The sequence below is a fragment of the Aeromonas sp. MTB genome (genome assembly GCF_056632455.1).
The window spans coordinates 4,283,521-4,340,117 of sequence record NZ_CP147026.1 but is presented as its reverse complement, the minus strand read 5'-3'; the positions used below and the strand labels follow the sequence as shown (position 1 = coordinate 4,340,117).

55 protein-coding genes and 1 tRNA gene are annotated in these 56,597 nt (G+C 58.7%); 33 read left to right on the top strand and 23 right to left on the bottom strand.

Annotated elements, in window-relative coordinates; genetic code table 11:
- Window positions 1–234 precede the first annotated feature (234 nt).
- Window positions 235–687 carry an Rrf2 family transcriptional regulator gene (locus WBR25_RS19905; protein ID WP_005339654.1) on the top strand — a complete coding sequence of 151 codons (453 nt, stop codon included), beginning with the start codon at window positions 235–237 and terminating at the stop codon, window positions 685–687.
- A gap of 72 nt (window positions 688–759) precedes the next feature.
- Here WBR25_RS19905 and WBR25_RS19900 read toward each other — a convergent pair whose 3' ends face one another.
- On the bottom strand, window positions 760–1,281 hold the full coding sequence (locus WBR25_RS19900) for a ferredoxin-type protein NapF (protein ID WP_005339657.1): 522 nt from the start codon (window positions 1,279–1,281) through the stop codon (window positions 760–762).
- 140 nt (window positions 1,282–1,421) lie between these two features.
- On the opposite strand from WBR25_RS19900, the gene WBR25_RS19895 reads away from it, so the two are divergent.
- Both WBR25_RS19895 and rmuC read left to right on the top strand, forming a co-directional pair.
- Window positions 1,422–1,637 (top strand): hypothetical protein, encoded by a 216-nt coding sequence (locus WBR25_RS19895; RefSeq protein ID WP_005339659.1) that lies wholly within the window; start codon window positions 1,422–1,424, stop codon window positions 1,635–1,637.
- Window positions 1,634–2,974: a DNA recombination protein RmuC gene (gene rmuC / locus WBR25_RS19890; protein ID WP_429026680.1), complete on the top strand. Its 1,341-nt coding sequence runs from the start codon at window positions 1,634–1,636 to the stop codon at window positions 2,972–2,974. Before WBR25_RS19895 ends, rmuC begins: the two co-directional genes overlap by 4 nt.
- 151 nt (window positions 2,975–3,125) lie before the next feature.
- Here rmuC and add read toward each other — a convergent pair whose 3' ends face one another.
- From add to glnA, 5 genes are all read right to left on the bottom strand, one after another.
- Entirely contained in the window at window positions 3,126–4,127 is a 1,002-nt protein-coding gene (gene add / locus WBR25_RS19885) for an adenosine deaminase (protein ID WP_479749029.1), read from the bottom strand.
- A gap of 141 nt (window positions 4,128–4,268) precedes the next feature.
- The gene (gene glnG / locus WBR25_RS19880; protein WP_021231490.1) at window positions 4,269–5,687 is read right to left on the bottom strand and encodes a nitrogen regulation protein NR(I); all 1,419 of its coding nucleotides are present in this window, start codon (window positions 5,685–5,687) and stop codon (window positions 4,269–4,271) included.
- 9 nt (window positions 5,688–5,696) lie between these two features.
- Window positions 5,697–6,752 (bottom strand): nitrogen regulation protein NR(II), encoded by a 1,056-nt coding sequence (glnL, locus tag WBR25_RS19875; protein ID WP_456519656.1) that lies wholly within the window; start codon window positions 6,750–6,752, stop codon window positions 5,697–5,699.
- An 86-nt stretch (window positions 6,753–6,838) separates the two neighbouring features.
- Window positions 6,839–7,417 carry a DUF4124 domain-containing protein gene (locus tag WBR25_RS19870; RefSeq protein WP_005339670.1) on the bottom strand — a complete coding sequence of 193 codons (579 nt, stop codon included), beginning with the start codon at window positions 7,415–7,417 and terminating at the stop codon, window positions 6,839–6,841.
- Between the two features lie 115 nt (window positions 7,418–7,532).
- Window positions 7,533–8,942 (bottom strand): glutamate--ammonia ligase, encoded by a 1,410-nt coding sequence (gene glnA / locus WBR25_RS19865; RefSeq protein ID WP_005339672.1) that lies wholly within the window; start codon window positions 8,940–8,942, stop codon window positions 7,533–7,535.
- Window positions 8,943–9,293: 351 nt separating this feature from the next.
- On the opposite strand from glnA, the gene typA reads away from it, so the two are divergent.
- A complete protein-coding gene (gene typA / locus WBR25_RS19860; RefSeq protein ID WP_201947321.1) occupies window positions 9,294–11,105 on the top strand; it encodes a translational GTPase TypA in 1,812 nt (603 codons plus the stop codon).
- A 241-nt stretch (window positions 11,106–11,346) separates the two neighbouring features.
- Here the strand turns inward: typA and WBR25_RS19855 are convergent, their stop codons facing one another.
- The 5 genes from WBR25_RS19855 to def all read right to left on the bottom strand — a co-directional run bounded on the left by WBR25_RS19855 (window position 11,347) and on the right by def (window position 17,164).
- The gene (locus tag WBR25_RS19855; protein ID WP_005341967.1) at window positions 11,347–12,789 is read right to left on the bottom strand and encodes a TrkH family potassium uptake protein; all 1,443 of its coding nucleotides are present in this window, start codon (window positions 12,787–12,789) and stop codon (window positions 11,347–11,349) included.
- A gap of 96 nt (window positions 12,790–12,885) precedes the next feature.
- Window positions 12,886–14,262: a Trk system potassium transporter TrkA gene (gene trkA / locus WBR25_RS19850; RefSeq protein WP_005339689.1), complete on the bottom strand. Its 1,377-nt coding sequence runs from the start codon at window positions 14,260–14,262 to the stop codon at window positions 12,886–12,888.
- Between the two features lie 79 nt (window positions 14,263–14,341).
- On the bottom strand, window positions 14,342–15,634 hold the full coding sequence (rsmB, locus tag WBR25_RS19845; RefSeq protein ID WP_479749025.1) for a 16S rRNA (cytosine(967)-C(5))-methyltransferase RsmB: 1,293 nt from the start codon (window positions 15,632–15,634) through the stop codon (window positions 14,342–14,344).
- 60 nt (window positions 15,635–15,694) lie between these two features.
- Window positions 15,695–16,639: a methionyl-tRNA formyltransferase gene (gene fmt / locus WBR25_RS19840; protein ID WP_279463994.1), complete on the bottom strand. Its 945-nt coding sequence runs from the start codon at window positions 16,637–16,639 to the stop codon at window positions 15,695–15,697.
- A 12-nt stretch (window positions 16,640–16,651) separates the two neighbouring features.
- The gene (gene def, locus WBR25_RS19835; RefSeq protein ID WP_005357510.1) at window positions 16,652–17,164 is read right to left on the bottom strand and encodes a peptide deformylase; all 513 of its coding nucleotides are present in this window, start codon (window positions 17,162–17,164) and stop codon (window positions 16,652–16,654) included.
- Window positions 17,165–17,272: 108 nt separating this feature from the next.
- Between def and WBR25_RS19830 the strand changes: the two genes are divergently transcribed.
- The 10 genes from WBR25_RS19830 (at window position 17,273) to spfP (ending at window position 24,327) form a co-directional block, all read left to right on the top strand.
- On the top strand, window positions 17,273–18,364 hold the full coding sequence (locus tag WBR25_RS19830) for a LysM peptidoglycan-binding domain-containing protein (protein WP_479749023.1): 1,092 nt from the start codon (window positions 17,273–17,275) through the stop codon (window positions 18,362–18,364).
- A gap of 1 nt (window position 18,365) precedes the next feature.
- Entirely contained in the window at window positions 18,366–19,481 is a 1,116-nt protein-coding gene (gene dprA, locus WBR25_RS19825; RefSeq protein WP_429066584.1) for a DNA-processing protein DprA, read from the top strand.
- Entirely contained in the window at window positions 19,474–19,947 is a 474-nt protein-coding gene (locus WBR25_RS19820; RefSeq protein WP_005339699.1) for a DUF494 family protein, read from the top strand. Before dprA ends, WBR25_RS19820 begins: the two co-directional genes overlap by 8 nt.
- Before the next feature lie 55 nt (window positions 19,948–20,002).
- Window positions 20,003–20,560, top strand: a complete 558-nt coding sequence (locus WBR25_RS19815) for a DNA topoisomerase family protein (RefSeq protein ID WP_005339702.1) — start codon at window positions 20,003–20,005, stop codon at window positions 20,558–20,560.
- Between the two features lie 74 nt (window positions 20,561–20,634).
- On the top strand, window positions 20,635–21,138 hold the full coding sequence (gene purE / locus WBR25_RS19810) for a 5-(carboxyamino)imidazole ribonucleotide mutase (protein WP_005339704.1): 504 nt from the start codon (window positions 20,635–20,637) through the stop codon (window positions 21,136–21,138).
- Between the two features lie 134 nt (window positions 21,139–21,272).
- Window positions 21,273–21,833: an L-threonylcarbamoyladenylate synthase type 1 TsaC gene (gene tsaC, locus WBR25_RS19805; RefSeq protein WP_005356244.1), complete on the top strand. Its 561-nt coding sequence runs from the start codon at window positions 21,273–21,275 to the stop codon at window positions 21,831–21,833.
- 112 nt (window positions 21,834–21,945) lie between these two features.
- Window positions 21,946–22,854 (top strand): oxygen-dependent coproporphyrinogen oxidase, encoded by a 909-nt coding sequence (gene hemF / locus WBR25_RS19800; protein ID WP_479749020.1) that lies wholly within the window; start codon window positions 21,946–21,948, stop codon window positions 22,852–22,854.
- A gap of 103 nt (window positions 22,855–22,957) precedes the next feature.
- Window positions 22,958–23,779 carry a shikimate dehydrogenase gene (gene aroE / locus WBR25_RS19795; protein ID WP_479749018.1) on the top strand — a complete coding sequence of 274 codons (822 nt, stop codon included), beginning with the start codon at window positions 22,958–22,960 and terminating at the stop codon, window positions 23,777–23,779.
- Window positions 23,776–24,036 (top strand): DUF1488 family protein, encoded by a 261-nt coding sequence (locus tag WBR25_RS19790; RefSeq protein WP_019445781.1) that lies wholly within the window; start codon window positions 23,776–23,778, stop codon window positions 24,034–24,036. The genes aroE and WBR25_RS19790 overlap by 4 nt, the downstream gene beginning before the upstream one ends.
- A 243-nt stretch (window positions 24,037–24,279) precedes the next feature.
- On the top strand, window positions 24,280–24,327 hold the full coding sequence (gene spfP / locus WBR25_RS19785) for a small protein SpfP (RefSeq protein WP_462101308.1): 48 nt from the start codon (window positions 24,280–24,282) through the stop codon (window positions 24,325–24,327).
- Between the two features lie 486 nt (window positions 24,328–24,813).
- On the opposite strand, the gene yihA is transcribed toward spfP, so the two are convergent.
- Entirely contained in the window at window positions 24,814–25,470 is a 657-nt protein-coding gene (gene yihA / locus WBR25_RS19780) for a ribosome biogenesis GTP-binding protein YihA/YsxC (protein ID WP_043823173.1), read from the bottom strand.
- Window positions 25,471–25,612: 142 nt separating this feature from the next.
- Between yihA and WBR25_RS19775 the strand changes: the two genes are divergently transcribed.
- The 4 genes from WBR25_RS19775 (at window position 25,613) to hemN (ending at window position 29,514) form a co-directional block, all read left to right on the top strand.
- Entirely contained in the window at window positions 25,613–26,230 is a 618-nt protein-coding gene (locus WBR25_RS19775; protein ID WP_005339710.1) for a c-type cytochrome, read from the top strand.
- Window positions 26,231–27,069: 839 nt separating this feature from the next.
- Complete coding sequence (gene yihI / locus WBR25_RS19770) at window positions 27,070–27,657, top strand: Der GTPase-activating protein YihI (RefSeq protein ID WP_019445784.1); 588 nt, start codon at window positions 27,070–27,072, stop codon at window positions 27,655–27,657.
- Between the two features lie 11 nt (window positions 27,658–27,668).
- The gene (locus WBR25_RS19765) at window positions 27,669–28,109 is read left to right on the top strand and encodes a DUF2489 domain-containing protein (RefSeq protein WP_005339712.1); all 441 of its coding nucleotides are present in this window, start codon (window positions 27,669–27,671) and stop codon (window positions 28,107–28,109) included.
- A 31-nt stretch (window positions 28,110–28,140) separates the two neighbouring features.
- Window positions 28,141–29,514, top strand: a complete 1,374-nt coding sequence (gene hemN, locus WBR25_RS19760) for an oxygen-independent coproporphyrinogen III oxidase (protein WP_479749016.1) — start codon at window positions 28,141–28,143, stop codon at window positions 29,512–29,514.
- A gap of 737 nt (window positions 29,515–30,251) precedes the next feature.
- On the opposite strand, the gene WBR25_RS19755 is transcribed toward hemN, so the two are convergent.
- The 3 genes from WBR25_RS19755 to WBR25_RS19745 form a co-directional block, all read right to left on the bottom strand.
- Window positions 30,252–30,620, bottom strand: coding sequence for a hypothetical protein (locus WBR25_RS19755; protein WP_005339715.1), 369 nt, complete (start codon window positions 30,618–30,620; stop codon window positions 30,252–30,254).
- A gap of 1 nt (window position 30,621) precedes the next feature.
- The gene (locus WBR25_RS19750; RefSeq protein ID WP_005339716.1) at window positions 30,622–31,269 is read right to left on the bottom strand and encodes an AAA family ATPase; all 648 of its coding nucleotides are present in this window, start codon (window positions 31,267–31,269) and stop codon (window positions 30,622–30,624) included.
- Window positions 31,270–31,366: 97 nt separating this feature from the next.
- Complete coding sequence (locus WBR25_RS19745) at window positions 31,367–31,543, bottom strand: hypothetical protein (protein WP_005339717.1); 177 nt, start codon at window positions 31,541–31,543, stop codon at window positions 31,367–31,369.
- Window positions 31,544–32,290: 747 nt separating this feature from the next.
- Between WBR25_RS19745 and arcA the strand changes: the two genes are divergently transcribed.
- The 4 genes from arcA to WBR25_RS19725 all read left to right on the top strand — a co-directional run bounded on the left by arcA (window position 32,291) and on the right by WBR25_RS19725 (window position 37,114).
- Window positions 32,291–33,511: an arginine deiminase gene (gene arcA, locus WBR25_RS19740; RefSeq protein WP_129504912.1), complete on the top strand. Its 1,221-nt coding sequence runs from the start codon at window positions 32,291–32,293 to the stop codon at window positions 33,509–33,511.
- Between the two features lie 62 nt (window positions 33,512–33,573).
- The gene (arcC, locus tag WBR25_RS19735; RefSeq protein ID WP_019445788.1) at window positions 33,574–34,500 is read left to right on the top strand and encodes a carbamate kinase; all 927 of its coding nucleotides are present in this window, start codon (window positions 33,574–33,576) and stop codon (window positions 34,498–34,500) included.
- Window positions 34,501–34,579: 79 nt separating this feature from the next.
- Entirely contained in the window at window positions 34,580–35,584 is a 1,005-nt protein-coding gene (gene argF / locus WBR25_RS19730) for an ornithine carbamoyltransferase (RefSeq protein WP_005339721.1), read from the top strand.
- 123 nt (window positions 35,585–35,707) lie between these two features.
- Window positions 35,708–37,114, top strand: coding sequence for a YfcC family protein (locus WBR25_RS19725; protein ID WP_005339725.1), 1,407 nt, complete (start codon window positions 35,708–35,710; stop codon window positions 37,112–37,114).
- A 132-nt stretch (window positions 37,115–37,246) separates the two neighbouring features.
- Here the strand turns inward: WBR25_RS19725 and WBR25_RS19720 are convergent, their stop codons facing one another.
- The 5 genes from WBR25_RS19720 to WBR25_RS19700 form a co-directional block, all read right to left on the bottom strand.
- The gene (locus WBR25_RS19720; RefSeq protein WP_005339728.1) at window positions 37,247–37,738 is read right to left on the bottom strand and encodes an arginine repressor; all 492 of its coding nucleotides are present in this window, start codon (window positions 37,736–37,738) and stop codon (window positions 37,247–37,249) included.
- 200 nt (window positions 37,739–37,938) lie between these two features.
- Complete coding sequence (pyrI, locus tag WBR25_RS19715) at window positions 37,939–38,403, bottom strand: aspartate carbamoyltransferase regulatory subunit (protein WP_139461806.1); 465 nt, start codon at window positions 38,401–38,403, stop codon at window positions 37,939–37,941.
- 15 nt (window positions 38,404–38,418) lie between these two features.
- Window positions 38,419–39,339, bottom strand: coding sequence for an aspartate carbamoyltransferase (gene pyrB, locus WBR25_RS19710; protein WP_005339735.1), 921 nt, complete (start codon window positions 39,337–39,339; stop codon window positions 38,419–38,421).
- Window positions 39,320–39,514, bottom strand: a complete 195-nt coding sequence (locus WBR25_RS19705) for a hypothetical protein (protein WP_013724188.1) — start codon at window positions 39,512–39,514, stop codon at window positions 39,320–39,322. The genes pyrB and WBR25_RS19705 overlap by 20 nt, the downstream gene beginning before the upstream one ends.
- A 99-nt stretch (window positions 39,515–39,613) precedes the next feature.
- Window positions 39,614–40,156, bottom strand: coding sequence for a hypothetical protein (locus WBR25_RS19700; RefSeq protein ID WP_421249604.1), 543 nt, complete (start codon window positions 40,154–40,156; stop codon window positions 39,614–39,616).
- Between the two features lie 201 nt (window positions 40,157–40,357).
- On the opposite strand from WBR25_RS19700, the gene WBR25_RS19695 reads away from it, so the two are divergent.
- Window positions 40,358–40,434: transfer RNA gene (locus tag WBR25_RS19695), tRNA-Trp, on the top strand.
- Between the two features lie 144 nt (window positions 40,435–40,578).
- Here the strand turns inward: WBR25_RS19695 and WBR25_RS19690 are convergent.
- Entirely contained in the window at window positions 40,579–41,451 is an 873-nt protein-coding gene (locus WBR25_RS19690; protein ID WP_439840570.1) for a LysR family transcriptional regulator, read from the bottom strand.
- Between the two features lie 100 nt (window positions 41,452–41,551).
- Between WBR25_RS19690 and WBR25_RS19685 the strand changes: the two genes are divergently transcribed.
- Both WBR25_RS19685 and WBR25_RS19680 read left to right on the top strand, forming a co-directional pair.
- The gene (locus tag WBR25_RS19685) at window positions 41,552–42,049 is read left to right on the top strand and encodes a lactoylglutathione lyase family protein (protein ID WP_005339743.1); all 498 of its coding nucleotides are present in this window, start codon (window positions 41,552–41,554) and stop codon (window positions 42,047–42,049) included.
- A 207-nt stretch (window positions 42,050–42,256) separates the two neighbouring features.
- Window positions 42,257–44,149 (top strand): methyl-accepting chemotaxis protein, encoded by a 1,893-nt coding sequence (locus tag WBR25_RS19680; protein WP_128815732.1) that lies wholly within the window; start codon window positions 42,257–42,259, stop codon window positions 44,147–44,149.
- A gap of 65 nt (window positions 44,150–44,214) precedes the next feature.
- Here the strand turns inward: WBR25_RS19680 and WBR25_RS19675 are convergent, their stop codons facing one another.
- The gene (locus WBR25_RS19675; protein WP_005356301.1) at window positions 44,215–44,727 is read right to left on the bottom strand and encodes a lipocalin family protein; all 513 of its coding nucleotides are present in this window, start codon (window positions 44,725–44,727) and stop codon (window positions 44,215–44,217) included.
- A gap of 16 nt (window positions 44,728–44,743) precedes the next feature.
- Window positions 44,744–45,646 carry an AraC family transcriptional regulator gene (locus WBR25_RS19670; RefSeq protein WP_005339751.1) on the bottom strand — a complete coding sequence of 301 codons (903 nt, stop codon included), beginning with the start codon at window positions 45,644–45,646 and terminating at the stop codon, window positions 44,744–44,746.
- Between the two features lie 157 nt (window positions 45,647–45,803).
- On the opposite strand from WBR25_RS19670, the gene yqhD reads away from it, so the two are divergent.
- The 8 genes from yqhD (at window position 45,804) to WBR25_RS19630 (ending at window position 56,475) form a co-directional block, all read left to right on the top strand.
- On the top strand, window positions 45,804–46,967 hold the full coding sequence (yqhD, locus tag WBR25_RS19665) for an alcohol dehydrogenase (protein ID WP_040070066.1): 1,164 nt from the start codon (window positions 45,804–45,806) through the stop codon (window positions 46,965–46,967).
- Between the two features lie 507 nt (window positions 46,968–47,474).
- On the top strand, window positions 47,475–49,001 hold the full coding sequence (gene pntA, locus WBR25_RS19660; protein ID WP_005357557.1) for a Re/Si-specific NAD(P)(+) transhydrogenase subunit alpha: 1,527 nt from the start codon (window positions 47,475–47,477) through the stop codon (window positions 48,999–49,001).
- A gap of 11 nt (window positions 49,002–49,012) precedes the next feature.
- On the top strand, window positions 49,013–50,497 hold the full coding sequence (gene pntB, locus WBR25_RS19655; protein WP_479749012.1) for a Re/Si-specific NAD(P)(+) transhydrogenase subunit beta: 1,485 nt from the start codon (window positions 49,013–49,015) through the stop codon (window positions 50,495–50,497).
- Window positions 50,498–50,619: 122 nt separating this feature from the next.
- Entirely contained in the window at window positions 50,620–51,375 is a 756-nt protein-coding gene (locus WBR25_RS19650) for a substrate-binding periplasmic protein (protein ID WP_479749011.1), read from the top strand.
- Window positions 51,376–51,522: 147 nt separating this feature from the next.
- Window positions 51,523–52,191: a helix-turn-helix transcriptional regulator gene (locus tag WBR25_RS19645; protein WP_479749009.1), complete on the top strand. Its 669-nt coding sequence runs from the start codon at window positions 51,523–51,525 to the stop codon at window positions 52,189–52,191.
- A gap of 21 nt (window positions 52,192–52,212) precedes the next feature.
- Window positions 52,213–53,514 (top strand): L-cysteine desulfidase family protein, encoded by a 1,302-nt coding sequence (locus WBR25_RS19640; protein WP_323893392.1) that lies wholly within the window; start codon window positions 52,213–52,215, stop codon window positions 53,512–53,514.
- A gap of 133 nt (window positions 53,515–53,647) precedes the next feature.
- Entirely contained in the window at window positions 53,648–55,048 is a 1,401-nt protein-coding gene (locus tag WBR25_RS19635) for an L-cystine transporter (protein ID WP_005341918.1), read from the top strand.
- Window positions 55,049–55,146: 98 nt separating this feature from the next.
- Window positions 55,147–56,475 carry a CoA-disulfide reductase gene (locus WBR25_RS19630; RefSeq protein WP_219264969.1) on the top strand — a complete coding sequence of 443 codons (1,329 nt, stop codon included), beginning with the start codon at window positions 55,147–55,149 and terminating at the stop codon, window positions 56,473–56,475.
- The last annotated feature ends 122 nt before the right edge of the window (window positions 56,476–56,597 follow it).

The following is a 56,597-nucleotide window of genomic DNA, read 5'->3' as shown; positions in this document are numbered from 1 at the left end:
AACGCCGGGCTAACCCGGCAAGTTTGCGATCAATCAAAGAAAGTGTCGATTTATGTGCATCTTCATCGACACCCGGTTGTGCTGCTCTTAACCTGTCACTCCGCAACTCAGATTAAGAGACAGGCCCCCCTCTGGCGAACCAATGGGCAAACAGAGGCAAACCGGTTGTCTCCTGCCTCTTAGCTCAACGTTGTCGTCCTGATTCCTGGCTTGTAGTAAGAGGCAAGTGCGACCATGCAACTGACACGATTTACCGACTACGCCCTGCGTACCCTGACCTTCCTGGCGGTTCAGCCGGGGGATCGTCTGTCGACCATTACCGAAGTGGCCGATACCTTCGGCATCTCTCGCAACCACGTGGTCAAAATTGTGCACCAGCTTGGCATCAAGGGGTACATCGAGACGGTACGCGGCAAGCACGGTGGCATCCGGCTCGGTCGCTCGGCGGTCTCCATCAATTTGCGGGATGTGGTGATGGACATGGAGCATGTGCTCTGTCCGGTCGATTGCAAGCGGGAGAACTGCCGTCTCTCCGGCGGCTGCCGTATTCAGGGCATTCTGCGTCGCGCCATGAACGCCTTTCTCGAAGTGCTGGGCGAGTACACCCTGGCCGATGCGGTGCGCGATCCCAACCGTCTCTGCCACCTGCTGGGTATCGAGCAAGAGACGATTGTGACCATGGCCTGACGGGGCGCGGGATAACGAACAAGATGTGAAAGGGGCCTGATGGCCCCTTTTGCTTTTGTACGCAGATGGTTTTTAACGACTGCCTGGCTGGCGGATCAGGGTGATGGCGCCGTGCAGGCAGGCGAGGCCGCAGGCACCGCAGCCATTGCAGGCATCCATATTGACGTTGATGCCGTCGGCGGTGGCCTTGATCGCCTGTTGTGGGCAGGCATCTTCACAGAGCAGGCAGTAGAAGCCCTGCCGTGCCTGACAGCTCTCTTCAATCTGGACCCGGGTCTGCACCTGTCGACCCAGTTGCAGATCGAGGGCGCCGGTGGGACAGGCTCTGGCGCAGCTGCCGCAGTAGCTGCACTGGCCGCAGGCAAGATCGAGCACCGGCGTACCGGCGATGGGGCTCCCCTCGTACTCCTCCTGGGTGGCCGGTTTGAGCAGACCGCGCGGGCAGGCCTTGAAACACTCGCCACAGCGGGTGCAGAGGGAGAGGTACTGGGACTCCTCGATGGCCCACGGCGGGCGCGCTTCATGGCAAACCACGGCGGGCTTGCGGGAAGCTTGCCAACCTTGTGTCAGCCAACGGAGGAAATAGTGAGTCATGCTCGCCCCTGATACCTATTAGGGGTTAATTTTATCGAAGTTTCGGCAAGCAGGCCAGAGAATAGCGGCCGTCAGGATCGCAAGCACAGTTGCCCTTGTGTAAGCTAGGCGGGTCTTTTTACGTGGTTGAATGAAATCATATGTGGCTATTTCTCTGGCGTGCGTCCCTGCTCTATGTCTTTCCCCTGCTGATGTGGGCCTACTGCCGCATCAAGGATATCGAGTTCGCCGAGCTCGATACCGGCGTCAACACCCACAAGTGGGTGGTGCTGGCCGCCTACCTTATCTACGTGGTGCTCTGGATCCTGGTTAACCGCTATCTCGAACTCTTCCTGCGTCAGCGGAGCCGCAAATGATCGACCCCGGGCTCTGGGGGATCTTGCTGCCCACCGCCGTGCTGGCCCTCGGGCTTGGCTGGCTGATCGGGCGACGGGCCGCCACGGCGCAGGCTCAGGAGCTGATGCTGGCGCAGGAGCGTTATCAGGCGCTGCAGGATCGCTTCGACGAGTTGCAGGATGAGCGGATGCAGGGCCAGCAGAAGCTTGATCAGCAGCAGACACTGCTGATCAAGCTCACCGCCCGCCTCAAGGATGCGGAAGCGACCCTGCGCAGCGAACGATTGGCCGCCGCCGAGAAGCTGCAACTGCAGCAGGAGGCGGAGCAGCGCCTCAGTCAGCAGTTCGAGAACCTCGCCAACCGGATCTTCGAGCAAAACTCCGGCAACTTCCGCGAATTGAACCAGAACAGCCTCGATCTGCTGCTCACACCGCTCAAAGAGCAGCTGGAGGGCTTTCGTCGTCAGGTAGGCGAGACTCATGCTCAGGAGACGGCCCAGCGCCACAGCCTCAAGTTCGAGCTGGAACGTCTCGCCGAGCTCAACGCCCGCATGACCGAAGAGGCGGCGGCGCTGACCCGCGCCCTCAAGGGTGACAGCAAGCAGCAGGGCAATTGGGGGGAAGTGGTGTTGGCGCGGATCCTCAGCGAATGCGGCCTGCGCGAGGGCCACGAGTACCACACCCAGGTCAATATCGAGGTGGAGAAGGGCAAGCGCTACCAGCCCGACGTGATTGTCCACCTGCCGCAGGAGAAGGACATCATCATCGACGCCAAGGTGTCGCTGACCGCCTACGAGCGCTGGTACAACGCCGAGGACGAGCTGGAGAAGGCGGTGGCGCTCAAGGAGCACGTCGCCTCGGTGCGCAACCATATCCGCGAGCTGGGTCGCAAGGATTACCAGCAGCTGCCCGGAGTGCGCACCCTCGACTATGTGCTGATGTTCGTGGCGGTGGAGCCCGCCTTCCTCACCGCGATGGAGGCCGATCCCTCGCTGGTGCGTTACGGTCTCGACAACAACATCCTGTTGGTGAGCCCCACCAACCTGATGGTAGCGCTGCGCACCATCGAGAACCTGTGGCGCTACGAGCGGCAGAACCAGAATGCCCGCCAGATTGCCGAGCGGGCCGGTCGCCTCTACGAAAAGCTGCGGCTGTTTGTCGAGGAGATGCAGCAGATGGGCGGCAGCTTGCACAAGGCGCAGGAGAGCTACGACAAGGCGATGGGGCGGCTGGTCAACGGCCGTGGCAACCTGATTGCCCAGGTCGAGCGTTTCCGCGAGCTGGGGGTGGAGGTGACCAAGACCCTGCCCGAGCCGCTGGTGGAGCGGGCGCTGGATCGTGACAAGGAGCGGGAGTAGTTTCTACCTGCGCCGACATCAGCAAAAGACCCAAACACTGTTTGGGTCTTTTGCTATCTGCCAGCTGGCCCAGTGCTTACTCATCATCAGAAATCCGCAAAGCAAACGGCCCACCGAAGTGGGCCGTTTCTATTTGCAGTGCCGGTGTGGATCAGCGGCTGGCGGCGCGGGCGCTCAGCTCGGCTTTCTCGCTATCGCTCAGGAAGGCCAGGGTCAGGCCGTTCTGCTGGGCGGTGCGGATCTCGCTCGCCGTCATGCCAGCGGCCGGAGCGGCCACCTCATATTCGTGGGGCAGGTCGATCCCTTCCACTGCCGGATCGTCGGTGTTGAGGCAGGCCAGCACACCGGCGGCAAGGAACTGGCGGATCGGGTGCTCGGTCAGGCTCGCCACTGTGGTGGTCTGGACGTTGGAGGTGAGACAGGATTCGATGCCGATGCGGTGTTCGGCCAGATAGGTCATCAGGGCCGGATCCTGAATCGCTTTGACGCCGTGGCCGATGCGCTCGGCGCCCAGCTCGCGAATGGCCTGCCACATGCTCTCGGGGCCAGCGGCTTCACCGGCGTGTACGGTGACGCGCATGCCTGCATCACGCACCTTGCGGAAGTGGTCGACAAAGAGTTCGCCCGGGAAGCCCAGCTCGTCACCGGCCAGATCGATGGCGACCAGCTTGTCGCGGTGAGCCAGACAGGCGGCCAGCTCCTGATTGCACTGCTCGGTGCCGAAGGTGCGGCTCATGATGCCGATCAGGTTGGTCTTGATACCGAAATCGCGGCTGCCCGCGGCCACGCCGTCGATGATGGCTTCCACCACGCCCTGCGGGTGCAGCTTGTGGGCCATTGCCATATAGGCCGGGCTGAAGCGCAGCTCGGCATAGTCGATACCGGCGCGCAGCAGATCTTCCACGTTCTCGTAGGCGACCCGGCGGCAGGCCTCATAGTCAGCCAGCACGGCCACGCCCCAATCCAGCTTCTTCAAAAAGGCAACCAGACTCGGCTCGTTCTCGACGATCTGCACGTGGGGACGCAGCACTTCCAGCTCGAAGGCGGGCAGCTGGATATTGTGTTGGCGACCCAGCTCGAGGATGGTTTGCGGGCGGATGTTGCCGTCCAGATGGCGGTGCAGGTCGGTCAGGGGGAGAGATCTGTCAATCATGGGGGCGCCCTCGTCGAGTCAGGTTTGAAAGCCTGCCATTCTAGGCGGGGCTTTCAAAAAAGATACCCCGTTTATGGTTAAACGGGGTTATGGCGGACGGTGATTTGTCAGGGCGTGATGGAAATCGTTTTTCCCCGGGACTCAGGAGAGATCGAGTTCCTTCAGCTTGCGAGTGAGTGTGTTGCGGCCCCAACCGAGCAGGCGCGCCGCCTCCTGCTTGTGGCCGTGGGTGTGTTCCAGCGCCGTCTCCAGCATGATCCGCTCGAACTGGGGCATGGCATCGGCCAGGATGTCTGTCTCTCCCAGCGCCAGCTTGCTGGCCACCCACTCCTGCAACTGTTGCTGCCAGCAACCGGGCAACGCCGGTTGACCCGGTTCGGCGTTGTGGGTGATGGGGGTGAGCAGCTCGGCAGGCAGATCGCCCACCAGAACCTCCTGCCCCGAGGCCATCACGGTAAGCCAGCGGCAGACGTTCTCCAGCTGGCGCACGTTGCCCGGCCAGGGCAGTCGGCTGATATAGGCCTGGGTATCCGGGTGCAGGCTCTTGGCCTCGACATTCAGCTCTTTGGCTGCGCGCAGCAGGAAGTGACGGGCCAGCTGGGGGATATCCTCACGGCGCTCCTTGAGGGCGGGGATGTGGATGCGGATGACGTTGAGACGGTGGAACAGGTCTTCCCGAAACTCGCCATCGGCGACCCGTTTCTCCAGATTCTGGTGGGTGGCTGCGATGATCCGTACATCCACCTGCACCGGCTGGTGGCCGCCGACCCGGTAGAACTGGCCATCGGCCAAGACCCGCAGCAGTCGGGTCTGCACATCCAGCGGCATATCGCCGATCTCGTCGAGAAACAGGGTGCCGCCGTCGGCCTGTTCGAAGCGGCCGTGGCGGATGTTGTTGGCGCCGGTGAAGGCCCCCTTCTCGTGACCGAACAGCTCAGATTCGATGAGATCTTTGGGGATGGCTGCCATGTTGAGGGCGATGAAGTTTTTGTGGGCGCGCGGGCTGTGCTTGTGCAGGGCGTGGGCGACCAGCTCCTTGCCGGTACCGCTCTGACCGTTGATCAGCACCGAGATGCTGGAGCGTGACAGGCGGCCGATGGCGCGGAACACCTCCTGCATCGCCGGTGCTTCACCGATGATCTCGGGAGTGGCGGTGGTCTCTTGCTGACGAGACTTGCGCTTGGTGCGCTGCTCCTTGAGGTGATTCTCGGCGCGGCGCACCAGGGTAACCGCTTCGTCGATGTCGAACGGCTTGGGCAGGTACTCGAAGGCGCCGCGCTGGTAGGCGTTGACCGCGCTGTCGAGGTCCGAGTGGGCGGTCATGATGATGATGGGCAGATCGGCCTGACGGCGATGGATCTGCTCCAGCAGGCTCAAACCATCGATGCCGGGCATCCGGATATCGGAGAGGATGACATCGGGCGAGCGCAGCTCAAGGGCGTGCAGCAGGGCTTCGCCATCGGCAAAGCTCTCGCAGTTGAAGCCTTCGCTGCCGAGAGTGCGCTCCAGCACCCAGCGGATAGAACTGTCGTCATCGACGATCCACACTTTGGCGGTCATGGGGTTCCCTTACTTGCGAAGCGGTAGAAAAATGGTGAATTCGGTGTGACCCGGCCAGCTGATGCAGTCAATCCGCCCCTTGTGCTGGTCGATCAGGTTCTGGGCGATGGAGAGGCCGAGCCCGGTTCCCCCCTCTTTGCCGGTGATCATCGGGTAGAACAGGGTGTCGCGAATGGCATCGGGAATGCCGGGGCCGTTGTCGATGATCTTGATCTCCGCTGCCAGCCGGTAACGCTGACCGTGGATGGTGATCTGGAATGCAGTACGGGTTTTGATACGAATAAGCCCGGTCTGATCGCCCAGTGCTTCGGCCGCGTTGCGCACTATGTTGAGAAACGCCTGCTGCAGCTGATCCGGCTCCATCTCGAATTCGGGGATGCTGGGATCGTAATCTCGTTCGATGCGAACAAAGGGAGGGAGTTCGAGCTCCACCAGTCGGCGTACCTGTTCCAGCACCGAATGGACATTGTGCATCTGGTGACGGCCGGGGCGCTGGGGGCCGAGCAGCCGATCGACCAGTACCCGCAGCCGATCGGCCTGTTCGATGATGATGCCGGTATATTCGCGCAGCGCCGGATCCGGCAGCTCTTTTTGCAGCAGCTGGGCTGCGCCGCGCAGGCCGCCGAGGGGATTCTTGATTTCGTGGGCCAGCCCGCGCACCAGCTCCTTGGCCGCCAGCTGCTGGGCATGTTGCTGCTGCTCCTGGCTGATCTTCTTCTGCTGGTCGATCTTGCGCAGCTCCACCACCAGCAGACGCTGTTCGTGGTCGGCCATCGGGGTGGCGCTCAGCTCCACCAGTCGCGGTTCTCCCTCTACCACCAGAGTCACTTCGCTATCGGTAAAGCCTTGCCCTGACGCGAGGCACTGCTTGAGCCGCTGCAAATCGAGGGAGATATGTTCCAGCAGATGGGGCAGTTCGATGCCGATCAGCCTGCGTTCACTGAGGGAGAGCAGCTGTTCAGCCGCCGGGTTGACGAATTGGATGCAGAGCCGCTCATCCATCAGGATCACGGCGGTCAGCAAATTATCCAAGAGTGTTTTGGCGTTGTCCGAGCGGGTTGGCACAGGTTTCTCCCTAAAACGGTGCTACACACCTGTTATGCACCGATATGGTGCATAGAGTTTACCCGCATCGGTGCGCTATATCACCCCTAGTCGGCTTTGGGGGTGGGTTTGGGAGCCGGCGTCACGCTCGCTCTATGCAGGTAAAAGGTGACTGCACTGGATTTAGCAAGGATCGTACCGTCTTTAGCGAGCAGCTCGAGCTGAGCCTCGTGGGCGCCGCGATCGACGTTTTCGACGCGGACAGAGAGGCTGTTGCTGACGATGGGGGCGGCTTTGCCATCCAGGGTCAGGCGCACATCATACTGGGTCGGAGGTTTGGGGCTGATGGTGCCCTGAAAGACGATGTTGCCTGTGTTGTCGCGCAGGGTGCTGCCCTGTTCCGGGGAGAGCAGTTCGATGGTCAGCTTGGCCGCCTCTTTCTCTTTCTTGGCATCGGCGCCGGTCAGGCTGTTGAAGTTATCCACCTGCACCGATCTGGGCGCGCTGCTGCCCAGCAGCGGGGCGACCCGCAGATCGACCTCTTTGGCGTTTTTGCCGGGTGGTGGCGCATCCGAGTAGTGGGTGATGCCATTGCCATCGACCCAGGAGTAGACCTTGGCCGCATCCGTACCGAACGAGGTCAGCAACAGGAGGCTGAGCACCCCTATGCCATGCTTGTTGTTCATCCATCTCTCCTTGACGGTATTTTGCTTAATCCTATCAGAGAAAAAACCCGCCAGATGGCGGGTTTTGTCACGATTAAGCAAGCTGACCTGATTTAAACGGCCAGTCTGCTGAGACTTAGACGGAGTAGTACAGTTCGAACTCCAGCGGGTGCGGGGTCATGCGCACACGGTCAACATCCTGCTGTTTCAGTTCCAGATAGGAGTTGATGAAGTCATCGCTGAACACGCCGCCACGGGTCAGGAACTCGCGGTCAGCATCCAGAGCGGCCAAGGCTTCGTCCAGAGAACCGGCAACGGTCGGCACTTCTGCGGCTTCTTCCGGCGGCAGGTCGTACAAGTTCTTGTCCATGGCATCGCCCGGATGGATCTTGTTGATGATACCGTCCAGACCGGCCATCAGCTGGGCTGCGAAGGCCAGGTACGGGTTGGCAGCCGGATCCGGGAAGCGCACTTCGATACGACGGGCTTTCGGGCTCGGTACCACCGGGATACGGATGGAGGCAGAGCGGTTGCGGGCAGAGTAGGCCAGCATGACCGGTGCTTCATAACCCGGAACCAGACGCTTGTAGGAGTTGGTGGTCGGGTTGGCGAAGGCGTTGATGGCCTTGGCGTGCTTGATGATACCGCCGATGTAGTGCAGCGCCATCTCGGACAGACCGCCATACAGGTCGCCAGCGAACAGGTTGACGCCGTTCTTGGCCAGAGACTGGTGGCAGTGCATGCCGGAGCCGTTGTCACCGAACATGGGTTTCGGCATGAAGGTCACGGTCTTGTTGTAGGCGTGGGCCACATTGTGGATCACGTACTTCAGTACCTGTACTTCGTCAGCTTTCAGCGTAAGAGTGTTGAAGCGGGTAGCGATCTCGTTCTGACCGGCAGTGGCCACTTCGTGGTGGTGAGCTTCAACGACCTGGCCCATCTCTTCCAGCACCAGACACATGGCGGCGCGGATATCCTGGGAAGAGTCGACCGGTGCAACCGGGAAGTAACCGCCTTTCACGAACGGACGGTGACCCTTGTTGCCATGCTCATAGGCAGTGCCGGAGTTCCATGCGGCTTCTTCAGATTCGATTTTCACGAAGCTGTGGCCCATGGTGTTGGAGAAAGTAATGTTGTCGAACATGAAGAATTCCGGCTCCGGCCCGAACAGCACGGTGTCAGCGATGCCGCTGGACTTCAGGAAATCTTCTGCACGCTTGGCGATGGAGCGCGGATCGCGGTCGTAGCCCTGCATGGTGGCAGGCTCCAGCACGTCACAAACGATGTTCAGAGTGGTCTCTTCGGTGAACGGGTCCAGCTTGGCGGAGGCTGCGTCCGGCATCAGTACCATGTCGGATTCGTTGATGCCCTTCCAGCCGCCGATGGAGGAACCATCGAACATCTTGCCGTCTTCGAAGAAATCTTCATCAACCTGGTGAGCAGGGATGGATACATGCTGCTCTTTACCCTTGGTGTCGGTAAAGCGCAGATCAACAAACTTGACTTCGTGTTCCTGGATCAGGGCCAAAACGTTCTGGGCTGACATGCTAAGTAACCTCCGGTGTTAAAACTCTCTGGGTGAATGCGTCGTCGTATTCACATAAGCCAGTATCGTGCCAAGTTTGTGACAGCTTGATTTCAGGGCAATCTCGCAGAAGAGGCTCCCCAAAATCAGGCGATCTCGACTCGCGTTGCATCAATTTAGTGCGATGGTGGATCGTTTTGGTGCACTGTAATGGTGCGCGAAATACGGTCACCGCCCATCTAAGCAGGGTTTGTCAGAGAGGTCTATGATCCAGATCTGTTGTTATGCGCGAATGTACTGCAATTCTGCTAGGCAGATCACAAAGGCAAGAGTACAATTAGCGCCCAATTTTACCCGGTGATTGAGGCGAGAATGTTAGAGAATTTACGCAATATTGCGATTATTGCGCACGTTGACCACGGCAAAACGACTCTGGTTGATAAGCTGCTGCAGCAGTCCGGCACCCTGGACCGCTCCACGGAAGGCCAGGAACGGATCATGGACTCCAATGATCTGGAACGGGAACGTGGCATCACCATTCTCGCCAAGAACACTGCGATCCGCTGGAATGACTACCGCATCAACATCGTTGATACCCCGGGTCACGCCGACTTCGGTGGTGAAGTAGAGCGCGTACTGTCCATGGTTGACTCCGTGCTGCTGCTGGTTGACGCCGTAGACGGCCCGATGCCGCAAACCCGTTTCGTGACCCAGAAAGCGTTCGCTCAGGGTCTGAAGCCGATCGTGGTCATCAACAAGGTTGACCGTCCGGGTGCTCGTCCTGACTGGGTAATGGATCAGGTATTCGACCTGTTCGACAACCTGGGCGCGACTGACGAACAGCTGGATTTCAAAGTTGTTTACGCCTCTGCACTGAACGGTTGGGCCACCATGGATCAGGACGTCGAGTCCGAGAACATGGAGCCGCTGTTCCAGGCCATCGTCGACAACGTGGAAGCCCCGAAAGCTGACACCGAAGGCGCGTTCCAGATGCAGATCTCCCAGCTGGACTACAACTCCTACGTGGGCGTTATCGGTATCGGCCGTATCACTCGTGGTCGCGTCAAGACCAACCAGCAAGTCACCATCGTTGGTGCTGACGGCAAGACCCGTAACGGTAAAGTCGGTCAGGTGCTGGGTTACCTGGGTCTGTCCCGTACTGAAGTTACCGACGCGCAAGCGGGTGACATCATCGCTATCACCGGTCTGGGCGAGCTGAAAATCTCCGACACCATCTGTGACAACGGTGCCGTTGAAGCCCTGCCGCCGCTCTCCGTTGACGAGCCGACCGTGAACATGACCTTCCAGGTCAACACCTCACCGTTCGCCGGTAAAGAGGGCAAGTTCGTGACCTCCCGTAACATTCTGGAGCGTCTGAACCAGGAGCTGGTCCACAACGTGGCCCTGCGCGTGGAAGAGACTGATGATCCGGACAAGTTCCGTGTATCCGGTCGTGGTGAACTGCACCTCTCCATCCTGATCGAAAACATGCGTCGCGAAGGTTACGAACTGGCTGTGTCCCGTCCGGAAGTAATCCTGCGTACCGTTGATGGCGTTCTGCAAGAACCGTTCGAAACTGTAACTGTGGACGTTGAAGAAGCGCACCAGGGTTCCGTGATGGAGCAACTGGGTCTGCGTAAAGGCGAAATGACCAACATGACCCCGGATGGCAAGGGTCGTGTCCGTCTGGACTTCATGATCCCGAGCCGTGGCCTGATCGGCTTCCAGACCGAGTTCATGACCATGACCTCAGGTACCGGTCTGCTGTACCACACCTTCGACCACTACGGTCCGCACAAGGGTGGCAGCATCGGTGAGCGTCAGAACGGCGTGCTGATCTCCAACGCTACCGGTAAGGCACTGACTTACGCCCTGTTCGGTCTGCAAGACCGCGGTCGTCTGTTCATCGGTCACGCGACCGAAGTGTACGAAGGCCAGGTGATCGGTATTCACTCCCGTTCCAACGACCTGACTGTTAACTGCCTGAAAGGCAAGCAGCTGACCAACATGCGTGCCTCCGGTACCGACGAAGCTCAAGTGCTGACTCCGCCGATCCGCATGACTCTGGAACAGGCTCTCGAGTTCATCGATAACGACGAACTGGTAGAAGTGACTCCGAAGAACATCCGTATCCGCAAGAAATTGCTGACTGAGCTGGATCGCAAGCGCTCTGGCCGTGGTTAATGCCATGTGCTGAGCCTCGGCAGCCTTCGTGGCCGCTGACGGTTCACTGATAAACGGACCCAAACCTCTGGTTTGGGTCCGTTTTTTTATGTCAGTGATCCGCTCTGGCCATCCTGATGAGCTCGTTCAGGCCATCCGGTAATGGGGCTGATGAGCGGTGAGCGAAGGTCGTGGGGATGGGTGAGATAAAAAAGCCGCAGCGGGTGAACGCTGCGGCTTTTTGCTGGCTTGCAGTGAGGGATTACTGGCGCCAGAAGGAGGGGAAGAAGAGCACGGCGACCGTCAGGATCTCCAGTCGTCCCAGCAGCATGCCGAATGACAGCAGCCATTTGGCCGATTCCGGCAGGCTGGCAAAGTTGGTGCTGGGGCCGACCACCGGGCCCATGCCCGGGCCGACGTTGGCGACAGCGGTGATGGAGCTGGAGATAGCCGTCAGGGGGTCAAGCCCGATGGCGCCCAACAGTGCGGCTATCACCAGAATGATGGCGAAGTAGGCCAGCACGAATGAGATCATCGAGCGGATGATGGCGTCATTGACTGTCCGGCCGTTGTACTTCTGCGGGAACACGGCGGAGGGGTGCATCAGCTGGCGCATCTGCTTTCTGAACAGGGCAAACGCCACCTGTACCCGGAAGATCTTGAGGCCGCCCGCAGTGGAGCCGGAGCAGGCCCCAAGAGCCAGCAGCACGATGAAGACGATGCTGGCGAGCGGCCCCCAGGTGCCAAAGTCACCAAGGCCGTAGCCGGTGGTGGTGAGCACCGAGACGATGTTGAAGCAGCTGATGCGCAGGGCATCCCAGAAGCCGAACAGGTCTCTCTCCCACAGATAGAAGGTCATGATGACGGTGACCCACACCACCAGCCAGAAGAAACCTCGCACCTGGGCGTCCTTGAACAGGCTGTTGTCCCTGTGGTTGAGGCTCTGCACATAGAGCAGGAAGGGCAGGCCGCCGAGGAACATGAACAGGGTGCCAATCCAGTGTGCCGAGTTGGAGAAGTGGGACATGGATTGATCGGAGGTGGAGTAGCCGCCGGTACTGAGGGTGGTCATGGCGTGGTTGATCGCCTCGAACATGTTCATGCCGCTGGCCCAGTAGGCCATGAAGCAGAGCATGGAGAGCACCAGATAGACCACGACGATGTTGTTGGCGACCGTCTTGGCACGCGGTGCGCTTTTGTCCGACCAGTCCGAGCTCTCGGTCTGGAACAGCTTCATGCCGCCAACGTTGAGGTAGGGCAGCACGGCAACCGCCATCACGATAAAGCCGACCCCGCCCAGCCACTGCAGGATGGAACGCCACAACAGGATGCTGTGTGCCATGTTGTCGAGGCCGGAGAGCACGGTAGAGCCCGTGGTAGTCACCCCCGACATGGTCTCGAAGTAAGCGTCGGTGAAGTTGATGTGGGTGATGAAGACAAAGGGCAGGGCGCCGAAGGCGCAGGCCACCACCCAGACCGAGGTGGTGAGCAGGAACATCTCCCGCACCCCCAGATGAAACTCCGCCTTGCGACCATAGTGGAGGCAGAGCAGGGCGGCGCCGTGGGTGATCAGCACGGACTTGAGAAACTCGACAAATCCCTCTGACCCGGTGAGCAGTGCCAGCAAGGTGGGCAGCCACATGAAGAGCGCCAGCTTGGAGAGCACCAGCCCGAGGGTGAAGATAATGGGACGCAGCTTGATCATGTTCGATAACCTGGTCGTTGATTAACAAAAGACCCGGACCATCCCCTTGGGGGAGCTGAGCCGGGTCTGGTTTGACAGCCTGTGCGCATGAAGACGTTACAGGAAGAAGGGGCTTGGCTGGAACAGCCGCTCCACTTCCGGGATATACTTCTTGTCCACCAGGAACATGACCACGTGGTCATCCTGCTGGATCTTGGTGCGATCGTGGGCGATCAGTACTTCATCTCCGCGCACTACGGCACCGATAGTGGTGCCCGGCGGCAGCTTGAGCTCGCCCACCGTCTTGCCGACCACCTTGGAGGTGTTCTCGTCACCGTGGGCAATCGCCTCGATCGCCTCGGCAGCACCGCGGCGCAAGCTGTAGACGTTGGCGATATCGGCCCGGCGCACGTGGGTCAACAGGGCCGAGATGGTGGCCTGCTGCGGCGAGATGGCGATATCGATGGAGCCACCCTGCACCAGATCCACGTAGGCGCCGCGCTGGATCAGCACCATGGTCTTCTTGGCGCCCATCTTCTTGGCGAGCAGCGCCGACATGATGTTGGCCTCATCCTCGTTGGTCACGGCGATGAAGACGTCGATCTGGTCGATGTGCTCCTCGGCCAGTAGCTCCTGATCCGCCGCATCGCCGCAGAAGACGATGGTGTTCTCCAGCAGTTCGGAGAGCTGCTCCGCCCGCTTCTGATTGCGCTCGATAAGCTTGACGCTGTAGCGCTTCTCCAGTTGGCGGGCGAGACCGGCGCCGATGTTGCCGCCACCGACGATCATGATGCGGCGGTAGGGGCTCTCTAGGCGCTGCAGCTCTGACATCACGGCACGGATATGGCCCGCGGCGGCGACGAAGAAGACCTCGTCATCCGCTTCGATGATGGTGGTACCTTGCGGGCGGATCGGGCGGCCCTGACGGAAGATGGCCGCTACCCGAGTTTCGATGTTGGGCATGTGCTCGCGCAGGGTCGAGAGGGCGTTGCCCACCAGCGGGCCACCGTAGTAGGCCTTGACCGCTACCAGACCGACGCGGCCACCTGCAAAATCAACCACTTGCAGGGCGCCCGGGTATTCGATCAGGCGACGTACATAGTCGGTCACCAACTGCTCCGGCGCGATCAGGTGATCAACCGGTACCGATTCTGGCAGGAACAGGCGATCCCGCTCGGTCAGATAGGCCGGCGAGCGGATCCGCGCCACCTTGTTCGGGGTGTTGAACAGGGAGTAGGCCACCTGACAGGCGATCATGTTGGTCTCGTCACTGTTGGTGACGGCGACCAGCATGTCGGCATCCTGAGCACCCGCTTCACGCAGCACCTTTGGGTGGGCGCCGTGCCCGTTGACCACCCGCAGGTCAAACTTGTCCTGCAGTTCGCGCAGGCGTTCGCTGTCGGTATCGACGATGGTGATGTCGTTGTTCTCTCCGGCCAGGTTCTCGGCCAGAGTGCCGCCGACCTGGCCGGCTCCCAAAATGATGATTTTCATAGGGAACGTCTACTCGCGTTGAGGCAGTAAAGGGGCATTTCGCCTGCATGGCGATTGCCCCGGAAGAAGCATGTCAGCGTCACAGCTTGACCAGCTTGGCGTAGTAGAAGCCATCCATCTCGGCTTCACCCGGCAGGAACTGGCGACCCGGGCAGTCCGGAGTGTCCTGTTCGTGCAACGGTACCAATTTGGCATCTTTGGTCGCGGCAAGGAAGGCGCGGATCTGTTCGCGGTTCTCTTCCGGCAGGACGGAGCAGGTGGCGTAGAGCAGGGTGCCGCCGCTTTTCAGCTTGCCCCAGAGGGCATTGAGAATACGGCGCTGCAGCTCGGCCAGCTCGCGGATGTCCTGATCACGGCGCAACCACTTGATGTCTGGGTGGCGGCGGATGACGCCGGTGGCGGAGCAGGGGGCATCCAGCAGGATGCGGTCGAACTGGCCCTCCGGCCACCACTGTTCCGGTGCCGCGGCATCGCCGTGGATCACTTTGGCGGTCAGGCCGATGCGATCCAGGTTCTCCTGCACCCGCTTGAGGCGGTTCTCGTCGGCATCGACGGCAACCACGCCAGCCAGCTTGGGCTGACGCTCCAGCAGGTGGGCAGTCTTGCCACCGGGTGCCGCGCAGGCATCCAGTACCCACTCACCCGGTTGCGGGTCGAGCAGTGCCGCGGCCTGTTGTGCTGCGCCATCCTGTACCGAGCAGTCACCCACTTCAAAGCCGGGCAGCTTGGTCACATCGCAAGGATGCTCCAGCAGGATGCAATCCTCGCCCTCTTCACCGGCCACGGCATTGATGCCGGCTTCGGCCATGCGAGCCAGCATGGCATCGCGGCTCTGGCGCTGGCTGTTGTTGCGGATCCACATGGGAGGGCGCTGGTTGTTCGCCTCCATGATGAATTCCCACTCATCGTGATAGGCCTGACGCAGGCGCTTGGTGAGCCACTCCGGATGACCGAGGCGAATGCTGGGAACGCGGTCGATACGCAGCAGAATGACTTCGGCGCTGCGCTGGAAGTTGCGCAACACGCCGTTGATGAGGCCACGCAGGGAGGTACCCTTGAGCAGTTTGACGGCGTTGACGGTCTCGGCCACCGCGGCGTGAGCCGGAATGCGGGTGTAGATGAGCTGATAGAGACCGACCAGGATGAGGTAGTGGAAAATGCGGCTCTTGTTCTTGAGCGGCTTGTCCATCATCTCGTTGACTGCCGCATCGAGGCGGGGCAGCCAGCGCAGGGTGCCGTAGCAGAGTTCTTGCAGGAGAGCGCGATCGCGAGGTGCAACTTTCTCTTGGGCAGCAGGCAGAACAGCGGAGAGGGATTGACCCTGATCCAGCACCTGTTGAATAACGAGAGCGGCCTGTGCACGTGTTTTCATAGAGTTACCTTAGATGCGCAAGTCGGGGCCTGGGCCCCGCTTGTGTCAATTCAATCCAGTTCAATTCAATTGCGTGCCGGGTTCAAACCAGTCGCGGCGAGAGTTGAGCAGATCCGAAACGGACATCGCCTTCTTGCCGGGCGGTTGCAGGGTCAGCAGGCGCAATACCCCTTTGCCGGTGGCGATATCGATCCCCTGCTTGTCGGCCTTGAGCAGGGTGCCGGCGGGTTGGCCGTGGTCGCTGTCAATGACGGCGGCTTGCCATACCTTGACGGTCTGGTCAGCCACTTCAAACCAGCTGATGGGCCAGGGGTTGAACGAGCGGATGCAGCGTTCGATGGCAACCGCCTCCATCGACCAGTCGATGCGGGCCTCTTCCTTGGAGAGCTTCTCGGCGTAGTTGGCCAGCGCATCATCTTGCACCTCGGCAGCGGTTTCACCGACGGCCATGGCATTGATGGTGTCGACCAGAGCCTGCGGGCCCAGCTCGGCCAGCTTGTCATAGAGGCTGGCGGAGGTCTCGTCGGCGGCGATGGGGCAGGTCACTTTGCGGATCATGGCGCCGGTATCCAGCCCCACATCCATCTGCATGATGGTGACGCCAGTTTCGGCATCGCCCGCCCAGATAGAGCGCTGGATTGGTGCGGCACCGCGCCAGCGCGGCAGCAGGGAGCCATGGACGTTGATGCAGCCCAGCCGCGGGGTATCGAGCACCACTTTGGGCAGGATCAGGCCATAGGCAACCACCACCATCAGGTCGGCGCCAAGGGCGGCCAGTTCGGCTTGCGCCTCTTCCTTGCGCAGAGAGGCAGGTTGGTAAACCGGCAGGTTGTGGGCCAGTGCCAGCTCTTTGACCGGGCTGGCGGTGAGCTTCTGACCACGGCCAGCAGGCTTGTCAGGCTGGGTATAAACGGCAACGACCTCGTGGTCGGAAGACAACAACGCCGCCAGGTGACGGGCGGCGAAGTCGGGAGTACCGGCAAAAATCAGTTTCAGCTTATTCAATGGGGCAGATCCTCAGAGGACTTTGCGATCTTCACGGGCCATCTTTTCCAGCTTCTGGCGAATGCGCTGGCGCTTGAGCGGGGACAAGTAATCCACAAACAGCTTGCCGACCAGATGATCCATCTCATGCTGGATGCAGATGGCGAGCAGATCGTCGGCTTCCAGCTCGAACGGCTTGCCGTTGCGATCCAGGGCGCGGATTTTGATCTGTTCAGCGCGAGGCACCAGAGCACGGCTGCCGGGCACGGAGAGGCAACCCTCTTCAATGCCGGTGCTGCCGCACTGCTCGATGACCTCCGGATTGATCAATACCAGAGGATCTTCACGGTTTTCAGAGACATCGATCACTATGATGCGCTGGTGAATGTCGACCTGAGTCGCGGCCAGGCCAATGCCTTCCTCCGCGTACATGGTTTCGAACATATCATCTACAATCTGTTGTAACTCGGGTGTAAAGGTCTCGACAGGGGCTGCAACGGTGCGCAGGCGCTCATCGGGAAAACGCAATACATCTAGAATGGCCATAGTTTTTTCTTTAGTTTCGTATAAATGCAGTCAATATTGGCGTAATTCTAGTCATTTACGCCGACAAAAAACAGCAACACTTTGCGTACAGAAGTAACAGGGAGTGTTATGTATCTGAAGCAAACCATCCTCGCCTGCCTGCTGGTGACCGTGAGTCAGGCAGCACTGGCCGATCAGCTGAGGCTGAAAGCGGGTTACCCCGAAAGCTATGTAGTGCAAAAAGGCGACACCCTGTGGGATATCTCCGGCAAGTATCTTTCCGAACCCTGGCTCTGGCCCCGTCTCTGGAACATCAATCCGCAGATTGCCAATCCTCACTGGATCTACCCCGGTGATGTACTGCATCTGAGCTGGGTCAATGGTGAACCCCGGCTCGGCAAGGCGATGCAGGGTGGCAAGCAAGTCATCCGTCTCGGCCCGAAAACCCGTTACGAGAACAAGGCCAACCCCATTCCGACCCTGCCTATCAGCGAGATAGGCCCCTTCCTGCAAACCGACCATATTCTGGCTGACAACCAGCAGCAGAAAACCTTGCCGTATCTGCTGGGGTCAGATCAGAAACATATCGGCATGCTGGAGGGGGACACCCTCTATGTACAGGGCTCCCTGACACCGGGGCAGGTCTATGGCATTTATCACCCCGGAGTGGTCTACAAGGATCGCGAAACCGGTGAACTGCTGGGCCAGGAGGCGATCTTTGCCGGTGTGGTGCGGGCCGTTGCGCGTCTTGATGGCGATCGGACCGAGGTGATGCTGACTCATAACCAGCGCGAAGTGCTGCAGGGCGACAAGGTGATGCCGCTGCCCGCTCAGGAGAACATGTCCGCCGTCTTCACACCGAAAGCGGCACCTGCCATCACGCCGGGCTATATCATCGATTTGCCGAACAAGACCCGGGGCGGTGGCAAGTTTGATGTGGTGCTGATCAACCGGGGTGGCCGCGATCAGCTAGTCGCCGGGGATGTACTGGATGTCAGACGGCCCGGTGCTGCTCTGGTCACCAAGAATGGCGATGTACAGTACAAGGAGCTCTCGTCGGTTTTTAACCGGGTGTTTTACAGCAGCAACAAGAAGGCACCACTGCCCTCTGAAGCGATTGCCCGTGTCATGTTGTTCAAGGTGTATGACAAGCTGAGTTACGGTCTCATCATGCAGAGTAACGACATGGTGAGTACGGGCTATCAGGTCACTCACTTCTGACGTGAACTACCCCGACGCGCGTCTGGCGCTCTGGCTAACTCTCGATGCGGTCACCGGTATTGGTCCGGTGACCGCTGCACGTCTGTTGGAACGGGCTGGGGGAAGTATTGAGGCCCTGTTTCAGAGCGATGAAGCGCAACTGTATGGTATGGGGCTGTCGTCAGAGCAGGTCAGGCAACTGCGCTGGCCCTCGCCGGTGGTTGAGCAGAGCCTGGCTTGGGCCGCTTTGCCTGACAATCTCCTTATTCCGCAAGATCACCCGATTTATCCACCCTTGTTGCGGGAAATTCCCGCGGCCCCCCTGTTGCTCTACTGTCGTGGTGATCTTGCTGCGCTGTCGCTATCCCAGCTGGCAATGGTGGGGACACGCCATCCTACCTATGCAGGCAAAGATAATGCCTCCCGCCTTTGTAGCGAACTGGTTGGATGCGGGTTAGCCATCACTTCGGGCCTTGCGCTCGGTATCGATGGTGTTTGCCATCAGCAGGCGCTGGCTGGTGGCGGTATCACCCTTGCCGTGTTGGGTTCCGGGCTGGATTGCCTCTACCCCAAACGCCATCAGGGGCTGGCAGGCCAGATTCTGGAGAGCGGCGGCTTGCTTATCTCCGAGCTGGCGCCGGATAAAGGGCCGCTGGCTGAACATTTTCCTCGTCGCAACCGTATTATCAGTGGTCTGTCGTTGGGAACCCTGGTGGTGGAGGCGACCGAGCAGAGCGGTTCGCTGATCACCGCTCGCTATGCGCTTGAACAGGGGCGCGAAGTGTTTGCGGTACCCGGCGCCCCGCAAAATGCCCAGGCGATAGGGTGCAACAGATTAATTCAGCAGGGGGCCAAACTTGTGCTGAGTGCGGCCGATATAGTGGAAGAGCTGCCAGAGTGGGTCGCACGGCCACATTCGTCGGTCATACCATCTGAGCAACCGAATAATAGCGAATTGCCTTATGCCGATTTGTTGGATAACGTAGATTATGAGACCACGAGCGTGGATACCGTTGCCGAGCGGGCCCAGCTTCCTGTCGAAGTGGTATTGGGCAGGTTGGTAGAGCTGGAGCTGGCCGGTGCAGTGATGGCGGTAGCCGGTGGATACGTCAGAGCGAGGAGGGCGAATCATGTTTGATGTATTGATGTACCTTTTCGAGACCTACATCCACAGCGATGCAGATGTGATGGTCGAGCAGGATGAGCTCACCGACGAGTTGAGCCGGGCCGGTTTCGATAAAGAAGAGATCGACAAGGCGCTCGACTGGCTGGAGCGGCTGGCCAATCTGCACGATAGCGAGCGGGAGGTCTATGTTACCGCCAGCGCGCAAGGCTCGATGCGTATCTATGCTCCGCAAGAGCTGGCACGCCTCAGCACCGAGTGCCGCGGCTTCCTGCTCTTTCTGGAACAGGCCCAGGTGTTGAATGCCGAAACCCGCGAGATCTGTATCGAGCGCCTGCTCGAGCTGGACAAGCCGGATATCGAGCTGGATGACCTGAAGTGGGTCGTCATGATGGTGCTGTTCAACGTACCGGGCAGTGAAAATGCCTACCAGCAGATGGAAGAGCTGGTGTTTGATGAGTCAGACGGCGTCATTCACTGACAGTCCGGTGCCGCGCTGGTAGAATTCAGGCCATCTGGATTTCAAGGCGCGGCCCATGTCAAAAATCGATCATCACCTCTTTTCAGCCCACGAACATGCCTTCGAGCGCGAGCCGTGCCCGCAGTGCGGGGCCGAGCTGGTGATACGCCAGGGCAAACATGGCCCCTTTCTCGGCTGTTCTGCCTATCCTGCCTGTGATTACATTCGCTCCCTGACGCCATCCGGCCGCGACATCGAAAAGGTGCTCGAAGGCTCTGCCTGTCCCGATTGCGGAGAGCCGCTGGCGATCAAGAAGGGGCGTTACGGTCTGTTTGTCGGTTGTACCCAGTATCCGGCCTGTCAGCACATCGAATCCCTGCAGGAGAGCGATGATACCCAGATCCTCTGCCCCGAGTGCGGCAAGGGTCATCTGGTGAGCCGTACCTCCCGCTACGGCAAGCAGTTTTACTCCTGTGATGGCTATCCCCATTGCAAATATGTGGTGAACGACAAACCGATCCCCATGCCTTGCCCCGCGTGTGGTTGGGGCATCATGGTAGAGAAAAAAGTGAGGGGAACTCTGCGTTGGGTCTGTCCGCAAAAGAAATGCGGCCACCAAAGTGAGCAGGTATAATCCCGCCGCCGCAACCGGATTGAAACGTTTTCGGTGAACTTCAACCCCCCACTTGGAGTAAGGAAATTCCCACCATGAATAAACCCTTTGTTGCCGTATTGATGGGCTCTGATTCTGATTTCCCTGTGATGCAGACCACCCTCGAGGTGCTCAAGTCATTTGATATCGCAGTGGAAGTCAAAGTCACCTCCGCACACCGCACACCGGCTGCGACCCATCAGTATGTGACCGATGCCGAGGCCCGTGGCTGCAAGGTCTTTATCTGTGCTGCCGGTCTGGCGGCGCATCTGGCGGGTGCCGTAGCCGGCATCACGACTCGTCCTGTGATCGGGGTGCCCATCGATGGTGGCCCGCTCAAGGGGCTGGATGCGCTGCTCTCCACCGTGCAGATGCCGGGTGGTGTACCGGTAGCGACAGTGGCGATCGGCAAAGCCGGTGCCAAGAACGCAGGTTATCTGGCAGCCCAGATGCTGGCAGTAGCCGATGATGAACTGGCGGCCAAGGTTCGGGCCGAACGCCAGAAGAATGCCGAAGAGGTGATGGCCAAGGATGCCGCCCTGCAGGCTCAACTCAAGTAAGTGAACGGGTGGCGATCCTGATGTGTCGTATTTTCCTGTGCAACAGCAAAACGTCACTTTGCCATGGTCGCCGCCGTATGGATTCAATTTGCTACTAAGTGACGAGACGGCAGCCTGGCTGCCGCATTTTTCCTATGCCAAATGAATTTGAACAGGCGGTTGCCGCCCTCCAGCAGGAAGGGGTGATTGCTTATGCGACCGAGGCCGTGTTTGGTCTGGGATGTGATCCCGACTCCGAAGTGGCGGTGCAGCGACTGCTGGCCATCAAACAGCGTCCGGTGGAGAAGGGGTTGATCCTGATTGCTGCCGACGTAGAGCAATTGCAGGATTACATCGATCTGAGCCAACTTAGCGGTGAACAACTGGCTCGGGTTGAAGCCAGCTGGCCCGGCCCCTTTACCTGGATCATGCCTGCCCGTGCAACGACGCCAGCCTGGCTGACCGGGCAGTTCGAGACCCTCGCGGTACGCGTGACGGCTCATCCTCAGGTTCAGGCGTTGTGCCGTGCCTTTGGCAAGCCGCTGGTCTCTACCAGCGCCAACCTGACCGGTGAGGAGCCTGCCCGTCGGGTGGCCGATATTGGTGAGCGGCTGGCAAGCAAGTTAGCCTATATCCTGCCCGGTGAAGTGGGTGGTCAAGCCAATCCCTCCGAGATCAAGGACGCCCGAACCGGCGCCATTATTCGCCCCTCCTGAGCAGGCGGATACGTCATGATTTGCCATCAATCCGCTGAGCGGTGAGCTCATCTGATTGATTTAACTATAAAAATTGACAGGGCGTTCACGATCCTGCCTGACTGGAGACAAGATGAGCAAACCGGATGTGGCCCAGGTCAAGGCCTTCCTGTTGCAGTTGCAGGACGAGATCTGCCGTGGTCTGGAGCAGGCCGATGGCAGTGGACACTTTGTGGAAGATGCCTGGAGCCGTGCAGGCGGTGGCGGTGGTCGCACCCGTGTGCTGCGCCACGGCGCGGTGATCGAGCAGGGGGGCGTCAACTTCTCCCATGTCTATGGCGATGCCATGCCTGCCTCTGCTACAGCCCATCGGCCAGAGTTGGCCGGTCGCAAGTTCGAGGCGATGGGTGTGTCGCTGGTGATCCATCCGCACAACCCCTATGTGCCGACCAGCCATGCCAACGTCCGTTTCTTCATTGCCGAGAAAGAGGGTGAAGAGCCCATTTGGTGGTTTGGCGGTGGTTTCGATTTGACGCCCTTCTACCCGTTTGCCGAAGATGTGCAGCACTGGCATCAGGTCTCCCGTGATCTCTGCCAGCCCTTTGGTGATGAGATCTACCCCGAGTTCAAATCCTGGTGCGATCGCTACTTCTTCCTCAAGCACCGCAACGAGACGCGAGGGGTGGGCGGTCTCTTCTTTGACGATCTTAATCGCTGGCCTTTTGCCGACTGCTTTGCCTTTATGCAGGCGGTAGGTCGGGGTTATCTCGATGCCTACCTGCCGATCATCGAGCGACGCAAGGCTCTGCCCTATGGCGAGCGGGAGCGGGAGTTCCAGCTCTATCGTCGCGGCCGTTATGTGGAGTTCAATCTGGTGTATGACCGTGGCACCCTGTTCGGGCTGCAGACCGGCGGACGTACCGAATCGATCCTGATGTCGATGCCACCTCTGGCACGTTGGGAGTATGACTGGCAGCCGGAGGCGGGCACTCCTGAAGCCTTGCTCTACACCGATTACCTTACGCCGCGAGAGTGGCTGTGACCCGAGGGACCATGATGGTCCCTTTTTACTGGCTGATATTCGGCTTGTTCCCGAGAGTGAAAACCCGTTAAATCGGAATATTGCCCTCTGATGGAACTCTTTGATGGATCGTTATCTGGTTTTTGGCCACCCGGTGCGCCACAGCAAGTCCCCCTTCATTCACACCCTGTTTGCCAGACAAACCCAGCAAGAGCTGGAGTATGGGTTGGCTGAACCCGCCGTCGACGAGTTTGCCCAAGCCCTGCGCACCTTCTTTGACCAAGGGGGCAAGGGATGCAATGTCACCGTTCCCTTTAAGGAGCAGGCATTCACTCTGGTCGATCGCTTGAGCCCGAGGGCCAAGCGGGCGGGCGCGGTCAATACTATCAAGCTGACCGATGATGGCGTGTTGCTGGGGGATAATACCGATGGTGCCGGATTGGTCGCCGATCTCAAGTCCCATGGTGTGACGCTGGCGGATAGCCGGATCCTGCTGCTGGGTGCCGGTGGCGCGGCTCGTGGTGCATTGGCGCCGCTGCTGGCTGAGTTGCCGAGCGAGCTGGTGATCGCCAACCGCACCTACACAAAAGCGCAACAGTTGGCTGCCGAATTCTGCGATCTGGGGCCTGTGACTGCCCAGACCTATGAGCAGTTGGCAGGGCCATTCGATCTCGTCATCAACTCTACCTCCGCCAGCCTGCAAGGAGAGCTGCCGCCGTTGGCCCCAGCCCTGATCCACACTGATATTGCCATCTATGACATGATGTATGGCGCCTCGGATACGGCTTTTATCAGTTGGGCCAAGCAGCAGGGGGCCCGTCAAACCATGGATGGGCTCGGCATGCTGGTGGAACAGGCCGCCGAAGCGTTTACCGTGTGGCGCGGAATTCGTCCCGGGACTAAACAGGTATTGAGAGAGTTGAAGCGTAACTTGGGGGTGATATGAACCAGGGTATTCTGTTTCCTGATCTGATGGAGTGGCAGGCTGACGAACAGCGGGTGCGTTTTCCTGCCCAGCAGATGGGGGCGCTGATAGATTGTTACATTAGCCAGCGGCGACTGGAGAGAATGACAGGTCTGGCGCTGACGAGGGAGGATGATATCGTCAGAGCCTTCGAAAGTGTACGTTTTGATATTGAAGACATGGCTGAAAAACTCATTGAAGAACAAGAGTTTGCTGAAGATGGCGCTATCTACCTCTGATTTTTCAAAGTTTTTTTGTTTTGTAGCGGAACTACTTTGAAATGGCGCTGACTAACTAGATAGTTGAGGAAGTGCTAGCTAGTCACCTTTATAACTCCCCGGTATTCGTACTGGGGATTTTTTTATCTGCATGAAAGTAAAAGGTTTTTTCTTAATCTGTAATTTGTGAAACTAAATTACATAAATTACTTTCACTTTCTGCTGCTTTGCTGTACAGTTGTCTGCGTAGGGTACAGAGGTAAGATGTTCTATCTTTCAGACCTTTTATTTCACGTAATTGAATGTGGCTGAATAGCTGCCCCGATGAGGTTCTCGTCGGGGTGTTTTTTTATGCGTGCTATTTAGAGTAAATGCTTTAAATTGGCGATGCATTTGATAGAATGAGGCTGCTTCTTGAGGAATACCTGTCGTCTGGTACTCAAGATTCAGCTTCTTCCCAATTTTTTGAACTTATTATTTCAGGCTGGATGGCATCACTGTCGTCCGGCCTCATTTTTATCCCTTTCGGTTATACCTTGTAATTAAATTTCATTTTTGTCTCTTTTTGTGATTCTTGTTCGTTTTGAAAGAACGAATTTGAAAACGCTATCAACGCCTACTTAAGTTAATTATTCGTGTGAATTAACTGCCTATCTATATGAACTTTAAGCAGTATTGGATATAGCAGGGGGAGGCGAATGCGGGGTATTTGTCGTGAGGCAGGTGAAAGCGGCAATCTGAAACCCTTTCAATCAGCGGAGGAGTGCTCCGCCAATTGCAAGGAGAGCGAGGAGTAGATTACTCCTCGGCAGGTTGCTGTTCATCAGCGTCCAGCAGGTCGGTATCGTCACCACTGACGTACCATTCGGTCAGGGTTTGCGCCAGCTTCTCCACACCGATATGGGTGAGAGAGGAGAACGCTTCGACCTGGATCTGGGAACCGAGGTTGGCAACGGCCTGGCGCACCTTGATCACCTGGTTGTTGCGCGGGCCGGGGCTCAATTTGTCAGCCTTGGTCAGCAGCAGCATGACGGGCAACTGACGGTGCGAGCTCCACTCCAGCATGTTCATGTCGGTATCTTTGAGCGGGTGGCGGATGTCCATCAGGATCACCAGACCTTTCAATGACTCACGGCGCTGCAGATACTCTGCCAGTGACTTTTGCCACTTGAGCTTCATTTCCAGCGGAACTTGCGCATAACCATAACCCGGCAAGTCGACCAGACGCTTACCCGGTTCCAGCTCAAACAGGTTGATCAGCTGGGTACGACCGGGTGTCTTACTGGTGCGCGCCAGGTTCTTGTGTTTGGTTAAGGTATTCAATGCAGATGACTTACCGGCGTTGGAACGGCCGGCAAACGCGATCTCGACACCCCCATCATTTGGCAGGTGACGGATGTCGGGTGCGCTGGTCACAAAATGCACCTTATTGAAATTCAGAGTTTGTGTATCCAACGTAAATTCCCCATGGAGATAGAGGGTTATAGAGTTACTTTTTTGTAAAATGGTGTAAAATAGCGTCGCTTAAACGCGTTTATTTTAACATGCCTTCAGCGGCATGGGATCTGGAAGCCTAATAACGAAAAGTTGGAACGCCATGAAGAACCTAGTCATTACTCTTGCTCTGATGGTTGGCGTAACGGGGATGGCACAAGCCAAGGGCGATGCCGCTGCGGGACAGACCAAGGCTGCCGTTTGTGCGGCTTGTCATGGACCGGACGGAAACAGCCTGGTTGATATGTACCCCAAAATTGCTGGTCAGCACGCATCATATATCAAAAAGCAGTTAGTTGAACTGAAGGCTGCCGCTTCTGGTCAAATTGGCCGGGTTGCGCCAGTGATGGGGCCGATGGCGTTACCTTTGTCGGAACAGGACATGGATGACTTGGCGGCTTATTTCTCCAGCCTGAAGGTTACCCCTATCGCTGTCCCTGACGACGTGGTCGAAGCGGGCAAGGCACTCTATATGGGTGGTGACATGAGTCGCGGTCTGGCAGCTTGTACGGCTTGCCATGGTCCCCGTGGCTCGGGTGTCGAACAGGCGAAGTATCCCAACCTGTCCGGCCAGCATCCTGCCTATATCAAAGCTCAGCTCACCGCATTCCGTGCCGGCACGCGTGACAACGATCCGAACGGTATGATGCGGGACGTTGCCAAGAAACTGACTGATCAGGATATCGAAGCCCTCTCCAAATATGTGGCGGGTCTGCACTGATATAGTCGATACGGTCGATTTGAGTTGAAACGGGGAGCCTAGGCTCCCCGTTGTTTTTATGGCTTTCAGATAATTCTCGGTTTAATCCCCCCGTTCTGTAAGAGATCTCCCATTCTCAAGGCAGGCCAAGGCTCATAAAATTGCATAAAATATTAAATAATCATTATTTATCAATAAATTATATGAATATTGATATTTTTCGACATGTTGAGAATGTTTTGAGTGGATTGAGCCGCTTTATAGAGTTGGTACAGTAGGCTTAATGGATTCACCCACGGATTGGGTGGCGGTTTCACGACAGGGTGTTGTGAGCAGAGGATGGCTGGCGTGGCGGGATGCCATGGGCTCGGATGAGCTGGCAAAGGATTGAAGGATCAGGATGGTGACCATCTCCGGAGCGGGATGGGGTTGCGGGATGCAGACTCCCCGGCACGATGGCAGGATGCGGTCGAGACGGGTCAAACAGGCACACGCACATTCAGGAACGACCAATATAAGGTCAGGATGACCACACAACGATATGATGCGGCGACAAGTTGTCACGGAGAGGACGAAATAGATTGTTTTGCCGTTCAGGATGGCGCACGCATGAACATATCAAGGCAGCTTCGGCTGCCTTTTTTCTTTTGGGTCATTAACCCGATTAGCCATTCTGTGTCAAAATACCAGCAACATGCCCAGAGGATACCGATCCTGCGGTGTTCAGTGGCCTGATTGGGCCTGATTGGTGCGGGATCCTGCTCTTGTTCCAGCCTTACTGTTCCTCGCATCGTATCCCACCGGGTGAGATCATCCCGGGTACGGGTCAAACCAGTTTTTTTTTTCGGAGTTAGCCATTCATGTCTGCCAAACAACCCACTCGCAAGCCTACTGGCAAGCGCAAAGAATCTGATGTCAGTGCTCAGGAAGGCCGTGAGCGTAAACGGGCTGCCAAGCGCAAGGGCCTGAAGGCTGGTTCTCGTCAGCAAGTTGAACAGCCGAAGAACAAGTCTGGCAACAGCCAGTCCAAAGATCCGCGTATCGGTTCCCGCAAGCCGGTAGTTCTGGTGGTGGATGACAAACAGAAGAAGCCGGCAGCACCCAAGGCGGTGAAAGAGAAGAAGCTGGTGATGACGCCCGAGCAGGAGCTGGCTTCCATCGAAAACGATGACCGCTTGAATGATCTGCTGGATCGTCTTGATGCCGGCGAAACCCTGGAAGCGGCCGAGCAGGCCTGGGTTGATCAGCGTGTCGACCGTTATCAGGAGCTGATGGATGAGCTGGGCATCATCGACAACGACGATGATGAAGATGATGAGCTGCCGTTTGATGATGGCGATGACGCCGAGTTCGACGAGCAGAAACCGGCCTCCGAAGAGGAGTTGTGGGACCGTTTCAACCAGGTCGATTTCAAGCCGGAACCCAAGCCTGAGCCGAAGAAAAAGTGATGAGTGGATGGATGCTGGCCGCCCTGTTGGGCGGCCTGATTTTGTCAGGATTGGCCATCTATGCAGGCATGCTGCTGGCCAGGCTGAGACGACAGCAAGCGATGCAGTGGCAGGCGATTACCGCTCGCAATGAGCGAATTCTGGAGAGCGTACGGGTCATTGCCCATGCGGTGCAGGAGGGGCAGTGCGATTACTCCGAAGGCGCCATTCGGCTGACCAATCTGCTGGATGCGTTGCAGATCAAGGGGGGGCGAGCGTTCGTTGCCGAGTTCCCGGGTCTGTACGGGCTGTATGAGAAGGTGAAAGATATGCCGACTCATGAGGCCAGACGCGCCCTCAAGCGCAATGAAGTGATGAAGATGGATCTCGAACGCAGCGGCTACGAGGCCGAGCTGGAGGCTCAGATCCTCAAGGATGTGGCCCAGCTGAAGGATTTTCAGTTAGGTCGGTGAGCCAACAATAACAACAAGAGAGGAAGCGAGCGTGCAAGCAGAACAGATTGTGTGGGATCAGGCCCTGATCGAAAAATATAACTACAGTGGCCCGCGATACACCTCTTATCCCACTGCGCTGGAGTTCAACGAGAGCTTCGGCTATCCGGATTTTGTCCGCGCTGCCGGCCAGTATCCCGAGCGCAATCTGTCGCTCTACGTGCACATCCCTTTCTGTCACAAGCTCTGCTACTACTGTGGCTGCAACAAGGTCATTACCCGCCATCAGCACAAGGCTGACGAGTATCTCGACTACCTGGAGCAGGAGATCAAGGCGCAAGCCCCGCTCTTCAAGCATCGTCTGGTTACCCAACTGCACTGGGGGGGCGGTACACCCACCTATCTGGATGAAGCGCAAACGCGCCGTCTGATGGCCATGCTGCGTGAGCACTTCTATTTCGCCGAAGAGGGGGAGTTCAGCATCGAGGTCGATCCGCGCGAGATTGCCATTACCATGCTGGATGTGCTGCGAGACATCGGCTTCAACCGCATCAGCCTTGGGGTGCAGGACTTCAACAAGGATGTGCAGGTTGCGGTCAACCGCGAGCAGGACAACGACTTTATTAAAGCCATGTTGGAGCGGGCTCGTGAACTTGGCTTCCGCTCGACCAACCTCGACCTTATCTATGGCCTGCCGCATCAGGATCGTGCCAGCTTCCACCATACGCTGGAAGAGGTGCTCAAGACGGATCCGGCGCGCCTTTCCATCTTCAACTATGCCCATCTGCCGAGTCGCTTTGCCGCCCAGCGCAAGTTGAAAGAGGTGGATATGCCTGCGCCGCAGGAGAAACTGGCCATGCTGCAGGACACCATCGCCTTCCTCACCGGTCAGGGTTACCAGTTCATCGGTATGGACCATTTTGCCAAACCCGATGACGAGCTGGCGGTCGCGCAGCGCGAGGGCAAGCTGCACCGCAACTTCCAGGGCTATACCACACAAGGTGATTGCGATCTGCTGGGACTGGGGGTCTCCTCCATCAGCATGATCGGTGATGCCTACTCCCAGAACCAGAAAGAGCTCAAGGCCTATTACGCTCAGGTTACAGAGCTGGGTCATGCCCAGTGGAAAGGCTGCTCGCTCAATCAGGATGACCTGATCCGACGTGAGGTGATCAAGCGGCTCATCTGTGATTTCCGTCTGAACTTTGCTGCTGTCGAACAGGCGCACGGGCTCAATTTCAGAGAGTATTTTGCCGATGATCTCAAGCTGCTGCAGACCTTCATCAACGATGGATTGGTGCGTATGACGGAGGATGGTCTGGAAGTCTCCTCCACGGGGCAGCTGCTGATCCGCAATATCTGCATGTGCTTCGACGTGTACCTGCGCAACAAGGCGCGTCAGCAGCAGTTCTCTCGCGTGATATAAGCTTGTTTGCCGATGAGAAAACAGAAAAGGGCGCCATCGTGGCGCCCCTTTCATATGTATTTTTGCTTAAGCAGCGGGTCGGGAAGGTTCTGGTAAGAAGTCTCTGCGCTGAGGCAAGCAATTGAGAGCCAAGCAAGGGGACGGTGAAATGCAGATAAAAAGATGGGGGCGACTTGCGTCGCCCCCGGTAGTCGTATCGCTCAGATCCTTGAACGAAGTTGCTCCCTGCAATCCCTGACTGTTTACCTCTTCCTTTAGGTTTCCCCTTCCCAATCCTTTGGGGTGTCCTTTAGCCATCTTGGCCTGACGAGTCATCCTGTCCCGTCGCACTTTCTCCGTCCTGGGAGGTGTCCTTTACCACATCCTGTGGTGAGTCCATTTGCCCAACCTTGGCAGCCAGTCTTCCTGACCGACTTCATTGCGTCCGTGCATGAGTAACTATAAGGATTTTCTAACCGGCTACAACGCCAGATTGGAAAACGTTTTTGTCATTAGCTATTTCGAAAGTGATGGGTTTCGATTTATTCGTTTATAAACAGCCACTTAAGTTTGTCATCTTCATGTTTTAAGATCTTATCTTCCGATTATCTCGGGGATCTTTTCGGCTGTTGGCTTACATGTGGAATGGCAGATCTCTTACATGGCGTTTTGGTTGCTTCAGAAACAGATGTTGCAGTCTGATGATGGTCATTCATGGTGAGTTGGTGAGGCACACAAAGAGCGGTTGAATGGAGAAATTATGAGCGCTGGTTGAGCCGCTCATAGATGGTCTGGCGCTCTTCCGGGGTGAGCGAAGAGAAGTAGTGGGTAAAAAGGCGCAGCAACAGGGACTTGTTCATGCCGTCTTGCTGGGTCAGGTTACCCAGCTCGTCGATGGCCACCGTGCTCATGGAGAAGGTGGCTTTTTTGTAGCTGGGCTTCAGGTGCTCACCACTCTCGATAAAGGCCAGCGCCGACAAGGCTTCATCACGATGCAGGCCCAGTTCAAGGCTGACCACCTTGGGTTTGCCCTTGGCGTAGAACTCCGCATCTTCGATAAATTCGTCGACGGTGAACTTCTTCTGGTGATGCAGCTGGTGCTTTTTCTTCAGATCGGCCAGACCCATCTCACACCCCCACTTGCAGGAACTCTTTGGCGATGGCCCGGATCTCTTCGGCGGATTTGCCATCCGGCTCGATCTCCATCACCGACAGTCCCTTCTCTTCGCTGTCGTCATAGACGTTGCGGCCATAGGTGATGGCGTTCAGGACGTCGACACCGAACGAGGAGCAAACCTCTTTCGCTTCCAGAATGCGTTTTACCTGATTGGGCAGGGCGGGGCACTGGGTCAGCACTACGGCTGCATTGAGGGTCGGGTTGACCATCTTGCAGGTGGTGATGAGATCTTCCATGTGGGGCAGGGTCTTGAGGTCGCGACGTTTCGGGCGCAAGGGGATCAGGGCGTGGGTGGCGACAGCCATGGTAGAGCGCAGCGCCCGGTTGTCTTGCCCGCCGCAATCGACGATGACGTAGTCGTAGCGGTTTTTCAGGCTGAGCAGGTCGTTGCGAATATTACCATAGAGCTGTACGCAGTTGATTTGTGGTAGCTCCGGGTTGTCGTTGCGCTCCTGAATCCAGTCAGAGGTGGTGCGCTGCGGGTCGCAGTCGACCAGTAACACCTCCCCCTGAAATTGGGATCTGAGGTAGACCGCCAGATTTTGTGCCAGGCAGCTCTTACCACTCCCCCCCTTCTCTCCACCGACCAACAAGATCATGACGTTCCCCTATCCATGAGAAAACCGCTGATTTCAGTATAGGAGGGGCTAGTCTCATCACAAGGCGAGAGGAGTGATGCTCCTCTCGTTGTTTCGACTAGTAATGAACGCTGCCTCCCTGCCAGCGGCAGACATAGTCAGGCACCAGCATTTGAGGGGCCTTGTCGACATGGCATACCACCATGGGCATGGCAGGGGCTCCTTCAGCCTGGCTGAGGGTGGGGAGCGCAGAGAGCAGCAAAGTCGCGAGCAACAGCATGGGTTTCATCTTCATAACAACTCCTTGGTAGTGCCATTCCTGTGTGATCTGGATCACTTTCTGAGTTAAGTCGAGGTTGGCGCCAGTGCAAGGTGAGACGAATAAATTCAATTAATGAAAAAAGTATCAAAAGGCGTTGTGGTGACCGACGAGGATGGCTGCCCACCTTGATGCGGACTTTGTGCATATTAAGTTGAACCGCACAAAGAGGTGGTGACTGATGAGGCCGAGCCTGATGGGGTTGGCATCAATGCCATGATCTGGAACAAGAAAAGATTTATGCAGTGAATGTGGTCGATGTGAGTATTTATTTCTCCCGTGTTCCTCCCGTCACGGCGATGTATTCAATACTTAGGGAGTAATATTCAAATTATATTTGTAAAGTTATTTATAGTGATGATTTTTAACAGTTTTTGTTATTTTCATTTAATCACTCCAGTGAACTGGCATGAATAAAAAATGAATCAACCTGAAATATAGCAGGGTGGTTTTGCATGGTTATTCGGTGCGATTTGTTTGGAAAATGCGCAATTTGCTACCGGGGTCATAGATTGGATGGTGAATATATTCAGTTCTGAGTGAATGTGATCAATGTCTAAGTTTGTCGTGATTCGCAGGGCTAACCTCGGTCTCGAAAGGCAAGGGCAGGATAGAACATAAGCCGATTACCCTACATAAAGAATATCCCGCCTTAGCCACGAGCATGAATAGAAGGAATCTATTCAATCACTCGCAGGGACCACTGCTAGACGGAATATAATCATGAGCAAATTTTATGTAGGTTCTGAAGTTGGCCAATTGCGCCGTGTCATGTTGCACCGCCCCAACCTCAGTCTGAAGCGTCTGACTCCTTCCAACTGCCAGGATCTGCTGTTCGATGACGTCCTGTCTGTTGAACGCGCCGGTCAGGAGCACGACAAATTCGCTCAGGTACTGCGCGATCAGAATGTCGAAGTTTTCCTGCTGACCAATCTGCTGGCGGAAACCCTGGATGTGCCGGAAGCCAAAACCTGGCTGTTGCAACATCAGGTCTCCGACTACCGCCTCGGCTCTTCTTTTGCCAACGACGTGCGCTGCTTCCTGGCTGACATGCCGCACCGCGAACTAGCCCGCATTCTCTCCGGCGGCCTGACTTACTCCGAGATGCCCTACAGCGGCGTCAACATGGTAGTGGGCATGCACGCTCCGACCGATTTCATCATCGAGCCGCTGCCCAACCACCTCTTCACCCGTGACACCTCCTGCTGGGTTTACGGTGGCGTCTCCATCAACCCGATGGCCAAACCGGCTCGTCGCCGCGAGACCAACCATGTGAAGGCCATCTATCGCTGGCACCCGATGTTTGCCGGTCAGGACTTCATCAAGTACTTCGGTGATGAAGATCGCGACTACGACAACTCCACCATCGAGGGTGGCGACGTACTGGTTATCGGCCGTGGCGCCGTGCTGATCGGCATGTCCGAGCGCACCACCCCACAAGGTGTCGAGCACCTGGCTCGCAGCCTGTTCAAACACGGTCAGGCTAAACAGGTCATCGCCATGGAGCTGCCGAAGCACCGCAGCTGCATGCACCTGGATACCGTCATGACCCATATGGATGTCGATACCTTCTCCGTTTATCCGGAAGTGATCCGCAAGGATGTGCAGTGCTGGAGCCTGACTCCGGGCGGCGCCACCGGCATGAACATCAAGGAAGAGGGCTACTTCGTCACCGCTATCGAGAAAGCACTGGGCGTGGATCAGCTGAAGATCATCACCACTGGCGGTGACAGCTTCGAAGCAGAACGTGAGCAGTGGAACGACGCCAACAACGTGCTGACCGTACGTCCCGGCGTGGTGGTGGGTTACGAGCGCAATACCTACACCAACGAGAAATATGACAAAGCCGGTATCACAGTTCTCTCCATCCCGGGTGATGAACTGGGCCGTGGCCGCGGCGGCGCCCGCTGCATGAGCTGCCCGATGGAACGCGACAGCATCTGATGAGACGGCGTGGCGCCGGCAGAAGCTGGCGCCACACAGAACCAAACTCGAGATTAACCACTATGAAAAAACCAACTGTCGTCGTCGCTCTGGGTGGCAATGCACTGCTCCGTCGTGGTGAGCCACTGGAAGCGGATATCCAGCGCAAGAACATCGCCACTGCCGCCAAAACCATCGCCCTGATCGCTCAGGAGTACAACGTGGTGCTGGTGCATGGCAACGGCCCGCAAGTCGGCCTGCTGGCCCTGCAAAACAGCGCCTACACCAAGGTATCCCCCTATCCGCTGGATGTGCTGGGTGCCGAGTCCCAGGGCATGATCGGCTACATGCTGATCCAGGAGCTGAAAAACCTGATGCCGAGCCGCAACGTCACCGCGCTGCTGACTCAGGTGCAGGTTGATCCCAAGGATCCGGCATTCGCCAACCCGACCAAATTTATCGGCCCCGTCTACGAAGAGGCTGAAGCCCGCGCCCTGGCAGAAGAGAAGCACTGGGTGGTCAAGGCTGACGGCAAGTTCTTCCGCCGCGTAGTGCCGTCCCCGCTGCCTCAGCGCATCGTTGAAGGCGATGCCATCGAAACCCTGATTGCCCAGGGTCACCTCATCATCTGTACCGGTGGTGGCGGCATCCCTGTGACTTGGGATGGCCAGAGCCTGACCGGTATCGAAGCCGTCATCGACAAGGACATGTCTGCCGCCTATCTGGCCAAGCAGATCAAGGCTGACGCCCTGCTGATCCTGACTGATGCCGATGCCGTCTATCTGGATTGGGGCAAACCGACCCAGCGTCCGCTGCGAGTCACCAGCCCGGACGAGCTGGCCGGGGTCAAGTTCGACGCAGGTTCCATGGGGCCGAAAGTCGAAGCCTCCTGTGAATTTGTCAAAGCGACCGGCGGCATGGTCGGCATCGGCTCGCTGGAAGATGGCCTCGCCATCCTCAAGGGTGAAGCCGGCACCAATATCGTCGCCACCCGCACCGTACATGCGTAATTACCGATATCTGTACTGAGAATGCGTAGTCAACACTACTGCCCGAACTGGTCTGAAACATATATAGAGAGAACTCATCATGGCTTTTAATCTGCGTAACCGTAACTTCCTGAAACTGCTGGACTTCACCCCGCGCGAAATCCAATACATGATCGACCTGGCCATCGACCTGAAGAAAGCCAAATACGGTGGCTACGAGCGCAAGCATCTGGTCGGCAAGAACATCGCCCTGATTTTCGAGAAGACCTCCACCCGTACCCGCTGTGCGTTTGAAGTAGCGGCCTTCGACCAGGGCGCGCAGGTCTCCTACCTTGGCCCAAGCGGTTCCCAAATCGGTCACAAGGAGTCCATGAAGGACACAGCTCGTGTACTGGGTCGCATGTATGACGGTATCGAATACCGCGGCTACGGTCAGGAGATCGTGGAAGAGCTGGGCGCCTACGCCGGTGTCCCGGTGTGGAACGGCCTGACCAACGAATTTCACCCGACCCAGATCCTGGCTGACTTCATGACCATGCTGGAGCACGGCAAGGGCAAGCGTCTGGATCAAATCAAGTTCGCCTACCTGGGTGATGCCCGCAACAACATGGGCAACTCCCTGATGGTCGGCGCTGCCAAAATGGGCATGGACATCCGTCTGGTCGCGCCGAAAGCCTTCTGGCCGGAAGAGGAGCTGGTTGCCAAGTGTCGCCTGATCGCCGAAGAGACCGGCGCACGCATCACCCTGACCGAAGATGTGAAAGAGGGTGTTCTGGGTGCTGACTTCCTCTACACCGACGTCTGGGTATCCATGGGTGAAGCGAAAGAAGCCTGGGATCAGCGCGTCAAACTGATGACCCCGTATCAGGTCAACATGGATGTCATCAATGCCACCAAGAACCCGGATGTGAAGTTCATGCACTGCCTGCCCGCATTCCACAACGACGAGACCACCATGGGCAAGGAAGTGGCTGACAAATATGGCATGAAAGGCCTGGAAGTGACCGAGGATGTGTTCGAATCCGAGCACAGCATCGTGTTCGACGAGGCCGAAAACCGGATGCACACCATCAAGGCAGTGATGGTTGCTACGCTGGGCGACTAAGGTCGCAGTAGTGGTGCCGGGGGGCGACCCCCGGCTTTTCGACCATGTGACAGCGGCATAATACCTCTAACCCTACAACCCGCAGCCTGCATGGATACCACACCCACAGAAGGAAGCTGGACCATGACCAAATTCAAGTTCCCGTCAGCCTACACGATACTGTTTGTGCTGATCGCCCTGGTGGCCGCCCTGAGCTGGATAGTGCCGGCCGGCAAATATGAGATGACCATGAACGAAGCCCTCGGCAAAGAAGTGCCGGTGGCGGGTACCTACAAACTGGTGGAGGGGAATCCCCAGGGGATCGTCGACGTGCTGCTGGCACCTATCGATGGCCTCTACAACCACGACACCTATGAGGCAGGCGCCATCGACGTCTCCCTCTTTATCCTGATCATCGGTGGTTTTCTTGGCATTGTGACCAAGACAGGTGCCATCGATGCCGGTATTGAACGTGTGACCGACCGCCTGCGCGGCCGGGAAGAGTGGATGATCCCGATCCTGATGGCGCTGTTCGCCGCAGGCGGCACCATCTACGGCATGGCCGAAGAGTCGTTGCCGTTCTACACCCTGCTGGTGCCGGTGATGATGGCCGCCCGCTTTGACCCTGTGGTGGCTGCTGCAACCGTATTGCTGGGGGCCGGTATCGGTACTCTCGGTTCTACCATCAACCCGTTTGCGACCGTTATTGCGGCCAACGCCGCCGGTATCTCCTTCACCGACGGTATCTGGCTGCGCGTCGCCATGCTGGTCGCCGGTTGGTTGCTCTGTGTTGCCTACGTCATGCGTTACGCCAAGATGGTGCGCAGCGATCCGAGCAAATCTCTGGTGGCTGACAAGTGGGAAGAGAACCGTGCCCACTTCCTTGGCAACAAGAGCGACCAGATGCTGGAGTTCACCCTGACCCGTAAAATCGTGCTGGGTATCTTCGTCGCCGCCTTTGCCGTGATGATCTACGGTGTGGCCGTGCTGGGCTGGTGGATGGCGCAGATCTCCGGCGTGTTCCTGGCTGCCGCCATCATCGTTGGTCTTATCTCCCGCATGAGCGAGGAGGAGCTGACCTCCAACTTTATCGACGGTGCCCGCGACCTGCTGGGTGTGGCGCTGATCATCGGTATCGCCCGTGGTATCGTGGTAGTGATGGATAACGGCATGATCACTCACACCATTTTGCACAGTGCAGAAGGGATCGTGACCGGCCTCTCCACCATCGTCTTTATCAACGTGATGTTCGTGCTGGAAGTGGTGCTCTCCTTCCTGGTGCCGTCCTCCTCCGGTCTGGCCGTACTGACCATGCCGATCATGGCGCCGCTGGCCGACTTCGCCAACGTGGGCCGCGATCTGGTGGTGACTGCTTACCAGTCTGCCTCCGGTCTGGTGAACCTGGTGACCCCGACCTCCGCCGTGGTCATGGGCGGTCTGGCCATCGCCAAGGTGCCTTATGTGCGCTGGCTGAAGTGGGTGGCTCCGCTGCTCGGTATCCTGACCGTGCTGATCGTGGTCTGCCTGAGCCTGGGCGCCGTGCTCTCCTGAGGGATAACAAGCAAGATGAAACGGGAGCCTGCGGGCTCCCGTTTTTTATGGGCGCAAGAAGTGATGGGCACAAAGTAGCAGGTAACAAAAAGGCGACCCGCGGGTCGCCTCAGTGCATTTTGGGGAGAGAGCTTAGCGGGCCTGCGCCAGTGTGCGCACCACGGCGGCATGGGCCTGACGGGTGCGGCTGATATGGCGCGGCGCGACCAGCACCACGTCATTGCCCGCGACGGCGCCCATGATCTCGGGATTGGCGTTGCGATCCAGCAGGCGGGCCACCACGGTGGCGGCCCCCGGGGTGGTGTGGATCAGCACCATCTGCTGGTTGTGTACCACTTCGCGCACCATGTCGTGGATCGAGCGGGTACTGCCGGCGGGTTCCAGCTGCTCATCGACCAGGGTGTAGACCTTCTTGCCGTTGGCATTTTGCGCCTTGGCGACGCCGAGACGGCGCAGCAGGCGGGAGATGGTGGACTGGCTGATGTCGGCAAAGCCGCGCTCCGACAGCTCGCGACGGATCTCTTCCTGGGTGCTGTAGCAGTGCTGACCGATGATCTGGCGACAGGCATCCAGCTGGGCCAGATCGGGCTCTTGGGCAACGGGACGACTGAGGGTTTTGACCACGGCGAATTCCTTTGATGATGACCGGAGGTAAACGCGCGATATCTGCCATAGCAGTCAGTTATCAGGCAAAAACACTGATAATCCATCTATATGCAGGGAATGAGCGGGCATTACCATCTTGCGATGGCAAATTATAGCTGACTGGAAATTCGGTGATGTGACAGGGTTCAAAAATGGGCCCCGCGGGGCCCAATCAGATATCAGTAACGCTCGCTGACGATGTCCTGAGTGAAGGACTTCTCGCAATATTTGCACTTCATCCGTACCACGCCTTTCACTTCGCGCACCCGGAAGTAGCTGTCCACCGGCTCGTTGTGGGAGATGCAGTTGGAGTTGGGGCAGTGGAACACCCCGGCGATGAACTCCGGCAGCTCCAGCAGGTGCTTCTTCACAACATTGAAGTCTTCGATGATGTTGACTGTCGCCTTGGGGGCGAACAGCGCCAGCTGGTTGGCCTGCTGTTCGGTCAGGCGGGTGTTCTCAATCTTGATGAGATCCTTCTTGCCCAGCGCGCCGGATTTCAGGTTGAAGCCGACGGTGATCCGCTCCTGGGTTTCAACCAGCTGGAACAGCTTGAGGATCTTGATGCCCTGGCCAGCGGGGATGTGATCGATGACGGAGCCGTGACGGATGGCTTCGACTTGCAGTTGGTTCTTGTCAGACATGATATTCCCCTAAGCTCAGACAGTTTCGTTCAGTACCAGTGCCAGCAGCGCCTGGCGTGCATAGACCCCGTTCTCCGCCTGCTGGAAGTAGCAAGCGTGGGGAGTCTTGTCGACCGCCACATCGATCTCGTCGACGCGGGGCAGGGGATGCAGGATCTTCATGGTGGGCTTGGCCCCTTCCAGAGTCGCCAGCTCCAGAATGAACTTGGCAGCCATGTGCTTGTATTCAGTCTCGTCGAAGCGCTCTTTCTGGACGCGGGTCATGTAGAGGATGTCCAGCTCCGGCATCACCTCTTCCATGGTCTGGTGGACGCTGAACTGGATACCCTTCTCTTCCAGCTCTTCGCAGATGTAGTCCGGCATCGCCAGCGCTTCCGGGGAGATGAAGAAGAAGCGGCAGTTGAACAGGCTGAGGGCCTGGGCCAGCGAGTGCACGGTGCGGCCATATTTCAGGTCACCGACGAAGGCGACGTTGAGGTTGTCCAGACGACCCTGGGTCTCATGGATGGTGAACAGGTCGAGAAGGGTCTGGCTCGGATGCTGGTTGGAGCCGTCGCCGCCGTTGATGACCGGCACGCGGGAGAACTCGGAGGCCAGACGGGCCGCGCCCTCTTTCGGGTGGCGCATCACCACCGCATCCGAGTAGGAGCCGATGATCTTGATGGAGTCAGCCAGCGTCTCGCCCTTCTTGGCGCTGGTGTTGCCACCGTCGGCGAAGCCGATGATGTTGCCGCCAAGGCGCTGTACCGCGGTCTCGAAGGAGAGGCGGGTGCGGGTGGAGGCTTCGAAGAAGCAGCTGGCAACCAGCTTGTCTTTCAACAGGCTGGTGTCAGGTTCAGCCTTCAACCGTTGTGCGGTTGAGACTACCAGTTCCATTTCTGACCGGGTCAGGTCCGAAATGGAGATGACATGTTTCTTATAGAGTGGATTGGTCATCGTCTGCATTCCCTTTGACATCATTGGAGGTTTTTCGGGCACAAAAAAAAGCCCCTGAAACAGGGGCTTTTTTTAAAAATAACTGGGGATCGTTGGGGTGGGAACCGGAAACAACGGGGCCGCTCTGGTGCGCACCACCCGTCTGCAAGGCTGTTTTCTGAATCAAAAACTGCATCGTTTCTTCCCGACCTTTTTCAAAACCGGACAGATTATAGGGCCGCTTTTTTAATTGTCAAAATTTTATTTCCGATGCCAATTTCAGCATAAAAAACGTTTAAGTGGCGGAAACATGACGACAAATCCACACCTTGTGCGTCTCTTGCAGCGATTCCCCATCGCGGGCCATGGCGCGCAAATAACCGAGTCTGTGGTGTCCTTCCAGCAGGCAGTAGGGGCGGGGTAGGGGATGACCGTTCGGGTAGCTGGCTCCCTCTTCCGGCACCAGCACGATGACAGGTTCGGGCCAGGTGCCTTCGCTCAGCATCTTCTCGCCGAGCCAGGAGCGACGCACATAGCGGTTGCTGCGCAGCATCTCGCCCCAGCGCTCGATCACCTCCATATGGCGGGAGTCCACCTGATCCACCAGTTGCGCGGTGGGCCAGCTTTCACAGGTGAACTGATGGCTGGCGAGATCGATAAAGCTCCAGTTGGACTCAAAACCGCGCCAATGGCGGTAAATCCACTGGGAAAGCACATTTTCAGGAATAAAGGGCACCAGTGGTGCGACCCGTTCAAGATAGGCTGGCAGGGACTCTGTCTTGCGTTCATCCCTGAAGTTGAGGGGCGCCAGTTGTTGGAGCAATCGGTAATTGAGCATAAGTGGCCTCCCGGTACCTGATTTCACCCTACCCCCATTTATGTCCCATTCCTACCCCGGCAGGGCTGCAAATACAGCAAGTTATCCCGCTTTGCTGCACAAACAACCGCGACTTGTTCGGGATTTGTGCAATTGCATCGAAAGCGTAAAAAAAGCCTTTACCTTTGATCTCCACTTTGTATACTACGCCTCGTTTGTTGCAGGGGCGTAGTTCCAATTGGTAGAACAGCGGTCTCCAAAACCGATGGTTGCGGGTTCGAGTCCTGCCGCCCCTGCCATTTTCAGAAAGGCCAGCTCATTGAGCTGGCCTTTCGCATTTCCGGCGTTCGCCAATTTATCCCTCTCTCCTTTCTCTTCTCCTTCTTGCCGCTAGCCCTCGGTGACTGTGGTCACATTGATCTCGATGTCTGCTGCAAGAGCGTTCAATGTGCAGCAACCCGCTGTTTCAGGACGGTGACCAGCCGCTGGTGGCGGGCGGGGAGTGGCCACTCGGCGCGGTAGATCAGCCAGAGTGTGTCGATCACTTCAATGCTGCTCTGGATCACCCGGATCTTCTCCTGCTGGGCAAAGGCGGTGACGGCGAAGCGGGGCAGCACGGTAAAGCCGAGGCCGCGGGCGACCGGCTCCAGGATCAGGCCGATCTGGTTGGTAAAGCCGCGCAGGGGGATCTCGTCAACGCGCTGGCCGGGGTAGCGTCGTCCCAACAGGCGTTGTGCCATGCTGCGGCCATCCGGGTGGTCGATAAAGCCGAGCTTGCAGAGGTGCTGCCAGCTCTGCTCCTCGCCGTCGTTGGGCACCACCAGACAGAGGGGTTCGCGGGCGAAGGGCTCGGCGGCGATGCTGGGGTGTTCCGGCGGCTGATCCACCAGTCCCAGATCGCTGCGCCCCGCCAGTACCGCCTGCACTATGTCGGGGGTGGGGGCAAAGCGATGCTGGATGGTGAGTCCGGGGTGCTCCTGTTGCTGGTCGAGCAGCAGAGGATAGAGCAGCAGACCGATGCTGCCCGGGGTGGACAGGGTGATGGCGCCGCGGTGAGGGTCATCGTCAGAGAGGCGCGCCCGCAGCTGTTCGGCGGCCTGCGCCTGCTGGCGGGCGAAGTCGAGCAGCACCAACCCGCGCGGAGTGAGCTCCAGCTGACGGGGCTTGCGCAGCAGCAGAGGGCCAAATTCGGCCTCGAGACGCGAGATATGCTGACTGACGGCGGCCTGGGTGAGATCCAGCCGCTCGGCGGCGCGGGTAAAGCTGCCGGTTTCATGCACCACCACCAGGGTATGGAGCCAGAGTGGATTAACCATAAATTTAATTTATGCATTCCATTAGTTTGACCTTATTTTTCATTATGTCGCCCCTTCCTATCATGTCACCTGTTTCCCACACACAATTTCAAGGTGACGTATGACCTATCCACGCAACTTCTCCCACATCGGCATCACGGTGACTGACCTCGACAAAGCGGTCGAGTTCTATACCAAGGTGATGGGCTGGTATCTCATCATGCCGGCCACCACCATCACCGAGGATGACTCCGCCATCGGCGTGATGTGTAACGACGTGTTCGGCCCGGGTTGGGGTTCTTTTCGCATCGCCCACCTCTCTACCGGCGACAAGATCGGCATCGAGCTGTTCGAGTTCCCCAACAGCGAGCGCCGTGAGAACAACTTCGAATTCTGGAAGACCGGTGTGTTCCACTTCAGCGTTCAGGATCCGGATGTCGAGGGGCTGGCGGCGCGCATCGTCGCGGCGGGCGGCAAGCAGCGGATGCCGGTGCGCGAGTACTACCCGGGCGAGAAGCCCTACCGCATGGTCTACATGGAAGATCCCTTCGGCAATATCGTCGAGATCTACAGCCACAGCTATGAGCTGACCTACTCCGCCGGTGCATATCAGGGGTAAGTGACAGGCCGCCTTCGGGCGGCCTGCTGCTTTGTTGTTACAAGAGTCAGTAGCATGGAATAGCGATCTGGTTCACACGAATAGCGTGTTCTGTTGTTGATAGATGGGAAAATATACAGATTCACTAAAGTCTGTTCATATTGCGGCCGATAGCCTTTGATACATCAGGGTTTTCCCTGCCTGACACAACAACAAGGATTCGTCGTCATGACCCTCTCTCTGCGCGGCAAGCTGCTGGCCACCAGTCTTGGTGTGGTGCTGCTGATGGCATCACTGCTCGGCATCGTTGCCTTTCACACCCTAAAATCCCGCACCATGAGCGCCATCCAGAGCGAGGCGGTCAACTATGGCCACGCCTACTCGGTCGCCATCGGCGACTGGATGACGGATCGCAAGAACACCGTCCATGCGCTGGTCAACCTGATCAGCGATAACCCCCAAGCCGAGCTGGTGCCGCACCTGAAGCAGGCCTACACCTCCGGCGGCTTCGGCCTCACCTATTTTGGCTCCGCGCAGGGGGTGATGACCCGGCAGGATCCCTCCCTCAACACCGGCAACTATGACCCGCGCGAGCGCCCCTGGTATCAGGATGCGGTGAAGGCGGGGCAGCTCATCGTCACTGCCCCCTACGTCAGCGTCACCATGCAGAAGCTGGTAGTCACCCTCTCCGAGCCGGTACGCCATCAGGGGGAGCTGGTCGGCGCCGTGGGGGCCAACCTGGCGCTCGACAAGCTGATCGATGAAGTGCTGGCGATGAAGGTGCAGGGTGAGGGCTATGCCATGCTGCTCGACAGCAGTGGCCTCATCGTCGGTCATCCGCAGAAGGATCTGGCGCTCAAGCCCATCGCCGAGCTGGCGCCGGGACTCTCTGCCGCCACCTTCCAGCAGTGGGGCCGTGAAAACAGCGAGCTGCACGCCGCCACCCTCGACGGGCGGGATGTGCTGCTGGCGGTACAACCGGTACCGGGCACCGACTGGCTGCTGGCCATGGTGATGTATCGCGATGTGCTGGAGGCGCCGCTCAGCAGCCTGCTGTGGGAGCTGGTGGGGCTGACTCTGGTGCTGATGCTGGTGTTCAGCGCCCTGCTCACCGCCACCTTCAAATACCTGTTCGCCGATCTCGGTCGGGTCGCGCACGCCCTGCACGACATTGCCCACGGCGAGGGGGATCTCACCGTTCACATCAACACTCACAGCAAGGATGAGGTGGGTCAGCTGGCCCAGAACTTTAACCAGTTTGTGGCGCGGCTGCACGGTATCGTCAGCCGGTTGCGGGATGTGACCGTCGAGCTGGCGGCCCAGTCCCGTGCCCAGGCGGCCGGGGCGCAGGCTCGCAGTCAGCGGGTGCGCCAGCAGCAGGACGAGATCGTGATGGTGGCGACCGCGGTGACTGAGATGGCTTCCGCCACTCAGGAGATCGCCGGTAACGCCGAGTTTGCCGCCACCACCGCCACCGATGCGGTTGCACTGGCGGTCGCCGGTCAATCCCAGGTTGGCCAGAGTCAGCGCAGCATTACCGGTCTGGCGGACGAAGTGGCCGATGCCAGCCAGATCATCAATGAGCTCGACAGCCATGCCCAGAAGATCAGCGGCATTCTGGCGACCATCAGCGGCATCGCCGAGCAGACCAACCTGCTGGCGCTCAACGCCGCCATCGAGGCGGCCCGGGCCGGTGAGCAGGGCCGCGGTTTTGCGGTAGTGGCGGACGAGGTGCGGGTGCTGTCGCGCCGCACTCACGACTCCACCGACGAGATCCAGCAGATGATCGAGACCCTGCAGCAGACTACCCGTCGCGCCGTGGGTGGCATGGAGACCAGCCGTCAGCTGGCGGGTACCAGCGTGGAGGATGCGGAAGCCGCCAACCAGAGCCTTGCCCGGATCAACGAGGCGATCGGTTCCATCAGCGACATGGCGACCCAGATCGCCGCAGCGGCCGAGGAGCAGACCTCGGTGACCGGCGAGATCAGCCGCAATACCGAGAATATCCGCCACGTCTCGCAAGAGCTGGCCGAGCAGGCGGGCAGCGAGGCGGCGCAGGCGGCCGAACTCAAGTCGTTGACCGAGCGGCTTGAGCAGGAGATCGGCCGCTTCCGGCTCTGACATCCCGCCACGCCAGCAACAGAAAGGGCAGCCCGCGGGCTGCCCTTTGCTATTTTACGACTGGCTTAAGGGGTCTGCTTGACCCAAATCAGCTGGTCGGTAGCAAAGCCCAGCGACTTCGCCTTGGCGACCAGCGCATCCACCTTCGCCTTGGGCGGATTGGGGGAGCGGGAGAGGATCCAGAGATAGTCGTGGTTGTAGCTGGTCACCAGCGAGAGCTGGTAATCGGGGTCGAGGTCGATGACGTTGTAGCCGCCGTAGAAGGGGCCGAAGAAGCTCACCTTGAGTCGCGCCTCGTCCGGGTTGCCGACGAAGTAGGCCTTGCCTTCGGCTTCGCGCCAGCTGCCATCGCTCTGCTTGCCGCGGTTGAGCACCTTGACGCCGCCATCGTCCCGCAGGCTGTAGGTGGCGCTCACCTGCTCCAGCCCCCGTTCGAAGCTGTGGTCGAGGCGGGCAATCTCGTACCAGGTACCGAGATAACGATCGAGCTGGAAGCCGGTGACGGGGCGGATGCCATCGGCAATCCCGGTACAGGCCGTTAGCAGTAAAGCGGTGAACAGGCAAAGCAGTGAACGCATAGTAATCCCTCTCTTGTTATCCCTCAATGATGCGCAGCTGGCCATCCCGGAAGCGGGAGGCCTGATCCGTCGGCGTGCTGCCGAAGAAGCGCTTGTACTCCCGACTGAACTGGGAGTTGCTCTCGTAACCGACTCTGGCCGCCGCGGTGCCCGCCTTGATGCCGTCGTGCAGCATCATCATCCGCGCCTTGTGCAGGCGAAACGACTTGATGTACTGCAGCGGCGAGGTGGCGGTGACCGCCTTGAAGTGGTGGTGAAAGGCGGAGACGCTCATGTTCACCTCCCGCGCCAGCTCCTCCATGGTGAGGTTGTCGGCATAACGGGACTCTATCATACGCAGCACCCGGGCGATCTGGCCCACATGGTTGTGGCGATTGGCGAGCGCTTGCAGCGCCGGGCCGCCCCCCTCGGTGAGGGCGTGGAACAGCATCTCGCGTACCGTCTGCGGCCCCAGCACCCTGGCGTGCAGCGGGTTGTCCATCAGCTCGATCAGTCGCTCGGCAGCGCAAAACATGGTTTCGGACAGGGGGACCGAGTGGACGCCGCTCTTTTGCGGCGCGGGGGCGGGCAGGGCATCGCCCAGCTCCAGCAGCAGCTCTTGCAGGGTGACCAGATCGATCTCGATGGTAAAACCGATAAGCGGCTGCTCGGGGGAGGCGAAGCACTCGCACTCGCAGGGGAGCGGCAGGGTCATCAGCAGATAGTGGTTGGGGTCGTAGCGAAACACCTGATCCGCCAGATAACCCACCTTGTGCCCCTGCAGGATTACGATCATCCGCGGTTGGTAGAGCACCGGGGTGCGGCCATGGTGTTCGGTGGTATAGATGAGGTTGACCTGTTTCACCGGTGATGGGGTGATGCCGGGGGCGGTGACGTGGCGGGTCAATCTGGTTGCGAGGTCGCTGTAACGGTTTTGCATGGGCGCTCTTTGATTCGACAGTTCCAGTTTTCGCTGCTTTGTAGAAATAGGCAAGAATAAAGCAGGATGTTGCCTTGATGGTAGGGTGGTTCTGGAGAAAAATGCAATCACGATTTCGCGGCCAGGCCGCCCTGACTATCAGAAGAAGGCAATGTCGATGAACAACTTTACTCTCCATACCCCGACCAAAATCCTGTTCGGCCAAGGGCAGATCGCCCAGCTGCGCGAGCAGCTTCCGAGCGATGCCCGCGTCATGATCACCTATGGCGGCGGCAGCGTGGTACGCAGCGGCCTGCTGGAGCAGATCCGCAACGAGCTGGCCGGCATGACCCTGTTTGAATTTGGCGGCATCGAGCCGAACCCGGCCTACGAGACCCTGATGGGCGCCGTGGAGCTGGCCCGTGCCGAGCGGGTCGACTTCCTGCTCGCCGTTGGCGGTGGTTCCGTGCTCGATGGCACCAAGTTTATCGCCGCTGCCGCGCACTACGATCTGGCCAAGGATCCCTGGCACATTCTCGAGACCGTCGGCAGCGAAGTGCGTTCCGCCATCCCGCTCGGCTCGGTGCTGACCCTGCCGGCGACCGGTTCCGAAATGAACATGGGCGCCGTCATCACCCGTCGCAGCAGTGGCGACAAGGTGCACTTCTTCTCGCCGTTCGTGATGCCGCGTTTCGCCGTGCTGGATCCGGTGCTCACCTACACCCTGCCCGAGCGTCAGGTGGCGAACGGGGTAGTGGATGCTTTCGTCCACATCGTGGAGCAGTACCTCACCTATCCGGTCAACGCCAAGGTGCAGGATCGCTTCGCTGAAGGCTTGCTGCTGACCCTGATCGAAGAGGGCCCCAAGGCGCTGGCCGAGCCGCACAACTACGAGGTGCGCGCCAACATCATGTGGAGCGCCACCATGGCGTTGAACGGCCTGATCGGCGCCGGTGTGCCGCAGGATTGGGCCACCCACATGCTGGGTCACGAGCTGACTGCCCTGCACGGCCTCGACCACGCCCAGACTCTGGCGGTGGTGCTGCCCGCCCTGCTGCAGGCCAAGCGCAAACAGAAACATGCCAAGCTGCTGCAATACGCAGAGCGGGTGTGGGGTCTGAACAGCGGCAGCGAAGCGGAGCGCATCGATGATGCCATCGCCGCGACCCGCGACTTCTTCGAGCGGATGGGGGTCAAGACCCGACTGCGCGACTACGGTCTGAAAGATCTGGGTATCGACACCCTGATCGGCAAGCTGGGTGAGCACGGTATGACCCGTCTGGGCGAGCACGGCGATATCGATCTGGTGCAGAGCCAGCATATTTATGAAGCGGCCTGGTAAGGGCCGCCAATCGGTGCCAAACGGGCGAAACGATTGAATTGCCGGGGCCCTCTCCCGCTATCTGGCGGCTGAGCGGCCCCGCTTTTGTTGGGAAAATGTTACTTTTCGGCGTTTCGCTGCGAGAAGTGAGACGAAAGCGGATTTCGTAAGAACAAAAAACGCTAAGATAGAGGGCCGGTAAAACATTTTTTTTGACTGGTTGGATCACTTTTTTCAGCCGTTTTTACTGGTATAAGCCTCTAATTTGGTTTGTTTTTTTTAATCGTAGCCAGGGATGGGCTGAATTCTGTACGAGTGCCGTCGGGACTGCGGTTGTAATAAAACTCCAAAATTTGATACTAATCACCTTCGCGCCTGAAAAGCGGGGGCCTGACCATGACAGGAGGTTGAGGTAAAGCCTACTGATTTTCATAACAAAGAGCCCTGGACCTGCACTTTGGTCATGTCTTGTTTCGTCAGAAGTGAGACACTGGGCAGCGATTGTTTATTAACCATCAGGGAATAGTCATGCAGATTGGAATACCGAGAGAGAGTCTCGCCGGTGAGACCCGGGTCGCAGCGACCCCGGCTACCGTCGAGCAGCTGAAAAAGCTCGGCTTCGAGGTCGCCATCGAGACCGGCGCAGGCCTGTCGGCCAGCTTCGATGATGCCGCCTTCGAGGCTGCCGGTGCCAGCGTGGTGCCGAATGTCTGGCAAGCCGACCTTATCTTCAAGGTCAATGCGCCGACCGATGCCGAGATCGCACAAATTAAAGATGGCGCCACTCTGGTGAGCTTCATCTGGCCTGCCCAGAACCCTGAGCTGGTCAAGAAGCTGTCCGAGCGCAACATCAATGTGATGGCGATGGATATGGTGCCGCGGATCTCCCGTGCCCAGTCCCTCGATGCCCTCTCCTCCATGGCCAACATCGGTGGCTATCGCGCCGTGGTTGAAGCTGCGCACCAGTTCGGTCGCTTCTTCACCGGTCAAATCACCGCAGCCGGTAAAGTGCCGCCTGCCAAGGTACTGGTGATTGGTGCCGGTGTTGCCGGTCTGGCTGCCATCGGTACGGCCGGTTCCCTAGGCGCCATCGTGCGTGCGTTCGATACCCGTCTGGAAGTGGCCGAGCAGATCGAATCCATGGGGGGGGAATTCCTCAAGCTGGACTTCGGTGGCGAAGACGGCGCATCCAGCGATGGTTACGCCAAAGTCATGTCTGATGAGTTCATCAAGGCCGAGATGGAGCTGTTTGCCCAGCAGGCCAAAGAGGTGGACATCATCATCACCACCGCCCTGATCCCGGGCAAGCCGGCTCCCAAGCTGATCACCAAAGAGATGGTCGACAGCATGAAGCCGGGCTCCGTCATCGTGGACATGGCCGCTCAGGCTGGCGGCAACTGTGAATACACAGTGCCGGGTGAGCTGCATGTCACCGACAACGGCGTCAAGGTGATTGGTTACACCGATCTGCCGGGTCGTCTGCCTGCCCAATCCTCCCAGCTCTACGGTACCAACCTAGTCAACCTGATGAAGCTGATGTGCAAGGAGAAGGACGGCAACGTTGCCATCGACTTCGAAGACGTGGTTCAGCGCAACATGACGGTGATCCAGGCCGGTGAAGTGACCTTCCCGCCGCCCGCCATCTCTGTCTCTGCTGCCCCGCAGAAACCGGCCGCCGCTAAACCGGCAGCCAAGAAGGAAGAGGCCAAGCCCTCCAACAAGAAGTTCGTGTTCGGTGCCCTCGGCATCGCCGCCTTCGGCTGGATCGCCTCCGTTGCCCCGGCAGCCTTCCTCTCCCACTTTACCGTATTCATCCTGGCCTGTGTGGTCGGTTACTACGTGGTGTGGAACGTCTCTCACGCCCTGCACACGCCGCTGATGTCGGTCACCAATGCCATCTCCGGCATTATCGTGGTCGGTGCCCTGCTGCAGATCGGGCAAGGGTCGACCCTGGTCACCGCGCTGGCGTTCGTCGCCGTGCTGATTGCCAGTATCAACATCTTCGGCGGCTTCACCGTCACTCAGCGCATGCTGAAGATGTTCCGTAAGGATTAAGGGGGTTTAACGTGTCTCAAGGACTGGTAACAGCATCCTATATCGTTGCCGCCGTGCTCTTCATCCTCAGTCTCGCGGGACTGTCGAAGCAAGAAACGGCCAAGCATGGCAACTTGTTCGGTATCGCGGGTATGGCTATCGCCCTGCTCGCCACCGTATTCAACCCGGAGACCAGTGGTGTTCACTGGATCATCCTGGCCATGGTGATCGGCGGTGCCATCGGCGTGCGTCTGGCACTCAAGGTCGAAATGACCGAGATGCCCGAGCTGGTGGCCGTGCTGCACAGCTTCGTGGGTATGGCGGCAGTACTGGTAGGCTTCAACAGCTTCATCGATCTGCACCCATCTGCACCTGCTGAGGTCGTCGTCTCCGTCGGTTCCAACCTGGATGCCACCCTGGCAGCCGCCCGTGCGGCGTTCGAGCAGGCCAACAGCGTTGCTCAGGTCGAGCACCTGACCGGCGCCATGCTGAACATCCACCTGGTCGAGATCTTCCTGGGCGTCTTCATCGGTGCCGTAACCTTTACCGGTTCCGTGGTTGCCTTCGGCAAACTGCGTGGTCTCATCTCCTCCAAGCCACTGATGCTGCCGCACCGCCACAAGCTGAACCTGCTGGCCGTGGTCGCCTCGCTGGCACTGATGATCTACTTCGTCAACGCGGGCGGCTCTACCTTCGCCCTGCTGGTGATGACCCTGATCGCCTTCGCCTTCGGCTGGCACCTGGTTGCCTCCATCGGTGGTGCAGACATGCCGGTGGTGGTCTCCATGCTGAACTCCTACTCCGGTTGGGCGGCAGCGGCGGCGGGCTTCATGCTCTCCAATGACCTGCTGATCGTCACCGGTGCTCTGGTTGGCTCCTCCGGTGCGATCCTCTCTTACATCATGTGTAAGGCGATGAACCGCTCCTTCATCTCCGTGATCGCCGGTGGCTTCGGCTCCGATGGCGTGGCCTCCACGGCTGATCAGGAGATGGGCGAATACCGCGAAACCAGCGCCGAGGAAGTGGCTGACCTGCTGAAGAACTCCAGCTCCGTCATCATCACCCCGGGCTACGGTATGGCGGTGGCGCAGGCCCAGTATCCGGTGGCTGAAATCACCCAGAAGCTGCGTGATCGCGGCGTCAAGGTGCGCTTCGGTATCCACCCGGTTGCCGGTCGTCTGCCTGGCCACATGAACGTGCTGCTGGCGGAAGCGAAAGTACCGTATGACATCGTGCTGGAAATGGACGAGATCAACGAGGACTTCGCCGATACCGATACCGTGCTGGTGATCGGTGCCAACGACACCGTCAACCCGGCCGCGATGGAAGATCCGGGCAGCCCGATCGCCGGTATGCCGGTGCTGGAAGTGTGGAAAGCGCAGAACGTCATCGGCTTCAAGCGCTCCATGAACACTGGCTACGCGGGTGTCCAGAACCCGCTGTTCTTCAAGGAAAATACCCAGATGCTGTTTGGCGATGCCAAGGCCAGCGTCGAGGCAATCCTGAAAGCACTGTAAGTGCCATTCAGAGAGTGGATCTCAAGGAGGCTTCGGCCTCCTTTTTTATTGCCCATCCCTTGTATATCCTCAATCCATACGGACCATGAGGGATCTCCATGATGTGGTGTCAGGGTTGGCGAATGATCGGGTTGTACGGCTGGCTGCTGGCCTCCCTGTTTGGTGCTGGTTCGGCCGTGGCGACGAACGAGCCGCCGACTCTGACGCTGCTGACCGAGCTGTGGCCCCCTTATGTGATGCGTGGTGACAATGGCGAGCTGGCTGGCGCCGATCTCGATCTGGCCTGTACCGTGTTGCGCCAGATGGGTTATCGCACTGAAATCAGGGTGCTGCCCTGGAAGCGGGTTCTGCAGCAGGCCCGTCTCAGGCAGGGGGATGCGGTGCTCGATGTCTTCTTTGAACCTTCCCGCCAGCACTGGCTCCACTACCCCGAAGAGCCGCTCTCTTATAGCGGTGAAGTGCTCTTCTATCCGACGGCTCGTCCGGTAGATTTCAGTCAGCTCTCCGACCTCAAGGGTCTGCGGATAGGTATTCAGGAAGATTATGCCTACAGCCCCGATTTTCTGACCGATCCCGGGGTGATCCGGATGCCGATGACGGGGGAGGGGAATGCCATCAAACAGCTGCATCTGATGATGGCAGGTCGGCTGGACGGGGTGGTGCTCAACGAGCGGGTCGGTCGCTATTTGCTGCATACCCAGGGGTTGCAGGATCAGGTGAGCCACGGCTCGCGTCTGCTGACCGACGACAACCGCAACTTCCTCGCGTTTACCCACAAGCCCGGCCACGACCAGCTGGCTATCCGCTTCTCCTCTGCCCTCAAGGCGTTCAAACAGACTCCCGCCTACAAGCAACTGCTGGCCCGCTATCACCTCTGAGTTGCCGCCCTGCTGTGCGCCGCTTCACAATTTGTCGCACTTTGTTAAAAGGTGGGCATAATGGCGAACAAAAAGGGGATGCCGCTCAACATTAGTTGATCTTGTTGATAGTAGAATCAACTGCGGTTTACTCAAAGTTACTCATATATGTCCACAGCAGCCACCACTGACCAGATCAATTCGTTAACGGATGAAGAACGTCATCTGATCGCCAGTTTCGAGCCCGCGGTCGAGGCGCTGGCCGCGCTGTTTGGCGCAGGGTGCGAGGTGGTGTTGCATGCGTTCGATACGCTGGATGCATCGGTTATCAAGATTGCCAACGGCCATGTCACTGGTCGCCGGGAGGGGGCGCCGGTCACCGACTTTGCCCTCAACCGCTTGCAGGGGGAGGCGGGCAGCCAGTGGAACAGCTACTTCAGCCGTACCCGCGACGGGACGCTGATGAAGTCCTCCTCCATCACCATCAGCAACCGGCAGGGCAAGCCCATCGGCATGCTCTGCGTGAACTTCAGTCTGGATACCTCCCTTGGCTGCCTGCTCGATACCTTTGCGCTGCCCGCGGCACCGGCGCCGCTCAACAACGAGACCTTTGCCAGCTCGGTGGACGATCTGGTGACTCAGGTGATTGAGAAGGTGGATCGGGACGATTCGCTCTCCTGTACGGTGCGCAACAAGGAGATAGTGACCCGGCTCTTCGACATGGGGATCTTCGAGATCAAGGAGGCGGCCCAGCTGGTTGCCCGGATGCTCGGCATCTCCCGTCATACTGTTTATCTGCATATCCGTAATCACAAAGCGGATCTGAACAAGCAATAACTGCCTGCGGGCACCCTGAACATGAGAAACACTGCGATGAAAGCACAATGGACCGACTTTATTACCCTGCTCAAGCGTGAAGTGGTGCCGGCCCTGGGCTGTACCGAGCCGATGTCGGTGGCGCTGGCGGCGGCCAACTGCCGCAAGCTGCTGGGGGAGACCCCGACCCGCATCAGCGTCTGGGTCAGTGGCAATCTGTTCAAGAACGGCATGGGGGTCGGAGTACCGGGCACCGGCATGATCGGTCTGCCGGTGGCCGCTGCGGTCGGCATCACAGGGGGCAATCCCGATGCCGGGCTGGAGGTGCTCAAGACCCTCACACCAGAACAGGTGGAAGCGGCCAAGGTGTTGCTGCCGGTGATCAAGGTGGATGTGAAGGATGTGCCGGACGTGCTCTACGCCGAGGTGCTGGCCGAAGTGGAGGGCCATAACGCCCGGGTGGTGATCTGTACCGACCACACCCGCATCATACTGATGGAGAAGGATGGCGAGGTGCTGATGGAGCAGAACAGCGCCCCCGGCGTGCAGATCCAGCCAGCCAAATCCGCCAAACCGGCCATGACCCTGCGGGAGATCGTCGATTTTGCATTGGAAGTGCCGCTGGCGGAGATCGACTTTATCCGCGAGGCCGCCACCATGAATCAGGCGCTAGCAGATGAAGGGTTGCAGGGTTACGGCCTGAAGATCGGCAAGATCCTCACCGAGCAGGTGGAGCGCAAGCTGCTCTCCGATGACCTGATGACTCTGGCGATGCGCCTCTCCTCCGCTGCCTCCGATGCACGGATGGATGGTGCCATGCTGCCCGCCATGTCCAACTCCGGTTCCGGCAATCAGGGCATTGCCGCCACCATGCCGGTGGTCGCGGCTGCCCGCTTCCTCAAGGCGAGCGACGAGCAGCTGACCCGGGCACTGGTGATGAGCCATCTGGTGGCCATCTACATCAAGACCTATCAGAACAAGCTGTCAGCCCTCTGTGCCGCCAGTACCGCCGCCATGGGTGCCGGTGCCGCCATCACCTGGCTGCTGGGTGGCCAGTATCAGCAGATCAGCCACTGCATCAACAACATGATTGGCGATGTCTCCGGCATCATCTGCGACGGTGCGGGCAGCGCCTGCTCCATGAAGGTCTCCACCTCCACCTCGGCGGCGGTAAAGTCTTCGCTGATGGCCATCAACAACCTGCATGTCCCCCAGAGCGAGGGGATCGTCTCCGATGACGTGGATCAGACCATCGCCAATCTGGGTCGCCTCTCCAAAGAGGGGATGCTGGATACCGACATCGAAATCATCAACATCATGCGAGCGAAACAGCAGAAGCAGTGAATCTGTGACAAGGGGGCGATAGACCCCCTTGTTCTTGTCACGACGGCGCAGACCGTCTGACACGGTTGCCAGGGCAAGCATGGCGCTTGATCTTGTTTCTCGGGCGCAAGCCCGCTTTTTGGGGAGTCATACCATGACATTTAGCGTTATCGGCAATCTGGCCATCGCCGCCATCTTGCTGTTCTTTCTCTACCGGTTACAGGAAAAACATGTGAGCTTCACCCGCCGGGTATTTGCCGGTCTGGGGCTAGGTATTCTGTTCGGCGCCGCGTTGCAACTGCTTTACGGTGCAGGTTCGCCCGTCATTGTTCAGACCATCGACTATCTGGATATCGTGGGTAGCGGCTATGTGAAGCTGCTGCAGATGATCATCATCCCGCTGATCATGGTCTCCATCATCAGCGCTATCTTGAAGCTCAATGGCGGCACTGCGCTGGGCAAGATCAGCGCCATGACCATAGGCGTGCTGATCTTCACCACCGCCATCGCCGCCGGGGCGGGCATCCTGATGTCCAACCTGTTTGGCCTGACTGCTGAAGGGCTCACCTCCGGTGCCGCCGAGAGCGCCCGTGGCGCCGCGCTGCAGACCACCCTCGGTAGCGTCGAGAGCATGTCGTTCGCCAAGATGATGCTGGAGTTCATTCCCGCCAACCCCTTCCTCGACATGACCGGGGCGCGCAAGACCTCCACCATCGCCGTGGTGATCTTCTCCATCTTCATCGGCCTCTCCGCTACCGGCATCGCCCGCAAGAAGCCGGAGATCTTCGCCAGCTTCAGCCACTTCGTGGCCGTGGCTCATGCCATCGTGATGCGAATGGTGACCCTGGTGCTGCGCCTGACCCCGTTTGGTGTACTGGCGCTGATGACCAAGGTGGTCTCCGGCTCCAACTATGCGGATATTCTCAACCTGCTCAGCTTTGTGATGGCCTCTTACGGCGCCATCGCCATCATGTTTGTCGTGCACCTGCTGTTGGTGAGCATGGTCGGCATCAACCCGCTGCGCTTCCTCAAGAAGATCACCCCGGTGCTGGCGTTTGCCTTCACCTCGCGCACCAGTGCGGGCTCCATCCCGATGAACGTGCAGACCCAGACCAAGTCGCTGGGTATTCCTGAGGGGATCGCCAACTTCGCCGCCTCCTTCGGTTCCACCATCGGCCAGAACGGCTGTGCCGGTATCTATCCGGCCATGCTGGCCGTGATGATTGCCCCGACCGTCGGGGTCAACCCGATGGATCCCGGCTTTATCATGACCCTGATCGCCATCATCACCGTCAGCTCCTTCGGGGTGGCCGGGATTGGCGGCGGCGCCACCTTTGCCGCGCTGATCGTGCTTTCCGCGCTGGACTTCCCGGTGGCGCTGGCCGGTCTGCTCATCTCCATCGAGCCGCTGATCGACATGGGCCGTACCGCGCTCAACGTTTCCGGCTCCATCACCGCAGGGACGGTCACCAGCCGCCTGATGGGCGAGACCGACATGCATGTGTTCAACAGCGATCACGAAGTGAGTCTGGACGGCGAAGAGTCCACCGTCTGATTTGCTGTCGGTTGATCTGCCCGTGGAAAGGGGCGACTCTTTCCCGTCATAGACCGCAGGGAGGGCATGCCCTCCCTGCGCCATTGAGAGGAAAAACTATGAGAATTCTGATCATCGGTGGCGAAGCCGCCGGTATGAGCGCGGCCGCCAAGGCGCGCCGACTGGCCAAAGAGGCGGAGATCGTGGTGTATGAGGCCTCCGAAGTGATCTCTTTCGGTGCCTGTGGCCTGCCTTACTTCGTCGGCGACGAGTTTCAGGAGCCCGGTTACATGGCCGAGTTCACCCCTGAGCAGTTCGCCGCCAAGGGGATCGAGGTCAAGATTGGCCATCGGGTGCTGAGCGTCGATGCGGCTGCCCAGACTCTGGTGGTGGAGCACAACGGCGACACCTTCACCGATCGCTACGATCGGCTGATGATCGCCACCGGCGCCCGCGAAGTGATGCCCCCCATCCCCGGCTTGCAGCAGCAAGGGGTATTTGGTCTGCGCCGGATGGCCGACGGGCTGGCGCTGAAGGCGGCGGTGCAAGACAAGAACAATCGCCGCGCCCTGGTGATCGGCTCCGGCTTTATCGGGCTGGAGGTGGTCGAGGCGCTGGTCCATCAGGGCAAAGAGGTGCGTCTTATCGAGCTGGCGGATCGGGTCATCCCCGACGCGTTTGATGGCGAGATCACCCAACACATCGAAACCGAACTGCGCGAGCAGGGGGTCTCTCTCCATCTGGGTGAGCGAGTTGAAGCGCTGCTGGGGGATGGCCGGGTGACCGGCGTGCGCACCAGCCAGGGCGAGTACGAGGCAGATATCGTGGTGGTCTGCACCGGAGTCAAGCCCAACACCGAGTTTCTGGCCGATACCGGCATCGAGCGGCTCGGCAACGGCGCCATCAAGGTGGATCGTCAGGGACGCAGCTCGCTGGCCAACGTCTGGTCAGCCGGTGACTGTGCCAGCGTCTGGCACAGCGTAAAGCAGCAGCAGGTCTATGTACCGCTCGCCACCATCGCCAACAAGTTAGGCCGCATGGTGGGCGAGAACCTGGCGGGTGCCGAGCAGGAGTTCCCGGGTACCCTCGGTTCTGCGGCGCTCAAGGTGCTGGGGCTGGAGGCGGGCCGTACCGGCCTCTCCGAGCAGGAAGCCAGGGCGATGGGCATCGACTATCGCACCGTGGTGATCAAGGATAAGTGCCACACCAACTACTGCCCGGGTCAGTCCGACATTCACGTCAAGCTGGTCTATGAGGCGGGCAGCAAGCGGCTGCTGGGCGGCCAGATCCTCGGTCGCAAGGGGGCGGTCCACCGCATCGACGCGCTGGCGGTTGCCATCACCATGGGAGTGACCACCGAGCAGCTCGGCATGCTGGACTTTGCCTACGCGCCGCCCTTCTCCCGCACCTGGGATGCCCTGAACGTGGCGGGTAATGTAGCGAAGTAAGCGTTGCGATGACGGACGGCGTTGGGAAGGCGCCGTCACGCTGACCCAGCTCTGCAGAGCCCCTGCGGGTAATGTCAGTGGCTAAATTGCAGCGATAAAAAAACCGATGCCAAGGCATCGGT

Coding starts and splice junctions, on each gene's coding strand:
- arcA (WP_129504912.1), top strand. CDS start 32,291: ATGAGCAAATTTTATGTAGGTTCTGAAGTTGGCCAATTGCGCCGTGTC.
- WBR25_RS19775 (WP_005339710.1), top strand. CDS start 25,613: ATGAAGAACCTAGTCATTACTCTTGCTCTGATGGTTGGCGTAACGGGG.
- WBR25_RS19900 (WP_005339657.1), bottom strand. CDS start 1,281: ATGACTCACTATTTCCTCCGTTGGCTGACACAAGGTTGGCAAGCTTCC.
- WBR25_RS19790 (WP_019445781.1), top strand. CDS start 23,776: ATGAACCAGGGTATTCTGTTTCCTGATCTGATGGAGTGGCAGGCTGAC.
- glnA (WP_005339672.1), bottom strand. CDS start 8,942: ATGTCAGCCCAGAACGTTTTGGCCCTGATCCAGGAACACGAAGTCAAG.
- arcC (WP_019445788.1), top strand. CDS start 33,574: ATGAAAAAACCAACTGTCGTCGTCGCTCTGGGTGGCAATGCACTGCTC.
- rsmB (WP_479749025.1), bottom strand. CDS start 15,634: ATGAAAACACGTGCACAGGCCGCTCTCGTTATTCAACAGGTGCTGGAT.
- WBR25_RS19670 (WP_005339751.1), bottom strand. CDS start 45,646: ATGCAAAACCGTTACAGCGACCTCGCAACCAGATTGACCCGCCACGTC.
- yqhD (WP_040070066.1), top strand. CDS start 45,804: ATGAACAACTTTACTCTCCATACCCCGACCAAAATCCTGTTCGGCCAA.
- hemF (WP_479749020.1), top strand. CDS start 21,946: ATGAGCAAACCGGATGTGGCCCAGGTCAAGGCCTTCCTGTTGCAGTTG.
- add (WP_479749029.1), bottom strand. CDS start 4,127: ATGATTGACAGATCTCTCCCCCTGACCGACCTGCACCGCCATCTGGAC.
- WBR25_RS19830 (WP_479749023.1), top strand. CDS start 17,273: ATGTATCTGAAGCAAACCATCCTCGCCTGCCTGCTGGTGACCGTGAGT.
- WBR25_RS19700 (WP_421249604.1), bottom strand. CDS start 40,156: ATGCTCAATTACCGATTGCTCCAACAACTGGCGCCCCTCAACTTCAGG.
- argF (WP_005339721.1), top strand. CDS start 34,580: ATGGCTTTTAATCTGCGTAACCGTAACTTCCTGAAACTGCTGGACTTC.
- WBR25_RS19745 (WP_005339717.1), bottom strand. CDS start 31,543: ATGAAGATGAAACCCATGCTGTTGCTCGCGACTTTGCTGCTCTCTGCG.
- WBR25_RS19645 (WP_479749009.1), top strand. CDS start 51,523: ATGTCCACAGCAGCCACCACTGACCAGATCAATTCGTTAACGGATGAA.
- WBR25_RS19650 (WP_479749011.1), top strand. CDS start 50,620: ATGATCGGGTTGTACGGCTGGCTGCTGGCCTCCCTGTTTGGTGCTGGT.
- WBR25_RS19690 (WP_439840570.1), bottom strand. CDS start 41,451: ATGGTTAATCCACTCTGGCTCCATACCCTGGTGGTGGTGCATGAAACC.
- pyrI (WP_139461806.1), bottom strand. CDS start 38,403: ATGTCTGACAAGAACCAACTGCAAGTCGAAGCCATCCGTCACGGCTCC.
- WBR25_RS19705 (WP_013724188.1), bottom strand. CDS start 39,514: ATGCAGTTTTTGATTCAGAAAACAGCCTTGCAGACGGGTGGTGCGCAC.
- typA (WP_201947321.1), top strand. CDS start 9,294: ATGTTAGAGAATTTACGCAATATTGCGATTATTGCGCACGTTGACCAC.
- def (WP_005357510.1), bottom strand. CDS start 17,164: ATGGCCATTCTAGATGTATTGCGTTTTCCCGATGAGCGCCTGCGCACC.
- purE (WP_005339704.1), top strand. CDS start 20,635: ATGAATAAACCCTTTGTTGCCGTATTGATGGGCTCTGATTCTGATTTC.
- WBR25_RS19635 (WP_005341918.1), top strand. CDS start 53,648: ATGACATTTAGCGTTATCGGCAATCTGGCCATCGCCGCCATCTTGCTG.
- pyrB (WP_005339735.1), bottom strand. CDS start 39,339: ATGACCAATCCACTCTATAAGAAACATGTCATCTCCATTTCGGACCTG.
- yihI (WP_019445784.1), top strand. CDS start 27,070: ATGTCTGCCAAACAACCCACTCGCAAGCCTACTGGCAAGCGCAAAGAA.
- WBR25_RS19750 (WP_005339716.1), bottom strand. CDS start 31,269: ATGATCTTGTTGGTCGGTGGAGAGAAGGGGGGGAGTGGTAAGAGCTGC.
- rmuC (WP_429026680.1), top strand. CDS start 1,634: ATGATCGACCCCGGGCTCTGGGGGATCTTGCTGCCCACCGCCGTGCTG.
- WBR25_RS19855 (WP_005341967.1), bottom strand. CDS start 12,789: ATGATCAAGCTGCGTCCCATTATCTTCACCCTCGGGCTGGTGCTCTCC.
- glnG (WP_021231490.1), bottom strand. CDS start 5,687: ATGACCGCCAAAGTGTGGATCGTCGATGACGACAGTTCTATCCGCTGG.
- WBR25_RS19685 (WP_005339743.1), top strand. CDS start 41,552: ATGACCTATCCACGCAACTTCTCCCACATCGGCATCACGGTGACTGAC.
- WBR25_RS19755 (WP_005339715.1), bottom strand. CDS start 30,620: ATGGGTCTGGCCGATCTGAAGAAAAAGCACCAGCTGCATCACCAGAAG.
- WBR25_RS19815 (WP_005339702.1), top strand. CDS start 20,003: ATGTCAAAAATCGATCATCACCTCTTTTCAGCCCACGAACATGCCTTC.
- aroE (WP_479749018.1), top strand. CDS start 22,958: ATGGATCGTTATCTGGTTTTTGGCCACCCGGTGCGCCACAGCAAGTCC.
- WBR25_RS19725 (WP_005339725.1), top strand. CDS start 35,708: ATGACCAAATTCAAGTTCCCGTCAGCCTACACGATACTGTTTGTGCTG.
- WBR25_RS19680 (WP_128815732.1), top strand. CDS start 42,257: ATGACCCTCTCTCTGCGCGGCAAGCTGCTGGCCACCAGTCTTGGTGTG.
- WBR25_RS19820 (WP_005339699.1), top strand. CDS start 19,474: ATGTTTGATGTATTGATGTACCTTTTCGAGACCTACATCCACAGCGAT.
- WBR25_RS19895 (WP_005339659.1), top strand. CDS start 1,422: ATGTGGCTATTTCTCTGGCGTGCGTCCCTGCTCTATGTCTTTCCCCTG.
- WBR25_RS19765 (WP_005339712.1), top strand. CDS start 27,669: ATGCTGGCCGCCCTGTTGGGCGGCCTGATTTTGTCAGGATTGGCCATC.
- WBR25_RS19870 (WP_005339670.1), bottom strand. CDS start 7,417: ATGAACAACAAGCATGGCATAGGGGTGCTCAGCCTCCTGTTGCTGACC.
- pntA (WP_005357557.1), top strand. CDS start 47,475: ATGCAGATTGGAATACCGAGAGAGAGTCTCGCCGGTGAGACCCGGGTC.
- WBR25_RS19905 (WP_005339654.1), top strand. CDS start 235: ATGCAACTGACACGATTTACCGACTACGCCCTGCGTACCCTGACCTTC.
- WBR25_RS19630 (WP_219264969.1), top strand. CDS start 55,147: ATGAGAATTCTGATCATCGGTGGCGAAGCCGCCGGTATGAGCGCGGCC.
- WBR25_RS19675 (WP_005356301.1), bottom strand. CDS start 44,727: ATGCGTTCACTGCTTTGCCTGTTCACCGCTTTACTGCTAACGGCCTGT.
- WBR25_RS19640 (WP_323893392.1), top strand. CDS start 52,213: ATGAGAAACACTGCGATGAAAGCACAATGGACCGACTTTATTACCCTG.
- tsaC (WP_005356244.1), top strand. CDS start 21,273: ATGCCAAATGAATTTGAACAGGCGGTTGCCGCCCTCCAGCAGGAAGGG.
- trkA (WP_005339689.1), bottom strand. CDS start 14,262: ATGAAAATCATCATTTTGGGAGCCGGCCAGGTCGGCGGCACTCTGGCC.